General features: G+C 72.1%; 52 protein-coding genes and 1 pseudogene (2 of these 53 only partly in view). 30 read left to right on the top strand and 23 right to left on the bottom strand.

The window, feature by feature from the left end:
* Window positions 1-271: the 3' portion of a TetR/AcrR family transcriptional regulator gene (locus IE317_RS25235; RefSeq protein WP_191313806.1), read on the top strand. Its footprint begins 329 nt before the window's first position; only the last 271 of its 600 coding nucleotides appear in the window; its start codon lies beyond the left edge, outside the window; the stop codon is at window positions 269-271.
* A 168-nt stretch (window positions 272-439) separates the two neighbouring features.
* Here the strand turns inward: IE317_RS25235 and IE317_RS25230 are convergent, their stop codons facing one another.
* The 3 genes from IE317_RS25230 to IE317_RS25220 all read right to left on the bottom strand — a co-directional run bounded on the left by IE317_RS25230 (window position 440) and on the right by IE317_RS25220 (window position 2,390).
* Window positions 440-853 carry a histone-like nucleoid-structuring protein Lsr2 gene (locus IE317_RS25230; protein ID WP_191313805.1) on the bottom strand — a complete coding sequence of 138 codons (414 nt, stop codon included), beginning with the start codon at window positions 851-853 and terminating at the stop codon, window positions 440-442.
* A 247-nt stretch (window positions 854-1,100) separates the two neighbouring features.
* A complete protein-coding gene (locus tag IE317_RS25225) occupies window positions 1,101-1,286 on the bottom strand; it encodes a hypothetical protein (protein WP_191313804.1) in 186 nt (61 codons plus the stop codon).
* 432 nt (window positions 1,287-1,718) lie between these two features.
* On the bottom strand, window positions 1,719-2,390 hold the full coding sequence (locus IE317_RS25220) for an HU family DNA-binding protein (RefSeq protein ID WP_191313803.1): 672 nt from the start codon (window positions 2,388-2,390) through the stop codon (window positions 1,719-1,721).
* A 631-nt stretch (window positions 2,391-3,021) separates the two neighbouring features.
* On the opposite strand from IE317_RS25220, the gene IE317_RS25215 reads away from it, so the two are divergent.
* From IE317_RS25215 to IE317_RS25200, 4 genes are read left to right on the top strand one after another with little or no spacing between them, the layout of a single operon-like run.
* Window positions 3,022-4,764, top strand: coding sequence for an ATP-binding protein (locus IE317_RS25215; protein ID WP_191313802.1), 1,743 nt, complete (start codon window positions 3,022-3,024; stop codon window positions 4,762-4,764).
* A gap of 35 nt (window positions 4,765-4,799) precedes the next feature.
* Window positions 4,800-5,960: an exonuclease SbcCD subunit D gene (locus IE317_RS25210; protein WP_191313801.1), complete on the top strand. Its 1,161-nt coding sequence runs from the start codon at window positions 4,800-4,802 to the stop codon at window positions 5,958-5,960.
* A 1-nt stretch (window position 5,961) separates the two neighbouring features.
* The gene (locus tag IE317_RS25205) at window positions 5,962-9,405 is read left to right on the top strand and encodes an AAA family ATPase (RefSeq protein ID WP_191313800.1); all 3,444 of its coding nucleotides are present in this window, start codon (window positions 5,962-5,964) and stop codon (window positions 9,403-9,405) included.
* Window positions 9,402-10,397, top strand: coding sequence for a hypothetical protein (locus IE317_RS25200; protein ID WP_229902903.1), 996 nt, complete (start codon window positions 9,402-9,404; stop codon window positions 10,395-10,397). Before IE317_RS25205 ends, IE317_RS25200 begins: the two co-directional genes overlap by 4 nt.
* A 90-nt stretch (window positions 10,398-10,487) precedes the next feature.
* Here the strand turns inward: IE317_RS25200 and IE317_RS25195 are convergent, their stop codons facing one another.
* Window positions 10,488-10,973: a hypothetical protein gene (locus IE317_RS25195; protein ID WP_191313799.1), complete on the bottom strand. Its 486-nt coding sequence runs from the start codon at window positions 10,971-10,973 to the stop codon at window positions 10,488-10,490.
* Between the two features lie 130 nt (window positions 10,974-11,103).
* Here IE317_RS25195 and IE317_RS25190 point away from each other — a divergent pair, with 130 nt between their 5' ends.
* Complete coding sequence (locus IE317_RS25190) at window positions 11,104-13,158, top strand: glycoside hydrolase family 3 C-terminal domain-containing protein (RefSeq protein WP_191313798.1); 2,055 nt, start codon at window positions 11,104-11,106, stop codon at window positions 13,156-13,158.
* 4 nt (window positions 13,159-13,162) lie between these two features.
* Here the strand turns inward: IE317_RS25190 and IE317_RS25185 are convergent, their stop codons facing one another.
* The 4 genes from IE317_RS25185 to IE317_RS25170 form a co-directional block, all read right to left on the bottom strand.
* Window positions 13,163-13,744 carry a hypothetical protein gene (locus tag IE317_RS25185; protein WP_191313797.1) on the bottom strand — a complete coding sequence of 194 codons (582 nt, stop codon included), beginning with the start codon at window positions 13,742-13,744 and terminating at the stop codon, window positions 13,163-13,165.
* Between the two features lie 52 nt (window positions 13,745-13,796).
* Window positions 13,797-14,051, bottom strand: a complete 255-nt coding sequence (locus IE317_RS25180) for a hypothetical protein (RefSeq protein ID WP_191313796.1) — start codon at window positions 14,049-14,051, stop codon at window positions 13,797-13,799.
* Between the two features lie 90 nt (window positions 14,052-14,141).
* Window positions 14,142-14,843 (bottom strand): MBL fold metallo-hydrolase, encoded by a 702-nt coding sequence (locus IE317_RS25175; protein WP_191313795.1) that lies wholly within the window; start codon window positions 14,841-14,843, stop codon window positions 14,142-14,144.
* Window positions 14,844-15,434: 591 nt separating this feature from the next.
* Window positions 15,435-16,136 (bottom strand): IclR family transcriptional regulator, encoded by a 702-nt coding sequence (locus tag IE317_RS25170; RefSeq protein ID WP_051183801.1) that lies wholly within the window; start codon window positions 16,134-16,136, stop codon window positions 15,435-15,437.
* A gap of 142 nt (window positions 16,137-16,278) precedes the next feature.
* Between IE317_RS25170 and leuC the strand changes: the two genes are divergently transcribed.
* The 4 genes from leuC to IE317_RS25150 all read left to right on the top strand — a co-directional run bounded on the left by leuC (window position 16,279) and on the right by IE317_RS25150 (window position 22,824).
* Window positions 16,279-17,712: a 3-isopropylmalate dehydratase large subunit gene (gene leuC, locus IE317_RS25165; RefSeq protein WP_191313794.1), complete on the top strand. Its 1,434-nt coding sequence runs from the start codon at window positions 16,279-16,281 to the stop codon at window positions 17,710-17,712.
* Window positions 17,713-17,732: 20 nt separating this feature from the next.
* Window positions 17,733-18,335 (top strand): 3-isopropylmalate dehydratase small subunit, encoded by a 603-nt coding sequence (gene leuD, locus IE317_RS25160; RefSeq protein WP_191313793.1) that lies wholly within the window; start codon window positions 17,733-17,735, stop codon window positions 18,333-18,335.
* Window positions 18,336-18,544: 209 nt separating this feature from the next.
* Window positions 18,545-19,237, top strand: coding sequence for an HU family DNA-binding protein (locus IE317_RS25155; protein ID WP_191313792.1), 693 nt, complete (start codon window positions 18,545-18,547; stop codon window positions 19,235-19,237).
* A 743-nt stretch (window positions 19,238-19,980) separates the two neighbouring features.
* Window positions 19,981-22,824: an AfsR/SARP family transcriptional regulator gene (locus tag IE317_RS25150; RefSeq protein WP_229902902.1), complete on the top strand. Its 2,844-nt coding sequence runs from the start codon at window positions 19,981-19,983 to the stop codon at window positions 22,822-22,824.
* Between the two features lie 583 nt (window positions 22,825-23,407).
* On the opposite strand, the gene IE317_RS25145 is transcribed toward IE317_RS25150, so the two are convergent.
* The 3 genes from IE317_RS25145 to cofC are packed head-to-tail and all read right to left on the bottom strand — an operon-like array spanning window position 23,408 to window position 27,399.
* A complete protein-coding gene (locus IE317_RS25145) occupies window positions 23,408-24,361 on the bottom strand; it encodes an NUDIX hydrolase (RefSeq protein WP_191313791.1) in 954 nt (317 codons plus the stop codon).
* Complete coding sequence (locus IE317_RS25140; RefSeq protein WP_191313790.1) at window positions 24,358-26,733, bottom strand: RNA degradosome polyphosphate kinase; 2,376 nt, start codon at window positions 26,731-26,733, stop codon at window positions 24,358-24,360. Before IE317_RS25140 ends, IE317_RS25145 begins: the two co-directional genes overlap by 4 nt.
* A 42-nt stretch (window positions 26,734-26,775) precedes the next feature.
* Window positions 26,776-27,399, bottom strand: a complete 624-nt coding sequence (gene cofC / locus IE317_RS25135) for a 2-phospho-L-lactate guanylyltransferase (protein ID WP_191313789.1) — start codon at window positions 27,397-27,399, stop codon at window positions 26,776-26,778.
* A 582-nt stretch (window positions 27,400-27,981) separates the two neighbouring features.
* On the opposite strand from cofC, the gene IE317_RS25130 reads away from it, so the two are divergent.
* The 3 genes from IE317_RS25130 to IE317_RS25120 all read left to right on the top strand — a co-directional run bounded on the left by IE317_RS25130 (window position 27,982) and on the right by IE317_RS25120 (window position 30,369).
* Window positions 27,982-28,686: a lysophospholipid acyltransferase family protein gene (locus tag IE317_RS25130; RefSeq protein WP_191313788.1), complete on the top strand. Its 705-nt coding sequence runs from the start codon at window positions 27,982-27,984 to the stop codon at window positions 28,684-28,686.
* Window positions 28,686-29,702: an NAD(P)H-dependent glycerol-3-phosphate dehydrogenase gene (locus IE317_RS25125; RefSeq protein ID WP_191313787.1), complete on the top strand. Its 1,017-nt coding sequence runs from the start codon at window positions 28,686-28,688 to the stop codon at window positions 29,700-29,702. The genes IE317_RS25130 and IE317_RS25125 overlap by 1 nt, the downstream gene beginning before the upstream one ends.
* 187 nt (window positions 29,703-29,889) lie before the next feature.
* Window positions 29,890-30,369: a cysteine dioxygenase gene (locus IE317_RS25120; protein WP_191313786.1), complete on the top strand. Its 480-nt coding sequence runs from the start codon at window positions 29,890-29,892 to the stop codon at window positions 30,367-30,369.
* Here the strand turns inward: IE317_RS25120 and IE317_RS25115 are convergent.
* The 5 genes from IE317_RS25115 to IE317_RS25095 all read right to left on the bottom strand — a co-directional run bounded on the left by IE317_RS25115 (window position 30,366) and on the right by IE317_RS25095 (window position 34,450).
* The gene (locus IE317_RS25115; protein WP_191313785.1) at window positions 30,366-31,352 is read right to left on the bottom strand and encodes an asparaginase; all 987 of its coding nucleotides are present in this window, start codon (window positions 31,350-31,352) and stop codon (window positions 30,366-30,368) included. The two genes, IE317_RS25120 and IE317_RS25115, sit on opposite strands and share 4 nt — an antisense overlap.
* A gap of 43 nt (window positions 31,353-31,395) precedes the next feature.
* Window positions 31,396-31,776, bottom strand: coding sequence for a VOC family protein (locus tag IE317_RS25110; RefSeq protein WP_191313784.1), 381 nt, complete (start codon window positions 31,774-31,776; stop codon window positions 31,396-31,398).
* A gap of 62 nt (window positions 31,777-31,838) precedes the next feature.
* The gene (locus IE317_RS25105) at window positions 31,839-32,579 is read right to left on the bottom strand and encodes an FAD:protein FMN transferase (RefSeq protein ID WP_191313783.1); all 741 of its coding nucleotides are present in this window, start codon (window positions 32,577-32,579) and stop codon (window positions 31,839-31,841) included.
* The gene (locus tag IE317_RS25100) at window positions 32,576-33,094 is read right to left on the bottom strand and encodes an FMN-binding protein (RefSeq protein ID WP_191313782.1); all 519 of its coding nucleotides are present in this window, start codon (window positions 33,092-33,094) and stop codon (window positions 32,576-32,578) included. The genes IE317_RS25105 and IE317_RS25100 overlap by 4 nt, the downstream gene beginning before the upstream one ends.
* Window positions 33,095-33,103: 9 nt before the next feature.
* Window positions 33,104-34,450, bottom strand: a complete 1,347-nt coding sequence (locus IE317_RS25095) for a ferredoxin reductase family protein (RefSeq protein WP_191313824.1) — start codon at window positions 34,448-34,450, stop codon at window positions 33,104-33,106.
* Between the two features lie 147 nt (window positions 34,451-34,597).
* Between IE317_RS25095 and IE317_RS25090 the strand changes: the two genes are divergently transcribed.
* Both IE317_RS25090 and IE317_RS25085 read left to right on the top strand, forming a co-directional pair.
* Complete coding sequence (locus IE317_RS25090) at window positions 34,598-35,311, top strand: response regulator transcription factor (protein ID WP_191313781.1); 714 nt, start codon at window positions 34,598-34,600, stop codon at window positions 35,309-35,311.
* Window positions 35,308-36,729 (top strand): sensor histidine kinase, encoded by a 1,422-nt coding sequence (locus IE317_RS25085; protein WP_191313780.1) that lies wholly within the window; start codon window positions 35,308-35,310, stop codon window positions 36,727-36,729. The genes IE317_RS25090 and IE317_RS25085 overlap by 4 nt, the downstream gene beginning before the upstream one ends.
* On the opposite strand, the gene IE317_RS25080 is transcribed toward IE317_RS25085, so the two are convergent.
* Window positions 36,701-37,357, bottom strand: coding sequence for a pyridoxamine 5'-phosphate oxidase family protein (locus IE317_RS25080; RefSeq protein ID WP_191313779.1), 657 nt, complete (start codon window positions 37,355-37,357; stop codon window positions 36,701-36,703). The genes IE317_RS25085 and IE317_RS25080 overlap by 29 nt on opposite strands.
* An 86-nt stretch (window positions 37,358-37,443) precedes the next feature.
* Here IE317_RS25080 and pdxR point away from each other — a divergent pair, with 86 nt between their 5' ends.
* A complete protein-coding gene (pdxR, locus tag IE317_RS25075; protein WP_191313778.1) occupies window positions 37,444-38,808 on the top strand; it encodes a MocR-like pyridoxine biosynthesis transcription factor PdxR in 1,365 nt (454 codons plus the stop codon).
* 524 nt (window positions 38,809-39,332) lie between these two features.
* A complete protein-coding gene (locus IE317_RS25070; RefSeq protein WP_191313777.1) occupies window positions 39,333-40,427 on the top strand; it encodes a D-alanine--D-alanine ligase family protein in 1,095 nt (364 codons plus the stop codon).
* Here the strand turns inward: IE317_RS25070 and IE317_RS25065 are convergent.
* Both IE317_RS25065 and IE317_RS25060 read right to left on the bottom strand, forming a co-directional pair.
* Complete coding sequence (locus tag IE317_RS25065) at window positions 40,424-40,960, bottom strand: DUF3515 domain-containing protein (protein WP_191313776.1); 537 nt, start codon at window positions 40,958-40,960, stop codon at window positions 40,424-40,426. The genes IE317_RS25070 and IE317_RS25065 overlap by 4 nt on opposite strands.
* Before the next feature lie 19 nt (window positions 40,961-40,979).
* On the bottom strand, window positions 40,980-41,213 hold the full coding sequence (locus tag IE317_RS25060) for an Lrp/AsnC family transcriptional regulator (protein WP_003091994.1): 234 nt from the start codon (window positions 41,211-41,213) through the stop codon (window positions 40,980-40,982).
* A 136-nt stretch (window positions 41,214-41,349) separates the two neighbouring features.
* On the opposite strand from IE317_RS25060, the gene IE317_RS25055 reads away from it, so the two are divergent.
* Both IE317_RS25055 and IE317_RS25050 read left to right on the top strand, forming a co-directional pair.
* The gene (locus IE317_RS25055) at window positions 41,350-42,306 is read left to right on the top strand and encodes a thiamine-phosphate kinase (RefSeq protein ID WP_191313775.1); all 957 of its coding nucleotides are present in this window, start codon (window positions 41,350-41,352) and stop codon (window positions 42,304-42,306) included.
* Window positions 42,307-42,322: 16 nt separating this feature from the next.
* Window positions 42,323-42,802, top strand: a complete 480-nt coding sequence (locus IE317_RS25050; RefSeq protein ID WP_191313774.1) for a GNAT family N-acetyltransferase — start codon at window positions 42,323-42,325, stop codon at window positions 42,800-42,802.
* On the opposite strand, the gene IE317_RS45165 is transcribed toward IE317_RS25050, so the two are convergent.
* Together IE317_RS45165 and IE317_RS25045 are read right to left on the bottom strand one after the other, a co-directional pair.
* On the bottom strand, window positions 42,789-43,052 hold the full coding sequence (locus IE317_RS45165; RefSeq protein ID WP_268246902.1) for a hypothetical protein: 264 nt from the start codon (window positions 43,050-43,052) through the stop codon (window positions 42,789-42,791). The genes IE317_RS25050 and IE317_RS45165 overlap by 14 nt on opposite strands.
* Window positions 43,047-43,856 (bottom strand): annotated as a pseudogene (locus IE317_RS25045) (glycoside hydrolase family 27 protein); the annotation flags it as partial. The gene IE317_RS45165 and the pseudogene IE317_RS25045, both read right to left, overlap by 6 nt.
* A 179-nt stretch (window positions 43,857-44,035) precedes the next feature.
* Between IE317_RS25045 and IE317_RS25040 the strand changes: the two are divergent.
* From IE317_RS25040 to IE317_RS25030, 3 genes are all read left to right on the top strand, one after another.
* Window positions 44,036-44,566, top strand: coding sequence for a gamma carbonic anhydrase family protein (locus IE317_RS25040; RefSeq protein WP_191313773.1), 531 nt, complete (start codon window positions 44,036-44,038; stop codon window positions 44,564-44,566).
* 30 nt (window positions 44,567-44,596) lie between these two features.
* A complete protein-coding gene (locus IE317_RS25035) occupies window positions 44,597-45,274 on the top strand; it encodes a uracil-DNA glycosylase (protein WP_191313772.1) in 678 nt (225 codons plus the stop codon).
* Window positions 45,275-45,339: 65 nt separating this feature from the next.
* Window positions 45,340-46,107 carry an alpha/beta fold hydrolase gene (locus IE317_RS25030; protein WP_191313771.1) on the top strand — a complete coding sequence of 256 codons (768 nt, stop codon included), beginning with the start codon at window positions 45,340-45,342 and terminating at the stop codon, window positions 46,105-46,107.
* A 57-nt stretch (window positions 46,108-46,164) separates the two neighbouring features.
* Here the strand turns inward: IE317_RS25030 and rpmB are convergent, their stop codons facing one another.
* A complete protein-coding gene (gene rpmB, locus IE317_RS25025; protein WP_176172341.1) occupies window positions 46,165-46,356 on the bottom strand; it encodes a 50S ribosomal protein L28 in 192 nt (63 codons plus the stop codon).
* 134 nt (window positions 46,357-46,490) lie between these two features.
* Here rpmB and IE317_RS25020 point away from each other — a divergent pair, with 134 nt between their 5' ends.
* The 3 genes from IE317_RS25020 to IE317_RS25010 are packed head-to-tail and all read left to right on the top strand — an operon-like array spanning window position 46,491 to window position 50,683.
* Window positions 46,491-48,062 (top strand): DAK2 domain-containing protein, encoded by a 1,572-nt coding sequence (locus IE317_RS25020; protein WP_191313770.1) that lies wholly within the window; start codon window positions 46,491-46,493, stop codon window positions 48,060-48,062.
* Window positions 48,063-48,065: 3 nt separating this feature from the next.
* Window positions 48,066-50,219, top strand: a complete 2,154-nt coding sequence (recG, locus tag IE317_RS25015) for an ATP-dependent DNA helicase RecG (RefSeq protein ID WP_191313769.1) — start codon at window positions 48,066-48,068, stop codon at window positions 50,217-50,219.
* Complete coding sequence (locus IE317_RS25010) at window positions 50,216-50,683, top strand: GNAT family N-acetyltransferase (protein ID WP_191313768.1); 468 nt, start codon at window positions 50,216-50,218, stop codon at window positions 50,681-50,683. Before recG ends, IE317_RS25010 begins: the two co-directional genes overlap by 4 nt.
* Here the strand turns inward: IE317_RS25010 and IE317_RS25005 are convergent.
* On the bottom strand, window positions 50,643-51,278 hold the full coding sequence (locus tag IE317_RS25005; protein ID WP_191313767.1) for a TetR/AcrR family transcriptional regulator: 636 nt from the start codon (window positions 51,276-51,278) through the stop codon (window positions 50,643-50,645). The two genes, IE317_RS25010 and IE317_RS25005, sit on opposite strands and share 41 nt — an antisense overlap.
* A 31-nt stretch (window positions 51,279-51,309) precedes the next feature.
* Between IE317_RS25005 and IE317_RS25000 the strand changes: the two genes are divergently transcribed.
* The 5 genes from IE317_RS25000 to IE317_RS24980 all read left to right on the top strand — a co-directional run.
* Entirely contained in the window at window positions 51,310-52,437 is a 1,128-nt protein-coding gene (locus IE317_RS25000; protein WP_191313766.1) for an erythromycin esterase family protein, read from the top strand.
* A gap of 54 nt (window positions 52,438-52,491) precedes the next feature.
* Window positions 52,492-54,792 carry a caspase, EACC1-associated type gene (locus IE317_RS24995; protein ID WP_191313765.1) on the top strand — a complete coding sequence of 767 codons (2,301 nt, stop codon included), beginning with the start codon at window positions 52,492-52,494 and terminating at the stop codon, window positions 54,790-54,792.
* A 43-nt stretch (window positions 54,793-54,835) separates the two neighbouring features.
* The gene (locus IE317_RS24990) at window positions 54,836-55,714 is read left to right on the top strand and encodes a S8 family peptidase (protein WP_191313823.1); all 879 of its coding nucleotides are present in this window, start codon (window positions 54,836-54,838) and stop codon (window positions 55,712-55,714) included.
* A 318-nt stretch (window positions 55,715-56,032) separates the two neighbouring features.
* On the top strand, window positions 56,033-56,251 hold the full coding sequence (locus IE317_RS24985; RefSeq protein ID WP_191313764.1) for a hypothetical protein: 219 nt from the start codon (window positions 56,033-56,035) through the stop codon (window positions 56,249-56,251).
* 113 nt (window positions 56,252-56,364) lie between these two features.
* Window positions 56,365-56,689, top strand: partial view of a pyruvate carboxylase gene (locus IE317_RS24980; RefSeq protein ID WP_191313763.1) — the beginning only. Its footprint extends 3,053 nt past the window's final position; only the first 325 of its 3,378 coding nucleotides appear in the window; it begins with the start codon at window positions 56,365-56,367; its stop codon lies off the right edge, out of view.

Below are 56,689 nucleotides of genomic sequence, written 5' to 3'. Positions count from 1 at the left end.
GGGGCTGCTCCTGCAGGCGGGCGAAGCGGACTTCTTCACCGACGGCGTCATCTCGCCGCTGGCGTTTTCGTACGGCGCGCGGATCCTCCGCAACCTGCCGGTCGACTGGGCGGCCGCCGGGATCGCGACCGACGAGGAGCTTCGTGGCCTCGCCGAGGTCCTAATGCGGCTGTTCCTGTCGTTCCTGCAGTACCCCTCGACCCCGCCGCTCACCGACGACGAACTGCGCGCCCTGGTCCGCCGCTGGATCGGCCCGGCGCTGCGCGGGTGAGTTTCCGGAAAACGCCCGCACGGAATGCGCTGACAATTCCTGACAACGCGGGCGTGTGATGCCTCCCACGTCCGGCCCGCAAAAAGCCGACGGCGGTGACGGGGGACGTTCCGCCCCCGCCACCGCCGCTGCGGTGATCTCTCCCCAGTGATCTCCCGGCCACCGGGGTTACTTCTTGGCGGCGGCGACCTTCTTGCGCGGGGCACGCTTGCGCGGCGGCGCGGCGGGCGTCTCGGCCTCTTCGACCTGGGCCTGCTCGTAGGCGGCGATCACCTCGGAGGACAGGCGTCCCCGCTCGGAGACCTCGTAGCCGTTCGCGTTGGCCCAGGCACGAATCTGCTGGTTGCGCTCGCGGTCGGTCGTGCTGGTCGTGGTCGACTGCCCGGTGGCGACGCGGACCTTGCGGCCGCCGATGCGCCGTCCGGCCGCGATGTAGCGGGCCAGTTCGTCGCGCAGGGCGGTGGCGTTCTCGTCCGAAAGGTCGATTTCGTAGGTGACGCCGTCGAGGCCGAACTGAACGGTCTGGGCGGCGGTGCTGCCGTCGATGTCGTCCAGGATCTCGACGAGGACTTTCTGGGCCACGGGAATGCTCCTCAGCTGGATGTGCGTCCGGGGGAACGCGACGTGTGACAAGTTGCACAATGGTCGGCGTTCTTCGGTGGAGTGTATCCACCCGAGGAGAGGTACGGCAATTTCCTCCCGGACGCGCGGAACGGCGGCGGCCCGGGGTGGTCTGATAGGACCGGCCGCCGCCGTTCCGGCGGGGTCGTGGCATTCGCCCGGCACCGGCCGCGGCGACGGCAATACCGGCGTAAATGCGGCCGGGAATCTACGTTCCGGACGGCGTGGAGCCCTGCTCGCCGTGGTGGTAGGGCGGATCCGTCACGAGCGCCTCGTCGGCGGCCCCTTCCGCGGGATCGGCCAGGTGGGCCTCCGCGGCGGCTTCTTTCGCCTCTTTGATGAGCTGCCGGCTGTGGTCGAGGTCCGCTTCGGGCCGGTTTTCGTTCTCCGTCATCGCGACTCCTTGCGGTCGGATTGCGTTCCGTGCCGGAGGGCTACCCGCGAAGGCTCGAAGGCAACCGTCGGCGTTCACCCCAAGGAGTGGCCGCGGTGCATTGTTCGGCAGTCGGCTGGGGATCGGGTGCGGGGTTGACCGGGACCGGTTCCGCAGGCGGGGAATCCGCGGTGGAATCGGTGGCGGGGGTGTGGTGGCGGGGTTCAAGCCGACGGAGAGCGGTTCAGGCCGATCGGCAGTCGGGGACGGCTCAGGCCGCCCGCGAAGCCGTGAGCGGCGATTTGGGGCTGGTTTGCGCGCACCCGGTCTGCCGCGGTCCCGAGTGGTCGCCGGGCTCGGCCGCGCGCGCCGATCCCGTCCGCGGAGACCCGGAACGCCGGAAGGGCCCCGCACCAGGCAGGTGCGGGGCCCTTCCGAGTCGCCAGAGGGGTGTTACTTCTTCTTGGCGGCCGACGTGCGCTTGGCCGGGGCCTTGGCCGCGGTGGTCTTCTTCGCCGCGGCGGTCTTCGTCGCGGCCGGCTTGGCGGCGGCGGTCTTGGCCCGCGTGGTGGTCGCCTTCGCCGTGGTGGCCTTGGCCGCCGTGGTCTTGGCGGCGGTCTTCGGGGCCGCCTTGGTGGCGGTGGTGGCCTTGGCGGCCGGCTTCGCCGCGGTGGCGCGGGTCCGCGTGGTCGTCGAGCGCGTGGTGGCCGGCTTGGCCGCCGCCGCGCGGGTGGTGCGGGTCGTCGTCGCCTTGGCCGGCGCGGCGGTGGCGGCGGTCTTGGTGGCCGTCGCCCGCGTGCTGGTGGCGGCGGTGGCGCGCTTGACCGGGGTCGCCTTCGGGAGCTTCTTGGTGCCGGAGATGACGTCCTTGAAGGTGGTGCCGGCGCGGAAGGCGGGCACGTTGGTCTTCTTGACGCGGACGGCCTCACCGGTGCGCGGGTTGCGGGCGGTGCGAGCGGCGCGGGCGCGCTTCTCGAACACCCCGAAGCCGGTGATGTTGACCTTTTCGCCCTTGTTGACCGTCCGGATGATGATGTCCACCAGACCGTCGACGGCCTGCGAAGCCACCTTCTTGTCGCCCAGACGCTCCGACAGCGCCTCGATCAGCTGGGCCTTGTTCGTCATTCCAGTCCTCCATAGTGGAACTACTAGTCACGGCCCATCTCGGCCGACACTGCACACGGTATTACCAATACCGCACAAAATCCAACCGGGGGTCGAAATATTTCCTTGTACGAGGGCGGGTTCCGCCGCCTCTGCGGGGGCCGCCGGAAGTCGGCCGGAACGCCGGCCGGACCCTCGCCATGCCTCTGAGCAGGGAAAATACCGGGTAAGAGCCGTCCACAGTGGTCGTCCATATAGGACCCGAGGCCCTTCCGGAGAACTTTTTGCGCGACACGCCGGGTTGGGGGTGTCGCGGCGTGTGGGGGAGGCCACCCGGCCCCGATCCCGCGCCACGGCGGGGGATCGCGGGCCCCTCCCGGCGCGCTTCGCCGTGGGAGCCAGCGGAAGCGGCGCCCGTGACGCCGCGGCCGTCCGGCGCGCCCCCGCGGCACGGCGTTGCGGCGCAACCGGTCCGCCTCCGGCGAAGGCCCGCGCCGGGGTCGGGAGAGCCTCCCCGACGGGTGAGCTCACTCGTTCGGCGCAGTCCCGGCCTGCGGTGACGCCGGTGGCGCACCGTCGTGTTGGGCGCGGGACTGTCGTACCGGCGGGCTAGTCTGCCGCGGGAGGAAGTGCCGGGCGAACAGGGAGAACCGTGGACCAGGAGACGCTCACCACCGTGGTCGGACGGGTGGCAGGCACCGAGGATTCGACGCCGCTGCAGTTCTGCGTGGCCGTCGATCCGGACGCCTACCTGCAGCTCGACGACGTCGTCGTGACCCGGCGGGAACTGCTCGGGCTGGGCCAAGTCACCTCCTACGGCGTCGTCACGCAGGTGACCGCGCGGCACGAAGGCGCCAGCTTCGGCAGCGACGTCTTCCTGATCTCCGACGGGGTCCTGCCCGCCCAGGTGCAGGAGATCGCCGAGATCGCCACCACCCGCGTCGAGCCCGAGTGCTACGTGCCGCCGAAGCCGGGCAGCCGGGTGGAGCGGGCCGTGGGAGAGGATCGCGCACAGGCGCTGTACTTCGACAACATGACCCGCCAGGTGGCGGTCGGCCTCGGCCGCGACGGCGAACCCGTCTACCTCAACATGGACTTCCTCGACGGGACGCGCGGCGCGCACGTCAGCATCAGCGGCGTCTCCGGCGTGGCCACGAAGACGTCGTTCGCGTTGTTCCTGCTGCACTCGATCTTCCGCGGCGGTGCCCTGCCCAACGCCCACAACGCCAAGGCCCTCGTCTTCTCGGTCAAGGGCGAGGACCTGCTGTTCCTCGACACGCCCAACCGCGCTCTCGACGAAAACCTCAAGGCCGAGTACGCCAAGCTCGGCCTGCCCGCGGAGCCCTTCGCGTCCGTCGGCTTCTACGCGCCGCCGACGCCGTCGGACACCACGGGGAAGCCTTACGTGACCGGGCGGACCTCGGGCGTGGGCGCGTTCTGGTGGACCATCGCGGAGTTCTGCGCCAAGGACCTGCTGCCCTACGTCTTCGCCGACGCCGAGGACGAGCGCAACCAGTACACGATGGTCATCCACCAGGTCGCGAACCGCCTGCGCCTCGACAGCACCCCGGCGGGCAAGGACGGCGCGGCGAACGTCGACGGCGTCCTGTGCCGCACCTACGCCGAGCTCGTCGACGTCATCTGCGAGCGCGTCACCGACGAGGAAACCCGCGCGAGCTGGGCGGGTGCGGTCACCGGCGCGGGCACGGTCAACGCCTTCATCCGCCGCCTGCGCTCGAGCCAGCGCGCCCTCTCCGGCCTCATCCGCGGCGACCTCGCCGATCACCCCGCACGCCAGTTGTCCACGGAGAACCAGCAGGTGACCGTGGTGGACATCCACAACCTCGTCGAGCGCGCGCAGCGGTTCGTCGTCGGCGTGACGCTCGCCGCGGAGACCGCGCGCAAGGAGGCGGCCGGCCCGGGCGGGCTGCTGTTCACCATGCTCGACGAGCTCAACAAGTACGCGCCGCGCGAAGGCAGCAGCCCGATCAAGGAGGTGCTGCTGGACATCGCCGAGCGCGGCCGTTCCCTGGGCGTCATCCTGATCGGCGCGCAGCAGACCGCCAGCGAGGTCGAGCGCCGGATCGTCAGCAACAGCTCGGTGCGCATCGTCGGCCGCCTCGACGCCGCCGAGGCGTCGCGGCCGGAGTACGGCTTCCTCCCGGCCAGCCAGCGGGTCCGCGCGACCCTCGCCACGCCGGGCACGATGTTCGTGAGCCAGCCGGAGATCCCGGTGCCGATCGCCGTCGGCTTCCCGTTCCCGGCCTGGGCCACGCGGCTTTCCGAGGCCGGGCAGGTCCCGACGACGACAGCCACCTCGAAGAAGAGCGATCCCTTCGCCGGCCTCCCGTCCCGCGGCAGTGATCCCTTCGGCGACGACCCGCCGCCGTTCTGAGCCCACCGCCCACCACCCGAACGGAAGGACGAAGGGTGAAGTTCCTGCACACCTCCGACTGGCACATCGGCAAGACGCTCAAGGGGCGCAACCGCCTCGACGAGCAGCGGGCCGTGCTCGGCGAGATCGTCCGGATCGCGCGGGACGGGCAGTTCGACGCGATCCTCGTCGCGGGTGACCTCTACGAGACGTCGGCGCCGTCGGCGGCCGCGCAGGAACTCGTGGTGCGGGCGCTGATGGCGCTGCGCGAAACCGGTGCCGAGGTGCTCGCCATCGCCGGGAACCACGACCACGCCGCGACGTTCGAGGCGTACCGGCCGCTCCTGCTGGCGGCGGGCATCCAGCTCACCGGCGACCCGCGCCCGGTCCACGACGGCGGAGTCGTCTCGTTCGACGCGCGTTCGACGGGCGAGCGCGTCAACGTCGCCGTGCTGCCCTTCCTTTCCCAGCGCTACGCGGTCCGGGCCGCGGAGCTGCTCGCCGGGACCCCGGCCGACAACGTCGGCCAGTACGACCAGCGCGTGCGCGACATCCTGGAGCACCTCAAGTCCGGGTTCACCCCGGGCGCGGTGAACCTCGTCATGGCGCACCTGACGGTGACCGGCGGGACGATGGGCGGCGGGGAACGCGCGGCGCAGTCCATCTTCGAGTACCACGTGCCCGCCACGGCGTTCGGCGCCGATCCGCACTACGTGGCGCTGGGCCACCTGCACCGGCGCCAGTCGCTGCCCGCCCCGTGCCCGGTGCACTACAGCGGTTCGCCGTTCGCCGTCGACTTCGGCGAGCAGGACAACACCAGCGTCGTGCTGTCGGTGGAGGTGAGTCCCACCACGCCCGCGAAGATCACCGACATCCCGCTGACCGCGGGCCGGAAACTGCGGACCGTCCACGGCACGGTGGCGGAACTGACCGGCCGCGCCGCGGAGTTCGGTGAGGACTACCTCCGGGTGTACATCCGCGAAGCGACCAGGGCGGGGCTGCGCGAAGAGATCCAGGAAGCCCTGCCGAACGCCCTGGAAATCCGCATCGACCCGGAGTTCGCCGCGCCGGTGACGACCTCGGGCGGCGACCGCGCGGTCGCGGACCGTTCGCCGGGGGAGCTGTTCGCGAGCTACTGCGCGGAACGCACGATCGAGGACAAGCGCGTGCAGGCGCTCTTCGCGCGGCTGCACGACGAAGAGACGAGCGGGGTGTGACATGCGGCCAGTGCTGCTGGAGATGACCGGCTTCGCGTCCTTCCGCGAGAAGACCGAGATCAGCTTCGAAGACACCGATTACTTCGCGCTCGTCGGGCCGACCGGTGCGGGCAAGAGCACGGTCATCGACGCGCTCACCTTCGCGTTGTACGGGTCCGTCGCCCGGTGGGACCACGAAGGCCTGGTCGCCCCCGCGCTGGCGCCGACGGTGAACCGCGCGACCGTGCGGCTGGTCTTCGACGCCGGCGGCGCGCGCTACCACGTCGTGCGGGAAGTCCGGCGCAGCGGCGGCAAGAAACCCACGGTCAGCGTCAAGAACGTCCGCCTGGAACGGCTCATCGACCCCGCCGCGCTCGGCGGCCCCGAAGACGACGCCGACGCCGTCGCCGCGGACTCCGAGGTCACCCCGGCGGTCGAGCGCCTGCTCGGGTTGACGTTCAAGCACTTCTGCACCTGCGTGGCGCTGCCGCAGGGCGACTTCGCCGAATTCCTGCACGCGAAGGCCGCCGACCGGCAGAAGATCCTCATCAAGCTGCTGGGCCTGGAGGTCTACGAGCGGATCGGCCGCCGGGCCGGGGTGACGGCGGAGCAGCAGAAGCAGCGTGCCGCCGTCCTCACCGAACAGCTCGGCAGCTACGCCGACGCCACCGAGGAAGCCGTCGCGGAGCTGGCCGCCCGGATGACGGCCCTGGAGGAGCTGGACGCGCGGGTGAACGCCGCCCTGCCGGCGTTGAACGACGCCACGCGCGCGCACGACGAAGCCCGCCAACGCGTCGCCACCCTCACCGCGGAGCTGAAAGTCCTCGACGCCGTGGAACGCCCGGACGGCGTCGAAGACCTCGAAACCCGGCGCCGCGACGCAGCGGACGCGGCCACCGCCGCCCGGCGCGCGCTGGAGACGGCGGAAACGGCGGACGAAGCAGCTCGTGCCGCCCTCGCCGCGGCGCCCGAGCGCAGTGGGCTGGAACGGATCCGCGCCGACCGCACCGAGCTCGAGGCCACCGAGAAGGCCCTCCCGCGGCTCGAAGAAGCGGCGAAAGCGGCGAAGGAGGCGAAGGAAACTGCCGCCACGGCAGCGCGCGAAGCGGTGTCGGTCGTCGACGCGGCCCGCGAGAACCGCGACAAGCTGGCCCGGGCGGCGGAGGACACCGCCGCCGAAGCCGCCCGCGCCCGGCAGGACCGGGATCGCCTCGCCGGCCTGCGGCCACCGGCGGAGCTCGGGGACCTGTCGGCGGAATCGGCGCGGGTGGCGAAGCGCACGGCGGCCGCCGACGCGCGCCTGCAGGCCGCCGAGGCCGTCGACGCCGAAGCACGCCAAGCGCTGGAAGCGCAGCCCGACGTCGCTCCGCTCGCGGCCGCCCGGTCCGACGCCCGCACGCTGTACACGATCTGCGACGCGCAGCGCAAAGCCGCGCCGGAGCAGACCGTCCGCCGGGCCGAGCTCGCGACGGCGCGCACGGCCCTCGCCGCGGCCGACGCCGAACTCGCCGCGGCGAAGGCCGCGCTGGCCGAAGCCGAGCAGACCGGGCAAGCGCTGGTGCTGCGGGCCGGGCTCGCCGTCGGGCACCCGTGCCCGGTGTGCGAGCAGGAGGTCGCCACGCTGCCGGACGCCGGTGGGCACGCGCACCTGGCCGAGGCGCGCGAACGCGTCGACCACGCCGAACGCGATCGCGCGGCGGCCGAAGCGGGCGTGCGCAAGCTGGAACGGGCCGTGGACCGCGACGCCGACTCGGCCGCGTCGGCGGCCGCCCAGGCGGAAGAACTGCGTGTGGTGCTGGCGGAAGTGGCCGGTCCGCCCGAGTCCGCGGTGCTGCGGCGGCCGGTCCAGGCGGCTTTCTCCGAGCAGGACTACGCCGATCTCGTCGCCGCCGTCCGCGAACGCGGCGAATGGCTTTCCGCGACGATCGACCGCCGCGCCCGCGTCGCCGAGGCCGCGCGCGCCGCCGACGCGGAACTGGCCGCGGCCCGGGCCGAACGCGCGGCGGCACAGCAAGACGCCGATGTCGTGGCGAAATCGTTCACGGCGGCGCGCGAGGCCCTGCGGGCGGCGCGCGATCCCCTGGTGGAGCTGGGGGCGCCCGCCCTCGACGGCGACGACGTCCCGGCGGGGTGGCAGCGCCTCACCACCTGGGCGGCCGCCGCCCTGGAGGAACGGCGCACGGTGCTGGCCGCGCTCGAAGCGGCCGCCGAAGCCGCGGGCAAGGAAGCCGTCGTCGCGGCGGAGGAATTCCGGACTGCCGAGCGGGACGCCGAGCAGCGGCGCACCCGCGCGGTCGATACGGGGCTGGCCGAGCAGTCGGCGAGCACCGAACTGGCGACCGCCCGGCGACGGCAGGCGGAATTGACCGCGGCCCTCGACGGCGCACCGTCTGCCGAGGTGGTCACCGAGCAGCTGGCGAAGGTCGCTTCCCTCGAAGAAACCGCGAAGCAGGCGGACGCGGCCTTGCGGACCGCCCGCGCGGCCGCGAAGCAAGCCCTCGACAACCAGGCGGGCATCGCGAAGGAGGTCGATGTCGAACGACAGAAGCTGTCCCGGGCGCGCGACCCGCTGGTCGGCCTCGGCGCTCCGCCGATCGACGGCTTTTTGGGGGCCCGGGGCGAAGCCCCGGTTGACACCGACGGTGAAGGCCTCCTCGCCGCCTGGAACGCGCTCACGGATTGGGCCGCCGGCCAGGCGAGATCCCACCGCGAGCAGTTGGCCGTCGCGAAGACCGCGGAGGGCGAAGCCGCCGAAGCGTTGCAGGCGGCCGAACGCGCGGTCGCCGGTGACGTCACCGCGCTCGGGGTCGTCCTGCCGGAGGGGCCGGTGCGCGACCGCGTCCCGGTCGCCGTCGCGGCCGCCCGGGCCCGCGCCGAAGCCGACCGCACCGACATGGAACGGCGGGTGGCCCGGGTGGCCGGGCTGCACGCCGACATCGCGGCCGCGGAGTCTGACGCCCAGGTCGCGCGGCTGCTCGCGGATCAGCTGCGGTCGGACAAGTTCCCGCGCTGGCTGATCGCCGGCGCGCTCGACACGCTGGTCGCGGAGGCGTCGGCGTCGCTGCTGGAACTGTCCGGCGGCCAGTTCGAGCTGACCCACGACAAGGGCGACTTCCTGGTGGTGGACCACAACGAGGCCGACGCCCGGCGCCCGGTCAAGACGCTGTCCGGCGGCGAGACGTTCCAGGCGTCGCTCGCCCTGGCCCTGGCGCTGTCTTCGCAGCTGGGAGCCCTCGCGGCGGAAGGCGCGACCCGGCTGGAGTCGATCTTCCTCGACGAGGGTTTCGGAACGCTGGACGAGGCCACCCTCGACGTCGTGGCGTCCACTTTGGAGAACCTCGCCGCGTCCGGCTCCCGGATGGTCGGGGTGATCACGCACGTGCCGGCGCTCGCCGAGCGCGTCCCGGTGCGCTTCCTGGTAACCCGGGACGGCACCGGCTCGCACATCGCCAGGGAGGGCGCATGACCGTTCACCCCTTCGACACGGTGGCCGGAATGAACTTCAGCATCGACGCCTGGGACCCGGGCTACGGCAGCTCGATGGAGGCCGAGGAGCTCGGCCGCTCCCAGGCCGAGGTCGAACTCGACGTCGAGGTCCCCGAGGCGGAGTGGGCGCCGATCGACCCGTCGCCGGTGTCGCCGCCGGAAGCCGTGCTGTTCGTCGACGGCGTCCGCCGGATCGACGCGCGCGTCTGGATCGACGACCCGGCCGGGACGAACTCGGCGTCCATCGGGATCTGCGCGTCCTACGCGGCGGGCGTCGTGTGCTGCTGCGAGGGGCAGGCGCACGTCGTCGGCACCGACGTCCGGCGGGGGCTGTTCACCGTCGCTCCGCAGGCGGACGACATCGTCACCCCGGCCGGGATCTACACCGCGCACCGGGCGGCGGCCAAGGAGGACAAGCCGCTGCCGGTGGTGCTGTCGTCGGCGCTGCAGGAGCAGCTGGCCGAAACCGAGCTGGACACCGCGATCCGGGCGCGCACGGCGATCGCCGGTCACGTGGGCGACGACCTGCTCGTGGTGGACGGCCCGCTGCGCGGCCGTGCGCACCTCGACCGGGCCGTCGGGTTCATCAAGAGCCACCAGACGACGTACCTGCCCGGCGAGCTCAACGCCATGGTCGGCCGGCTCGGCCCGCACCAGCGCACGCCGGTGTTCCTGATGGGCACGACGTGGGTGCGGCACTCGTGGTACCTGCGGCTGCCGTCGGTGGGCGGGCCGCCGTGGTCGGGGGTCGTGCGGGTGGAGGCGGCCCCGCACCTCGGGCGCGACCAGGTCGCCGAGCTGGCGAACGTCACCCAGTCGGTGCTGGGCCGGTTCGCGTCGGTCGCCTATAAGGACTCGCGGGCACCGCAGAACCTCTACCCGATCGCGGGGCTGGAGCGCGACCTGCGCCACCGGCTCGGCGACCAGCAGTTCGTCTACCGGGCGTTGCGCCTGGCCGCGACCCGCGGATGACCCCTGCCGCCGCCGGTCGTGAGTGGTAAGGCGTGTTCTAACCCTCCTTACCACTCACGACGGCGGGCCTCCGGTGTCCTTTGTGGAGGATCAACTCAGGGAGCCGTCCCCGGTCTGCGGTGCTCCCGCCGGCTTGGCCGCGACCTGCGGTTTCGCCGGTTTCGCGGGCTTCGACGGCTTCGGCTGGGTGGCCGGCGGCTTGGGCTTCGTCGTCGGGTCCGGCGGCGGAGTGCCCAGGATCGTGAAGGTGAGGGTCGGCGACCGGCCGTCCGAGCACGGGTAGGACGCGGTGTACTTGCCGGGGCGCTTGATCGCCGTCGTGCTGCCGCCCATGTGCCCCCAGTTGCCCATGCCGACCATCTTGATCGGAGCGGTGAAGCCCGCCGACGTGACCGGCCCGGTCGGCGTGCAGGCCGAGTGGCCCAGTCCGGTGTACACGTCGGCGTTGATCCGGCCGCCCGGCTCGACCTTCGAGGTGAGGCTCCACCCGCCTTCGTCGGCCGCACTCGCCGGGGCCGACAGCGCGAGCGTCGCCGCGCTCGCCGCCATTAGGCCGATCAGGGTTTTCTTGACCATGACTCGTCCCCTCTCGTTGGTGTTCCTCCCACGCTTGAGCCGGGGAAATGGTTGAGTCCAATTCCTGTTCAAGTACGTGAACGTAAATCGAGTCTATGTTTTGTTGTCACGTATGGATTAGCTTGGCCGGATGCGCAGAAGCCCGCTCGTTCTCGTCGTGGTCCTGGGGTTGTCGCTGGCGACACCGGCGGCCGCGCAGGCGCAACCCTGGCGCGACGCCCGGCAGTCACCCGATCGCCGGGCCGCCGCCCTCGTCGCGGCGATGACGCTCGACGAGAAGATCTCCCAGCTGCACCTGCAGCCCGACGCCGAGCACCAGCGGTTCGTGCCGCCGATCCCGCGGCTGGGCGTGCCGGGGTTCCGCATCGCCAACGGCCCGGCGGGCATGGGCCCGGCCGACGACAAACCGCAGAAACCGGCGACCGCGCTGCCGGCCACCATGGCGCTGGCGTCGACGTTCGACACCGGTCTCGCGCGCCGGTACGGCCGGCTGATCGGCAGCGAAACCCGCGCGCTCGCCCACCACGTCTCCGAGGCGCCGGACATCAACATCGCCCGCGTCCCGCGCAACGGCCGGACGTTCGAAGGCATGGGCGAAGACCCCTTCCTCGTCGGCGCGCTGGCCGCCGCCGACATCCGCGGGATCCAGGAGAACGGCACGATCGCCGAGGTCAAGCACTACGCGGCCAACAACCAGGAGACCCAGCGCTTCACCATCGACGAGCACATCGACGAGCGCACGCTCAACGAGATCTACCTGCCGCACTTCGAGCAGGCCGTCACCGAGGGCCGCGCGGGCTCGGTGATGTGCGCCTTCCCCAAGATCAACGGCGTGTTCCTGTGCGAGGACCCGGCGCTGCTGCAGGGCAAGCTGCGCGACGACTGGGGCTTCAGGGGGTTCATCCAGTCGGACTGGGGGGCCGCGCACAGCACGCTCGGGTCGGTGAACGCGGGCATGAACCTCGAGATGATCGACGGCACCTGGTACGGCGACAAGCTGAAGCAGGCCGTGCTGGCCGGGCAGGTGACCGAACAGCGCGTCGACGAGCTGCTGCTGCCGCGGTTCCGCACCATGTTCGCCTTCGGGCAGTTCGACCACCCGCCGGTACTGACCCCGCTGCCCACCGCGCAGCACGACGCCGCCGCGAAGGAGTTCGCCGAACGCGGCATGGTGCTGCTGCGCAACGAGCACGCGCAGCTCCCGCTCGACGCGGGCGTGCGGTCGATCGCCCTCATCGGGCCGTTCGCGACCAAGGCCAAGACCGGCGGTGGCGGCAGCTCGGCCGTCATCCCGACGTCCACAGTGGACCCGCTGCCGGGCCTGCGGCAGCGCGTGCCCGGTGCGCTGGTGACCCTCGACGACGGCAGCGACGTGGCGCGCGCGGCCGCACTGGCCCGGACCGCCGAGGTCAGCGTGGTGATGGTCGGGGACAACGAGACCGAGGGCAAGGACCGGCCGAGCCTGGCGCTGGAAGGCGACCAGGACGCCCTGGTGGCCGCCGTCGCCGAGGCCAATCCGCACACGGTCGTCGTCGTGAAGAGCGGCGGCCCGGTGCTCATGCCGTGGGTCTCGCGCGTGCCGGCGATCCTGGAGGCGTGGTACCCCGGCCAGCAGGACGGCGCGGCGGTGGCGGGCGTGCTCTTCGGCGACGTCAACCCGTCGGCGAAGCTGCCGATCACGTTCCCCGCCGCGGACGCCGACACGCCGGCGAACACCCCCGCGCAGTTCCCCGGCGTCGGCGGCGTCGCGACGTACTCCGAGGGCCTGCAGGTCGGTTACCGGTGGTTCGACGCGCAGGGGCGTGCGCCGCTGTTCCCGTTCGGCCACGGCCTGTCGTACACGACGTTCGCCTACTCGGGTCTGTCGGTGCGCAACACCGGCGACGGCGCCACGGCGACGTTCACGGTCCGGAACACCGGGCCGCGGGCGGGCGCCGAGGTCGCCCAGCTGTACCTGGGCTTCCCGGCGGCCGCGGGCGAGCCGCCACGGCAGCTCAAGGGCTTCGAGCGGGTCACGCTGGCACCCGGGCAGGCCCGGCGGGTGACGATCCGGCTGGACGCGCGCGCCTTCTCCGTCTGGGACACGGCGGCCCACGCGTGGCAGCCCACGCGCGGGACGTTCACCGTGTCCGCCGGCGGCTCGTCGCGGTCCCTGCCGGTGCAGGCCCCGCTGGTGCGGCGCTGAGGTTTCAGGCCTTGCAGCCGGGCGCCGTGGCGGCGGCGCGCACCAGCTCCGGGGACGCCGTGATGGCCCCGACCGGGTCGTAGGTGCCGTCGATGTCCCGCTGCGCCTGTTCGATGGCCTGGGCGGCGGGGCCCTGGGAAGCCTGGTTACCCGGCTTCGCGCGGTCGAGCTCGGCCTTCGCCCCGGCCGCGCGGTCCCGGGCCTTGGTGAACTTCGCGACGAACCCCTGGCGCACGGTGTCGCCGAGCGGCACCGGCGCGGGCGGCAGCGCGGCGAGCTTGCCGGCCGCCTCGCCGGTGCGGGCCGCGATGCCGCCGAGTTCCGCGCTGAGCGCCTTCTGCGCTTCGGCAACGGTGCCGGGCGTCGGCGGCGTGAGCTCGGCTTCCCGGTTGGTGCGTTCCCGGTAGTCGTGGATGGCGGTGCAGAAGCCGTCCACCCAGCGCACGGCGGCCGGATCGGCGGACGGCGAGGACGTGACGGTCTCGACCGGGCTCTGGGTCCGGGACGGCGGTGCCTGGGCCGGCGGCGTGCCCCCGCACGCGGTCAGCAACAGGCAGGTGCCGAGCAAAGCAGCGGCGATCTTCATGGCTCCCCCTCGCGTTTGCCGGGTACACGCGCGAGCGGACCCGCCGGTTGCGTCACGCGGCGGCGAGGGTGCCGCCCAGCACCCGCAGGCCCTCGGTGGTGAGCTCGGCCCGCGTCCACTGGCCGACGGCGACGGCCCGCACGGGCCGGATCAGGCCGGCCCGGGCCAGCTGGTGGGCGGTCGCCTGGTCGCAGCAGGGCAGGCCGTCGACCCGCAGGTCGGGTTCGCAGCTGCAGGTGAGTTCGGCCCGCCCGGCCCCGACGGCCCGCAGCATCGCCATCGCCCGGCGGTTCAGTTCGGTGTGCATGGTGGTCATCCCCCTCTGGTGTGCCGACTAAGAGGAGACGTGGCCGCCGTCACCGAATACGCGAGTTCGCCGACGGTCACCCGAACGGCGCTACTTCCCCCAGCGCTGGTCGTCCGGCTCCTCGCCCCGCGCGACGGCTTCCAGGTAGGCCCGGTCGACGGCGAACCGGGCGGCGATCTCCGGTTTCCCGGCGACGGCGCCGTGGCCGGGGATGAGGACGTCGACGTGCCGGGCGGCTTCCTCCAGCCGGTTGAGCGCGGCCAGGTAGGAGGCGGGCGGCTCGGCACGGCGGCGGTCAAGGAGCGGGATCAGGACATCGGAGAGCATGTCCCCGGCGATGAGCACACTCCGGTCGGCGAGGAGCAGGGCGGCGTGGCCGACGGCGTGCGCGTCGTGCTCGATGACCTCGCCGGGGATAGGGCCCTGGTCTTCGGGCAGCGGGGTGAGGAGCGCGATCGGTTCAAGGGGGATGTCGGGCGCGGTTTCCTTCGCCATGGCCTGGGCTCGTTCGCGGGCTTCCCCGGCGATGCGGGCGTTCGCGGCGGTGGCGTACCGGGGGACGTCGCCGAAGCGGGGGTGCCAGAGCAGGTGGTCGAAGTGAGGATGGGTGGAGAACCCGGCGACGACGGGGATCCCGAGCCGGTCGAGGTCGTCGGCGAGCTGCTCGAGTTCGGAGCCGCGGATCCCGGGATCGACGAGAACGAGACCGGCGTCCGTTTCGACGACGGTGGTGTTGCTCCAGACCCACTCGCTCTGCCGCACCCAGACACCGTCGGCCACTTGATTCAGCATCGGGCCACGGTGCCAGGTGGACCTGCCGGGCGCAATCGGTTGCGGATTTGCCGCCGCTGCCCGGGGGCGCCCCCCGGGTCCAGCGTATCGGCCGTGGCCGACAAGAATGCCGGGAAAGCCGCTGTCCGGGGTCGTTTGTCCACATCCGGACCGTCCTGGGGACAACCGGCGAACCTCAGAGGCGCTCCTGCAGAACGTCCACATCCGGATCAGCCTGGGGAAACCGGGCCTGGCCAACGCCGGAGGCGATCTTGCGGAGCGTCCACTTCCGGATCAGCCTGGGGAAACCGGGCCTGGCCAACGCCGGAGGCGATCTTGCGGAGCGTCCGCATCCGGACCAGCCCGAGGGAACCGCACCCGGCGAACTTCAGAGCCGCTCCTGCAGAGCGTCCGTCGCGGCGAGGAGGTCCGCTGCCCACCGGGCTTCCGGCCGATCCGCTCGATCAGTCCCCACACTCAAATCGCCGCCACCGCCCCGGGGGCGCCCCCCGGGTCCAGCGTATCGGCCGCGGCCGACAAGATTGCCGGAAATGCCGCTGCCCGGAGCCGTTTGTCCACATCCGCACCGGCCTGGGGACAACCGGGCAAACCTCAGAGGCGCTCCTGCAGAGCGTCCGCCGCGGCAAGAAGGTCCGCCGCCCAGCGAGCTCCCGGCTTCCGGCCGATCCGCTCGATCGGCCCCGACACCGAAACCGCCGCCACGACCGTGCCCGCGGAATCCCGCACCGGCGCGGAGATGCTCGCCACACCTGGCTCGCGCTCCGCCACGCTCTGCGCCCAGCCCCGCCGCCGGACTTCGAGGAGCGTCCGCTCGCCGAAGACCGCGTCCGCCAGGATCGTGCGCTGCGTGTGCGGGTCCGCCCAGGCCGCGAGCACCTTCGCGCCCGATCCGGCCGTCATCGGCAGGCGCGAACCCACCGGCACCGTGTCGCGCAGGCCACTCGGCGGTTCCGCCGTCGCGACGCACACGCGCTGCACGCCGTCGCGCCGGTACAGCTGGACACTCTCGCCCGTGACGTCGCGCAGCTTCGGCAGCACCACGCCCGCGGCGTCGAGCAGCGGGTCCGTCGAACCGCCCGCGAGCTCGGCCAGCGCCGTACCGGGGCGCCAGCGCCCGTCCGGACCGCGGCGCAGCAGCCGGTGCACCTCCAGGCCGACCGCGAGCCGGTGCGCGGTGGCACGGGGGAGGCCGGTCCGCGTGCACAGTTCCGCGAGGCCGCAGGGGTCGTCCGCGACCGCCTGCAGGACGGCCACTGCTTTGTCCAGTACTCCGATACCGCTATGCTGTCCCACGAACCGATACTAGCGTCCCGCACTTTGGGAAGTCCAGTATCTGGGAAAACCCTGAACTCGAGCTGCGCCCTCCTTCGCGGCTCGCACCCGATCACGCAGGTGCGCGCCCGAGTTCGTCGACGAACCGTGGAAGGAGCCGGAGATGACCAGCCCGACCGGCAAGGCCCGCACGCTGGCGGAGAAGGTGTGGGAAAGCCACCTCGTGCGCCGAGGCGAAGGCGCCGAACCGGATCTGCTCTACATCGACCTCCACCTGCTGCACGAAGTCACCAGCCCGCAGGCCTTCGACGGCCTCCGCCTGGCCGGGCGGCAGCTGCGCCGCCCCGACCTGACCATCGCGACCGAGGACCACAACGTCCCGACCGTGGACATCGAGCTCCCCATCGCCGATCCGGTCTCGCGCACCCAGGTCGACACCCTTCGCCGCAACTGCAAGGAGTTCGGGGTCCGGTTGCACCCCATGGGTGACGCCGAGCAGGGCATCGTGCACGTCATCGGCCCCCAGCTCGGCCTGACCCAGCCCGGCATGACCGTGGTCTGCGGCGACAGCCACACCTCGACGCACGGCGCGTTCGGCGCCATCGCCTTCGGCATCGGCACGTCCGAGGTCGAGCACGTCATGGCCACCCAGACGCTGCCGCTGCGTCCGTTCAAGACGATGGCGATCACCGTCGACGGCGAGCTGCGCCCCGGCGTCACGGCGAAGGACATCATCCTCGCGGTGATCGCCAAGATCGGCACCGGCGGCGGCCAGGGCTACGTCCTGGAGTACCGCGGCAAGGCCATCGAGGCCCTCTCGATGGAGGCCCGGATGACCATCTGCAACATGTCGATCGAGGCCGGCGCCCGCGCCGGGATGATCGCGCCGGACGACACGACGTTCGAGTACCTGAAGGGCCGTCCGCACGCGCCGCAGGGCGCGGACTGGGACGCGGCGGTCGAAAACTGGCGGCAGCTGCGCACCGACGACGGCGCCGAGTTCGACGCCGAGGTGCACCTCGACGCGAGCGCGCTGACGCCGTTCGTGACCTGGGGCACCAACCCCGGCCAGGGGCTCCCGCTGGGTGCCGAGGTGCCCGACCCGGAGCAGATCCCGGATGAGAACGACCGCATCGCCGCTGAAAAAGCCCTGTCCTACATGGACTTGAAGCCCGGCACGCCGCTGCGCGAGATCGCCGTCGACACCGTCTTCCTCGGCTCCTGCACCAACGGCCGGATCGAGGACCTGCGGGCCGCGGCCGAGGTGCTGCGTGGTCGGAAAGTGGCGGACTCGGTCCGGATGCTGGTGGTTCCCGGCTCGATGCGCGTCCGCAAGGCCGCCGAGGCCGAGGGCCTCGACCAGGTCTTCACCGAGGCGGGTGCCGAGTGGCGCCAGGCCGGCTGCTCGATGTGCCTGGGCATGAACCCGGACCAGCTGAAGCCGGGTGAGCGCAGCGCGTCGACGTCGAACCGCAACTTCGAGGGCCGGCAGGGCAAGGGCGGCCGGACGCACCTGGTCTCGCCGCTCGTGGCCGCCGCCACGGCCGTGCGGGGCACGCTGTCGTCGCCGGAAGACCTGCTGACCGCCGCCCGCTGACCACCCGAGGAGCTACAGCCATGGAACCGTTCACCCAGCACACCGGCGTCGGCGTCCCGCTGCGCAGGTCCAACGTGGACACCGACCAGATCATCCCGGCGGTCTACCTCAAGCGGGTGACCCGGACCGGGTTCGAGGACGGCCTGTTCGCCGCCTGGCGCGGCGACGAGGACTTCATCCTCAACCAGGAGCCGTTCCGGAACGGGAGCGTGCTGGTCGCGGGACCGGACTTCGGAACCGGTTCCTCCCGCGAGCACGCCGTCTGGGCGCTGATGGACTACGGCTTCAAGGTCGTCATCTCCGCCCGGTTCGCCGACATCTTCCGCGGGAACTCCGGCAAGGGCGGCCTGGTGGCCGCGCAGTGCGAGCAGCACGACGTCGAGCTGCTCTGGAAGCTGCTGGAGAACGAGCCCGGCACCGAGGTCACGGTCGACCTCGAAACCAAGACCGTGCGCGCCAAGGACTTCACCGCGCCCTTCCAGATCGACGACTACGTCCGCTGGCGGCTGCTGGAAGGTCTCGACGACATCGCGCTGACGTTGCGCCATGCCGGTGAGATCGACAGCTTCGAGGCGAGCCGCCCGTCCTGGAAGCCGACGACGACACCGGTGGCGGCGAGCTAGGCTGATTTCGGGGCGGAATCCCTTGTGTCATACAGGGATTCCGCCCCTTTTTTGTTTCCGGATTGTCCTCTGGCCAGGGGTGAGGGCCGTGGCGGAATCCGTCCCGGCGCAAGGGAAAGTCCCGCGGGCCGGTTGGATTTGCGCTGCCGTGGTAATACCGTGTCGCTAGCCGGCCGACGCGGCCGCGGATCCTTCCTGGAGGACTGGACATGGCCAACAAGGCCCAGCTGATCGAGGCGCTGACCGAGCGCCTGGGCGACAAGAAGGCCGCCGCCGAGGCGGTCGACGGTCTGGTCGACATCATCATCCGGACGGTCAACAAGGGCGAAAAGGTCAACATCACCGGCTTCGGGGTGTTCGAGAAGCGGGCCCGCGCGGCCCGGACGGCCCGCAACCCGCGCACGGGCGAAGCGGTGCGGGTGAAGAAGACGAACGTGCCCGCGTTCCGCGCCGGCACCACCTTCAGGGACGTCGTTTCCGGAGCGAAGAAGCTGCCGAAGGCCACCCCGGCGAGGCGCGCGACGAGCACTTCCCGCGCGGCCGCGGCCCCGAAGCCGGCGACGACGCGTTCGACGACCACGCGAACTGGTTCGGCGGCGGCGAAGCCGGCGGCCACGAAGACTCGCGCAACGGCAGCGAAGCCGGCCACGACCAAGACGACGGCTGCCAAGACGACGGCCGCGAAGAGCACTGCCGCGAAGTCCCCGGCTGCGAAGAGCACTACCGCAAAGAGCACCGCCGCGAAGACGACCGCGACCCGCAAGGCTCCGGCGGCCTGGACCACCGCGGCCAAGACCACCACTGCTGCCAAGTCCACCGCGGCAAAGACCACCACCGGAACAAAGACCACCGCGGCAAAGACCCCGGCCAGGCGGACCTCGGCCGCGGCGAAGAAGGACTGAGCCGCCGAAAACTGTCGTACCCCTGCGGTAACGTGAAATCCGGGGGACCCCCAGGGGGCGACCCCGAGCTGAACGAGCTTTCCGGCAGGGCCCCGCGCGACGTGCGCGGGGCCCTGCCGCATGTCCGGCCTGCGGCAGAACTGATCCGCGCCCGCCAGGACGGCCGCCGTACCGGGAGGGTCGACCTGCGTACCGGCAGGGTCGGCCTGCGTACCTGGAGGGTCGGCCTGCGTACCTGCGCAGTCGGCTCGCGTACCTGGACAGTCGGCGCGCGCGGATCGGATCGAGCGCGGCGAACCGGCTGTCTGCGCAAGCAAACCGAGCCCCGGTGCCCGCGAAGATCGGCGAGGCAAGTGATCCGACCCTCGGGAGACACAAGCCGACCGTCCAGGTACGCAAGCCGACCGCTGGGGTACGCAGGCCGACCCTCCCGGTACGCGAGCCGACTGTCCGGGCTCGCGAACCGACTCTCGGGATACGCGAGCCGACTGCCCAGGTACACCCTCCGACCGTCCCGGTACGCGAACCGGCCGTCCCGGTACGGCGGCCGACCCTCCGGGTGCGCGAACCGACCGTCCCGGTAGAGCGACCGCCGCGTCCGTCGACCGCAGGCGGGTGGCAAGTCACCCACCGCCGACCGCAGTCTCCCGAATGGACACCCCGCGTCACCCACCCGGCGCAACCCCCGGCCCGGGACCGGCTCCGCCCAATTTCGCAAAGTTGCTTGAGCGCCCGGCCGAGTGATGCCACGCTGCCTTCCTCGGGGCCCGCATGCGGCGCGGGCCCGGCGGTGCGCGACGGCTTACCTGGGGGCGACCACCATCGACATCCGGCTGCTCGGCCCGTTCCAGGTGCTCGTCGACGGTTCGCCGGTCGTGCTGACCAGTTCCCGCCAGCGTGCGCTGCTCGCCACGCTCGCGCTCGCCGCCGGCCGTCTCGTGTCGATCGATGCCCTCGCGCGCGGGGTCTGGGGCGAGACCCCGCCCGCGCACATCCGCGGCAGCCTGCAGACCTACGTGATGCGCCTGCGCCGGCTCTGCGGCGAAGACACCGTCGTCACCGAACCGGACGGCTACCGGCTGGTCGTCGACCCGTCCCGGGTGGACGCCCTGCGCTTCCTCCAGACCCTCGACCAGGCCGCCGCCGCGACGGAACCCGCCCGCCGCCGGGACCTGCTCACTACCGCGCTCGACGGCTGGGGCGGGGTCCCCCTCGAAGGCGTCGGCTCACCCACTCTGGCCGCCGAATGGGAACCGCTGCTGACCGAGCGGTACCTCTTCGCCGTCGAGCAGCGGATCGATCTCGACGCCGGGCTCGTCCCCGACGCGCGGCTGATCGCCGAACTCACCGACCTCGTCGCCCAGCACCCGCTGCGGGAGTCGTTGTGGGAACGGCTGGTGCGCACCCTCGCCCGGGCCGGGCGCCGCGCCGAAGCGCTGGCCCGCTACGCCGGCCTGCGGGCGTTGCTGGCCGACGAACTGGGCGTCGAACCCGGCGAAGACCTCCGTCGCCTGCACGCCGAACTGCTCGCCGCCGACGCCGACCCGGCCGTCCACACCGTGCCGCGGCAACTGCCTTTCGACGTCGCCGGGTTCACCGGCCGCGGCCCCGAACTCGCCGAACTGGACCGGCTGCCACCCGGTGGCGCGTCCGGCATCGTCGTCATCGAAGGCACCGCCGGCGTCGGGAAGACGTCCCTGGCCGTGCACTGGTCCCACCGCGTCCGCGACCGCTTCCCCGGCGGCCAGCTGTTCCTCGACCTGCGCGGCCACTCCGCGGACACCCCGGTCACGCCCGGCGCCGCGCTGGCCGGCTTCCTGCGCGCCCTCGGCGTCCCGGCCGAGACCCTGCCCTCCACTGTGGAGGAACGTTCGGCGCTGCTGCGGAGCAGGCTGGCGGGCAGCCGCACCCTCATGCTCCTCGACAACGCCCGCGACGCCGACCAGGTCCGCCCGCTCCTGCCGGGGCCCGGCAACCTCGTCGTCGTGACCAGCCGCAACCAGCTGCGCGGCCTCGTCGCCCGCGACGGCGCCCGCCGCATCGCCCTGCGCTCCTTCGACGACCGCGACGCGACCGCGCTGCTCGCCGGGAGCGTCGGGTCGCAGCGCCTCGCCGCCGAACCCGGCGCCGTCGCCGAACTCGTGCAGCTCTGCGGCCGCCTGCCGCTGGCACTGGCGCTGGCCGGGGAACGCGCTTCGCGGTTCTCCGGCGTCTCGCTCGCCGGCATCGTCGAAGAACTCCGCGACCAGCGGCTGCGGCTCGACACCCTCCGCGACCCGCAGGACGCCGGAACCGACCTCCGGGCCGCGTTCTCCTGGTCGTACAAAGCACTGCGCCCGGCCGCAGCCCGCTTCTTCCGGCTGCTCGGCCTGCACCCCGGCCACGGCTTCAGCCTCTCCTCGGCCGCCGCGCTCGCCGGTGCGGACCTGCGTGAAGCGCGCGAACTCGCCGACCAGCTCGCCGCCGCCCACCTGCTCAACCAGCCCGGCACCGACCGCTACCAGTTCCACGACCTGCTGCGCGTCTACGCGGGCGAGCTCGTCGAAACCGAAACGACGGAGGCCGAGCGCACGGCGGCGCTGCGCCGGCTCGTCGACTGGTACCTCGCCAGCGTCGCCGAGGCGAACAAACTGGTCCGTCCCGACCTGCTCACCGACGACATCACGCTCGACCCCCCGCCGCTGCCGCCCGTCGGCTTCGCGCAGCACGAGCAGACGATCGCCTGGTACACCACCGAACGCCACGCCCTCACGGCGCTCGTCGGCATCGCCGCCGGTCGCGGCTGGACCGCGCACGCCTGGAAACTCGCCTGGCTCCTGCGCGGCTTCTTCGCCGAGCGCCACGACCGCGACGACTGGATCACCACGGCACGCGCGGCCGTCGCCGCCACGCGGGAGGCCGGCGACGGGATGGGTCTGCAGTACAGCGCCAACAACCTCGGTTCGGCCTACCTGCGCACCCTCCAGCCCGACAAGGCGATCGAAGCGCTGGAGGAGGCGCGCGCGGCGTCCGAGGGCGGCGACGGCACCGCGTTGACGGTGGCGATCCTGTCCAACCTCGCCGGCGCCTACTACGTCCGTGCCGAATACGCCGAAGCCGAGCGCTACGCCCTCAAAGCCGTCCACCTCGCGCGCGACCACGGCCAGCGCACGTTCGTGCCGCACGCGCTCCTCAACGTCAGCGCCAGCCGAATCGGCCTCCGCGACTACGACCACGCCGCCGAAGCCGCCCAGGCAGCGCATGAAGCCTTCGCCGAACTCGGTGATCGCTACCACGCGGCGCTCGCGCTGGGGAACGTCGCCGAGGCTCTCGAAGGAGCCGGCCGACACGGCGAAGCGGAGCGGGCGGGGCTCGACGCGCTCGCCGAGCTGAAGGAGCTGAACGCCGACTACGGGACGATCGACGTCCAGATCACGCTCGGCCGGCTGAAGCGCCGCACCGGCCGCTCGCACGAGGCCGGTGGCCATTGGGCCGAGGCGCTGACGGTCAGCCAGCGCCTCGGCGACCCCCGCGCCGCGGAGGTCCAGGCCCTGTTGGCCACGGTGCCGACAGAAACCCCCTCGCCCGGGGATGCGCCGTACCCCTAGCCCGGCGCAGCCCAGCGGGACCCGGGACAAGTACACCAAGATCGACTGTCATGCCGCTGTCTTGTCGTGACGGCGGCGCTCTTGGGCTCTCCGGGAGGGTTTCGGCGAAGTCGGTCGCTGTTGCGGTGGTGAGTGGGGGTTTCTGGTTGGGCTCGGCCTGAAGGTGTGGCTGAGCTGGGTGGTGTCAGGTCGCCTTGGGCGATGAGCCGGGGTGCCTTGGCCGATGGGTAGGTGGGTGTCCACCACCCCGAGCCACAATTGTGACGACGGCCGGCAGTGCCGGGTCAAGGCGGGAAAGCGTGCCTTGACCCGGCGCTGCCGGCCGTGTTGTGGCTTCGGATCGGGGCGGTGGGGAGGTCTGGGTGGGGTGCCGGTTGGGGCGTCAGCGTCCCGGTTCACGGCGGTGAAGCCGCGGAGCGGGCCCGGAAGCTCCCCCACCCTCTCCGGGGGGGCGTCCCCAGGTCCAGTCTATCGGTGGTGGGCGACGAAACCGGCGGATCGGCCTCTGTCGGCCGGAACTGTCCACAGCACCGGCTGGATGTGGACAGACGGCTCGGGAGCGGCTGGCTGCGGACAGACGCGCTCAGGAGTGGCTGGGGGAGGGGGCCGGGAGGGCGCTCGGGTGGTAGTCCGCCGCCAGGAGCACCGGACCTTCCGAATCCGTCGGCGGGCGGAACGACAACACCCAGAACGAACCCTTCTTGCTCGGCACCACCCCGCCGCGTGCCGCCGACAGCTTCACCCCGTCGCGGTCTGCCAGGGCGCTCACCAGGTCCGGGATCACTCCGCCCTGGCTGCAGACCACCGGTGTTCCGCCGTCTCCGGCCACCGCCAGCAGCCGCGCTATGCCCAGAACCGGGTCCGGCCAATAGCCCTCTTCCGAGAACAACGGCTCGTGGCGGACCTCGGCCGTGACGTCCTCCGCGACTCCGTGGACCGTCTGCACGCAGCGCAGCCTCGGCGCCGACAGCACGCGGTCCGGGCCGAACAGCGACAGGACCCGGCGCAGCGCCGCCGCCTGGCGCTGGCCCGCCTCGGACAACGGCCGGAGGTCGTCGTCGCCGGACCACTCGTCGCGCTTGCCCGCCTTGGCGTGCCGCACCAGCAACAGCGTCGTCAACCCCACCGGCAGCTCGCCGAACGCCCGCAGCACCCGGACGTCCTCCGGCCGCGTCAGCAGCTTTTCCGCTGCCATCGGGTCGAGCCAGCGCAGCTCGTCGACCTCGTCGTTCGCCTCGAACTCGCCGGAGACCGCTTCCGCCGCGAAGTAGTCGACCGTCTTCGGCACCGTGCCGGAGCCGGTGCGGGACGGCACCCGGTACGCCGTGCGGGCCAGGGAACGGCCGAGGACCGCCGTGAACCCGGTCTCCTCCCGCACTTCGCGCACCGCGGCCTCGGCGATCGTCTCGCCGGGGTCGAGCTTGCCCTTCGGGAACGACCAGTCGTCGTACCGCGGGCGGTGCACCAGCGCGACCTCCGTCGCGCCCCCGGCGACGCGCCACAGCACCGCGCCGGCCGCCCGTACCTCCTGGGTCATCCGGCAGCCCCGTGCAGCTTCGCCAGCTCCAGCTGGTGGTCACGCACACGCGAGCCCTCGGCCGGGAACGGCGACCACTCGCCGCTCGCCGTCAGCACCCAGCAGCGCGTCTCCGGGTCCAGCGCCGAGTCGAAGATGTTGTCGAGCTGCGCGGTGAGCTTCGGGTCCTTGACGCGCACCAGCGCCTCGATCCGCCGGTCCAGGTTGCGGTGCATCATGTCCGCGCTGCCGATCCAGTGCGTCCCGCCCGCGCGGAAGTTGAAGATCCGCGAGTGCTCCAGGAACCGGCCGAGGATCGACCGGACGTGGATGTTCTCCGACAGCCCTTCGACGCCGGGCTTGAGCGTGCAGATCCCGCGCACCACGATCTCGACCGGCACCCCGGCCTGCGACGCGTGGTAGAGCGCGTCGATGACCTGCTCGTCGACCAGGGAGTTGCACTTGATCCGGATCCCGGCGGCCTGCCCGGCCCGCGCCAGCTCGATCTCCTCGCCGATCGCGCGCACGATGCCGCGGCGGATACCGTGCGGCGACGTCAGGATCGTCCGGTAGGTGTCCTGCCGCGAGTAGCCGGTGAGCACGTTGAACAGGTCCGTGACGTCCGCGCCGATGCTCGGGTCGGCGGTGAACAGGCCGATGTCCTCGTACAGCCGCGCTGTCTTCGGGTTGTAGTTGCCGGTGCCGATGTGGCAGTAGCGGCGGATGGTCGAGCCCTCCTGGCGCACGATCATCGACACCTTGCAGTGCGTCTTCAGCCCGACCAGGCCGTACACGACGTGCACGCCCGCGCGCTCCAGCGTCCGCGCCCAGGTGATGTTCGCCTGCTCGTCGAACCGCGCCTTGATCTCCACCAGCGCGACGACCTGCTTGCCCGCCTCCGCGGCGTCGATCAGCGCGTCGACGATCGGGGAGTCACCCGACGTCCGGTACAGCGTCTGCTTGATCGCCAGCACCTTCGAGTCGGCCGCAGCCTGCTCGATGAACCGCTGCACACTCGTCGAGAACGAGTCGTACGGGTGGTGCACCAGCACGTCACCCTCGCGCAGCGTCGCGAAGACGCTCTTGGGCGTCTCGCGCTCGCCGAACGCCGGGTGCGTCGCCGGGACGAACGGCCGGTCCTTCAGCTCCTTGCGGTCCACAGCGGACAGCTGGTGCAGGCAGGTCAGGTCGAGCAGGCCGGGCACCTCGACGACGTCGGCCGGGTCGACGTCCAGCTCGCGCAGCAGCAGCTCGAGCATGTGCTCGCTCATGTCCTGCGCGACTTCCAGGCGCACCGGCGGGCCGAAGCGGCGCTGCGCCAGCTCGCGCTCGAGGGCCTGGAGGAGGTCCTCGTCACGGTCCTCGTCGACCTCGAAGTCGGCGTTGCGGGTGACGCGGAAGACGTGGTGCTCGGTGACGTCCATGCCGGTGAACAGCTCGCCCAGGTGCGCGGCGATGAGCTCTTCGAGGGGGAGGAACGTCGCCGTCCGGCTGGTTCGCTCGGTCTCGACGCGCATCAGGCGCGGCACGTTGCTCGGCACCTTCACCCTGGCGAAGCGCTCGGTGCCGCCTTCCGGGTCGCGGACCGTCACCGCGAGGTTGAGGGAGAGGCCCGAAATGTAGGGGAAGGGGTGCGCCGGGTCGACGGCCAGGGGCGTCAGCACCGGGAAGATCTGCTCGGAGAAGTAGCTGGACAGCCGCAGCTGGTCGGCGCCGGCCAGGTCGGCCCAGCCGACGATGTGGATGTCCTGCTCGGCCAGCTGCGGGCGCAGGTGCTTCTCGAAGGCGCCGGTCTGCCGCTCGACGAGGTCCTGGTTGCGCTTGGCGATGTAGCCGAGCTGCTCGCGCGGGGTGAGCCCGTCCGCGCTGCGCACCAGCAGGCCGGTCTCGTCGCGGCGCTTCAGGCCGGCGACGCGGACCATGTAGAACTCGTCCAGATTGGACGCGAAGATGGCGAGGAACTTCGCCCGCTCCAGCAGCGGCTGCGACTCGTCCTCGGCCAGCGCGAGCACACGCGCGTTGAAGTCCTGCCACGACAGCTCGCGGTTGAAGTACCGGTCGTCGGGCAGCGTCTCGACGGCTGTCGGCGCCGCGGTGACCGCGGGCGGCGCCGACGGGACGGCCCGGAACTCCTCGGCGCCGCGCGGGTTGCCCTGCGTGGAGCTGCGGCGCCGCGTGGTCGTCGCCGCCGGAGACGTGGTCTTGCGGGTGCGGGCCTTGCCGGCGGTGGCACGGGCGGCGGTGTCGCGCGCGGTGGACTTCGACGGGACCTTCTTCGCGCTCGCCGGTTTGGCGGTGGTGGCCTTCTTCGCCGTCTCGGAAGATCCGCTGGCCGGGTTCCGTCGCCTCCGCGGTGCGGGCGTGCTGCCGTCGTCTGTGCTCACGGCCCCCATTCTTCACTACGTGACGCGGAATTGCGCAGACCGCGGTGAAGGTCAGATGAACAGCTCAGCGCGGTATGCCGAGGTGTGTTTGCCGACACCCAGGGCGCGGACGTGAGCGAGATCATCCGGGGTGTCGACGTCGCTGCGCAGGGTCGGCAGGGCTTGGCTCAGCGGGACCGCCCCGGACTCGGCGTGCTTGCGGGCCGAGCCGGGCCCGAACCGGGGCTCGAGGGGCATGCCGGGGGCGGTGAGCAGCAGGGTGGTGCCGGTGCCCTGCCGATCGGCGACGAAGGCCCTGCGCCCCGCGGCCTCGGCGAGGGCCGCGGTGAGATCCCCGGCACGCAGGGCGGGCAGGTCGGCTTGGAGGGCGCCGACGACGGCGGCCGGATCGTCGGCTTTGAGCAGGGCCTCGCCGTGGCGGAAGGCGGCGTTGAGGGACTTTTCGGCGGGTTCTTCGACGATCTCGACGCCGAGTTCCGCCAGCTCGGCGACGGCTCGGGGATCGGCGGCGACGAGCAGGACCCGCCTGATCTGCGCGCTCGAGGTCACGGCGGCGAGCGTGTCTTTGGCGAGGGCGAGGACCAAGCCGGGGTGGTGCGCGGTTTCGACGGCACCACGCAGCCGCGACTTGCCGTCGCGGGGGTGCTTCAGGGGTACGACCAGATCGACGTCCACGTGTCCATCTTTACCCGAAAGCCGGGCGGGCCGGGGGCGGGTGGGGCGGGTTGTCCACAGGCGACGGGTGTTGTGGACAGGGTCGGGGGTGGGTCGGTTTTGCGTGGGGTTTTGTCGGGTGGGGGCGATAGCGTCGAAATCGGGGGTTCCCCGTTGGGGGATGGTGGCCCCCTTGGGTGGGTGGGCTGTGTGGGTGGGTTGTGTGGGTGGGTTGTGTGGGTGGGCTGTGTGGGTGGGCTGTGTGGGTGGGCGGGCTGTGGCGTTCGAACCCGCGGTCACGCCCGGCTGGCAGCGGCACGCCGGTTCAGGCGAGCTCGCACGAACCCCGCCAGGGGCGCGCCGGACCCGGAAACGACCCTGGTCAAAACCCCGCGACCACCGCTGAACCGGCCCGGCGCCGGCACACCACAACACCCTGGTGAGACCGTTTTGTCCGGTTGGCCGACCCCCTGGCGTCCCGTCGTGACCACGACAGCCGAAACGCCTCCAGCCTGGTCACACCGCTCAACCGACCCTCCCTGGACCGCCCCGAGCCCGGCGCGGCAGGATCAACCCGGACGTGACCTGAACTAGGAGGAGATCGTGGCCCGGCGTGAGAAGGGCGGCTTCTGGGTGGGGCTCGCCGCCGTACTGTTCTACCCGCTCACCCACATCGGACGGCGGGTCTACGTCGGCGCCGAAAAGATTCCGCGGCAGGGGCCCGCTCTGCTCGTCATGAACCACATCTCGCACTTCGATCCCGCCGTCGACGCCGTGTTCGTGCACCGGCAGAAGCGCGTCCCGCGGTTCCTCTTCAAGGAGAGCCTGACGCGCGCGCCGATCCTCGGGCCGATCGTCTCCGGGTCCGGGCAGATCCCCGTCTCGCGGGGGTCGGCCGCCGCCGGGGACAGTCTCAAGGCCGCTCACCAGGCCCTCGAAGAGGGCAAGATCGTCGTCATCTACCCCGAGGGCACCATCACCAAGGATCCCGACGGCTGGCCGAAGGAGTCCTTCACCGGCGCCGCGCGGCTCGCGCTGCAGAACGACGTCCCGGTCATCCCCGTCGCCCGGTGGGGCACCAGCCAGATCTTCAACGGCTACACGAAGAAGTTCACGCCGTTCCCGCGCAAGACCATCACGCACTCCGTCGGCGACCCGATCGACCTGTCCGCCTACCGCGGCGGCAACACCCGCAGCGCGACGAAGCTGCGCGAGGTCACCAAGGTCATGATGGACGAGGTGACCCGGCTCCTCGCCGAGATCCGGCACGAGGAACCGCCGGCGACGAAGCCGGAGGACCCCGCCTGATGCGCGCCGACGTGCAGCGGGTCACCGTGCTCGGGGCCGGCTCGTGGGGCACTGCCTTCGCGAAGGTGCTCGGCGACGCCGGGCGGGACGTCACCATGTGGGCGCGCCGCGAACAGGTCGCCGAGGACATCCGGGACCGGCACACCAACAGCGCCTACCTGCCCGGCGTGACCCTGCCGGAGAACATCACCGCCACCAGCGACCCCGCGGAAGCGACTAAGAGCGCCGAAGCCGTCGTCCTCGCCGTGCCCAGCCAGAGCCTCCGGGCGAACCTCACCGCGTGGCGCGGGCTGCTGCCGAAGGACGCGATCCTCGTCAGCCTCGCCAAGGGTGTCGAACTCGGCACGCTCAAGCGGATGAGCGAGGTGATCGGCGAGATCGTCGGCATCGCCGCCGACGACGTCGTGGTCGTCACCGGGCCGAACCTGGCGAAGGAAATCGCCGCCGGGCAGCCGTCCGCCTCCGTGCTGGCCTGCGCCGACCACGAACGCGCCGTCGCGATCCAGCGCGCCTGCGCCAACTCCTACTTCCGCCCCTACACGAACACCGACGTCGTCGGCTGCGAACTCGGCGGCGCCTGCAAGAACGTCATCGCGCTCAGCACCGGGATGGCCGCGGGCCTGGGCCTCGGCACCAACACGATGGCGACGCTCATCACCCGCGGCCTGGCCGAGATGGCCCGGCTCGGCGCGAAACTGGGCGCCGACCCGCTGACCTTCGCCGGGCTCGCCGGCGTCGGCGACCTGGTCGCGACCTGCTCGTCGCCGCTTTCGCGCAACCGCACCTTCGGCGAACGCCTCGGCCGCGGCGAGACGCTCGAACAGGCGCAGGCGGCGGCCGGCGGGCAGGTCGCCGAGGGCGTGATGTCGTGCTCGTCGATCCGGGCGCTGGCCCGGAGCCTGGGTGTCGACATGCCGATCACCGACGCCATGCACCGCGTCTGCCACGAGGGTGTCGACCCCCGCCAGGCCGGAGCCGAGCTGCTCGGGCGGTCCCAGAAGCACGAGTGGTCCTGACCTCCCGTCAGGTGAGACGTCTTGACCGCGCGGAAGGCGGCTGCGACTCTTGTCGCATGTTCGCGTACGCCGTGTCCGAGTCGTGGGGCCTGATGAGCCTCCGCTCGAGCGTGCGCGCGTGTCGCTGTTGTCGGTGAACCCAGCCCCGGCCCAGCTCGACACCCTTTTCTTCTGCGTGAGGACCCTCATGTTCGCCGTTCCGGACAACACCCTGCTGCGTCCCGAAAACCCCGCGCTGCGCCACCCGGTGCGCGTCGCCCTCGAGGTCGCCGCCGATCGCGACCGCTGGCGCCACCTGCTGCGCTACGACCCCGACGCGCGCTTCGCGACGCTCGTGTCGAGCGACGAGCAGCAGGAAGTGTGGCTGATGAGCTGGCTGCCCGGCCAGCGCACCGACCTGCACGACCACGCGTTCGCCAGCGGCGCGTTCACCGTGGTCGGCGGCCACCTGACCGAGGCCGTGGCGCGCCGCGCGCCGGACGGCCGCGCGGTCACCGAGCTGCACGCGCTTTCGGCGGGGCAGTCGCGGGTCTTCGGGCCGGGGTACGTGCACGAGGTCCGCAACGACGGCCCGGACCCGGCGATCTCGATCCACGTCTACCGTGACGCCGGCCGCGCGATGCGCCCGTACCACCTGGACCCGGTCGACGGCCCGATCCGGGACTAACGGTCCAGGTCGCCGCGAGCCCGGAACTCCTGCTCGATCCGGGCCCGGTCCGCGCCGGACGCCAGCAGCGCGTGCAGCAGGATCCGCGACTTCCGCGCGTCGAGCCAGCCCGCCATGGTCGCGCCCATCGCGATCAGGCTCGACTCCGAACCGTGGAAGCCGTACGTCGAGCGCAGCGTCGGACCCGCCCCGGTCCGCGAAGCGACGACCACCGGCAAGGACGGCACCAGCCGCGAGATCACGTCGGCCGTGCCGGACGAAACGTGTCCCACGCCCGTCGCGGCGATCACCACGCCGCGCACGTCCGGCTGCGAAGCCGCGTGCTCCAGGAACGCGCCCGAGTCGTCCAGACCGGTTTCGACCACCGGGACCAGGCCGCCGAAGTCGTCGCCGTCGAGGGACGGCAGCCGTGGCGGCGACGGGTGGAACCAGTGCACCGCGTGCTCGACGACCATGCCCAGCGGTCCCGCCGGCGCCGACGAGAACGCCTCGAGGTGGCTCGAATGCGCCTTCCGCACCCAGCGCGCGGCGTGGACGTCGTCGTTGAGCGTGACCAGCACGCCCCGCCCGCGGCTGCGCGGATCGGCGGCGACGGTCAGCGCGTTGCGCAGGTTCGCCGGGCCGTCCGGGCTGAACAGGCCGGCGTTGCGCATCGCCCCGGTGACCACCACCGGGGTCTCCGACGGCCAGTGCAGGTCCAGGAAGTAGGCGGTTTCCTCGAGCGTGTCGGTGCCCTGGACGACGACGAACCCGTCGGCGTCCTGGCGCAGGCCCCATTCGCGGCACCGCAGCAGCGTCGCGAAGTCCAGCGACGCGCTGCCGATCCCGGCCAGGGTTTCGGCCAGGACGTCCATCGGGACGTCGCCGAGCCCGCCGAGCAGCTCGGCCGCGCCGAGCCGCGGGACGGCGCCGCCTCCGCCGCCGACGGGAGCCATCGAGATGGTGCCGCCCAGCGTGGCGACGGCGATCAGGGGACGTGCCATGCCCGCCACCCTATTCAGCCGGTCTTGACCGCCGGCGAGTCCGTCACGAAGTCGCCGCGCGCTCGGCCGCGCTGCGCAGCACGCAGAATTCGTTGCCCTCCGGGTCGGCGAGCACCACCCAGCCCGTGCCGTCCGGGTTGCGGAGGTCGTCGTACAGCGTCGCGCCGAGGCCGAGGAGCCGCTCGACTTCCTCGTCGCGCGGGATGTCTGGCTGCAGGCACAGGTGGAGGCGGTTCTTCACCGTCTTCGGTTCGGGTACGCGGATGAACAGCAGGTTCGTCCCGTCGTTCAGCTCGAAGCCGACCTCTTCGTCGCCGGGCTGGTCGGTGTCGGGCATCGGTTTGCCGGTGACCTGGCTCCAGAACCGGCACAGCGTGTACGGGTCGGCGCAGTCGACGGTGACGTTCAGCACGGACGACGGCATGGCACTCCTCGATGTCGGGTGGGCCCGAGTCTGGCCCAGCGGCCCGAGGAGGGCGAACCGATTTACGACGCCAGCGCCAGCCCGGCCGTCCGGTGCATGCGGCGGCTGTCGTCGACGATGAGGATCTCGCAGTCCGGCCGGTCGGCCGCCCACGTGATGCCCTCCGCGCCCATCGCGAACGCCGCCGTGGCCAGTGCGTCCGCCGTCACCAGGTCGCCGGCCACGACCGTGACGCTCATCAGGCCCGTTGCCGGGGTGCCCGAACGGCCGTCGAGGATGTGGGAGCCGCGCTCGTATGCCGCCGACGTCGCGATCGCGCCGTTGCGCGACTCCAGAACCGCGCACACGGCCAGGGGCTGCTCCGGGTGGCGCACGCCGACCCGCCACGGGCGTCCCGGCTCGGGCTCGCCGGCGGTGACGACGTCGCCGCCGGCGTTGAGGCAGAACGTCGCCGCGCCCTCGGCCTTCAGCATGTCGGCCGCGCGCTGCACCGCCCAGCCCTTGACGACGGCGCACGGGTCGAGGCCGCGGCCGGGCAGCCGCGCGCGGAACGCGCCGCCGGAGAGCTGCTCGTAGTACGCGCAGAGCTCCAGCACCTCCAGGAGGTCGTCGCTCAGCTCGGCCGCCGTCAGCTCGCCGCGGTCGTACCGGCTGACCTCGCTGTCTTCCTTGAACGGGCTGAACCGGGCGTCGACGTCCCGGAACCACGCGAACACGTCGTCGACCACCTCGGCGAAGTCGCCCTCGTCCCGCAGGTCGAGCGAGATCGGCAGGCCCATCACCTGTTCGACGCGGGTGGTCATCGCTGCTTCCCCCTCGCGTCGATCGCGGCCTGCAGCGACGTCTTGTACGACTCGCTGGTCTCGGTGGCCCCGGTCACCGTGTCGATGTCGGCGCTCTGCGCCTTGATCGCTTCTTCCTGCAGCTTCGGGAGCGCGGTCAGCGACCGGCCGCCGTCCGGGGCATGCAGCAGAGTGATGACGGCGATCCGCGAGCCGGTGAACGTCACCTGCACCTGCACGGTGCCGTACCGGCTCGACTCGGCGCTGCCCTGCGTGGTCACCGGCTCGTTCGTGGTGTCCCGGGTGGCCGGAACCTCCGAAGTGGACTGAGCGGGCGTGGTGGCCGACGACGGCGGTGTGTCCGAAGTGGACGGAGTCGCCGAGGTGGCGGGCGGTGCCGAGGTGACCGGCGCGGTGGCGGCCGGCGGAGGTGCCTGGGCGACCGTGGAGGTCTTCTGCACCGGCCCCGGCTCGAACCGCCAGACCGCGATGAACCCCGCGATGGACAGCGCGACGACGAAAATGGTCTTCTTCACGACAATCCCCTAAGCCGCAAGGCTGAAACGTTCGGCGTGCACCTGTGCGCTCGGCACCTTCAGCTCGCGCAGGCTGCGCAGCACGGCCGAGGTCATCCCCGGCGGCCCGCAGACGAACACGTCCCGCTCGTGCACGTCCGGCACCATCATGTGCAGGTTCGCCGGCCCGAGCATCACCCCGCGCGGCCCGACCGCCTGGTCCGGTCCGGTGAGGACACTGACGCTGGCGCCGCGGGCCTTGGCGAGCTCGTTCAGCTCCGGCAGCAGCACCGCGTCGGCCTGCGAGCGCACCCGGTAGAGCACGACGACGTGGCCGTCGATGTCCTCCAGCAGCGCGCGGATCGGTGTGATCCCGACGCCGCCTGCCACGAGCAGCGCGTTGGGCCGCCGCTGGTGGATCGTCGTGAAGGCGCCGTACGGTCCTTCGGCGAACACGCGCGTCCCGACGCGCAGGTTCCGCAGCCCGGCGCTGGAATCGCCGAGCGCCTTCGCGGTCAGCCGCAGGGAACGGCCGTCGGGCGCGGCCGACAGCGAGAACGGGTTTGCCTGCCACCACCGGTCCTTGGTCAGGAACCGCCACAGGAAGAACTGCCCGGCCTTGGCCGGCATCTTGTCCAGGTGCTTGCCGGACATGTAGACCGAAACGACGTCCGGGGACTCGGAAACCACCGCCGTGACCCGCAGCTGGTGGCGCAGGTTCCGCCACAGCGGCAGCACGACCCGCCCGGCCAGCACGGCCGCGCCGGCGCCGAGCCAGAGCGTCCACCAGTAGGCCTTCGCCGGCTCCGAGCCGGCGAACGACTGCCCGAGCGCGATCTGGTGGGTGAAGGCCAGCAGCACCGCGGCGTAGGTGTAGAGGTGGATGAAGTGCCACGTTTCGTAGGCGAGACGCTTGCGCGCGAACTTGGCCGAGGCGGCGCCGACGACGAGGATCACGGCGAAGGCGACCAGTGCCCGCAGGATCCCCTCGAGGGTGTTGGCCATCTCGACCAGCTCGTCGACGACGCCCTTGTCCGAGACCTCCGCGTAGCCCATGGTGATGAACACCAGGTGCGCCAGCAGGGTCCAGAGGATCGTGAAACCGGTCCAGCGGTGCCAGGTGGTCAGCCGGTCCATCCCGAGCCGGCGGTCCAGCCAGGGCAGCCGGGCCACCAGCAGCAGCTGGAACGCCATCGCCAGCGCGCCGTACATCCCGGCGAGCCTGCCGATCGTGATCAGCACGTTCTGCGAAACCCCGGCCTGCACGAACAGGACGGTGACGGCGGCCACGTTGGCGCCGAGGAAGAGGAAGAGGCCGGATTTCGCGGCGATCCGGGGGCGGATCGCCGGGCGCGCGGCCTCGGCGGTCTGCGTCATGGTGGTCACACGGATCCCCCTTCGGTTCGGTTCACGAAGGCCAGCCTCGCCGCCCGTCCTGTGGCGAATCTGGGTGCCGGCTGTCGGATTCCTGTCGGCCGCCGCCTCGGCTCGCCCGGCGCGCCCGCGGCGGGAGAAGATGCGGGGGTGCAGACTCCCGACCAGGTGCGCCTGCTCGTCGTCGACGACGAGCCGCACATCGCCGACCTCGTCGCCACCGTCGCCCGGTACGAGGGCTGGCAGGCGGTCACGGCCGGCACCGGGCAGGCCGCGCTCAGCCGGGCCGCGGAGTTCGGGCCGGACATCGTCGTGCTCGACCTGATGCTGCCCGACCTCGACGGCTTCACCGTGCTCGACCGCCTGCGGGCGGGCGGCAACGCGGTGCCCGTGGTGTTCCTCACGGCCAAGGACGCGACGGCCGACCGGATCGCCGGGCTCACCCGCGGGGGTGACGACTACCTCGTGAAACCGTTTTCGGTCGAGGAGCTGATGGCGAGGCTGCGGGCGGTGCTGCGGCGCAGCGCCGGTGTCGCGCACCAGCCCGAGGCGCGCGGCGCGGTGCTGCGGGTCGGCGACCTGACCCTGGACGAGGACACCCGCGAGGTCCGCCGTGGCGACCGCCTGGCCGAGCTGACGCCGACCGAGTACGAGCTGCTGCGCTACCTCATGCGCCGCTCGCCCGCCGTGCTGACCAAGGCGCAGATCCTCGACCACGTCTGGGAGTACGACTTCGGCGGCCGGTCCAATGTGGTCGAACTGGTCATTTCGCACCTGCGGCGCAAGGTCGACGCGGGCGGCGGCGAGCCGCTGATCCACACCGTCCGCGGCGTCGGGTACGTCGTGCGGCAGGCGCACCGGTGAAGGGGTTCTTCACCCGGTGGTACGGGGCATGGCAGCGCACCCGGCTGGGCACCCGGATCACCCTCGGCCTCGGCGCGCTCGCCCTGGTGGTGTTCGCGGCCGTCGGCGTCACGACCGTCGGGATCATGCACGGCTACCTCGACCGGCGGCTCGACGAGCAGCTGTCCAAGAGCCAGAACACGCAGCTGCCGCTGCTGCGCGAGACGCACGGCTCGCCGCAGTCGGTGTACTCCTGGTACTCGGCGCTGTACAAGGTCACCGACGGGGTCGCCGTCCCCGAGCCGGGCGGCCAGCTGCCGGGCGACGCCAAGCAGCTGGCGAAGATCGCCGCCGAAGCGGTGGGCGGCGACGTCACCCGGACCATCTACCTGCGCGACGACGGCCCGTACCGGGTGCGGGCGTGCCCGGTCGACACGGACTCGGTGCTGCTGTCCGCCGCGCCGCAGAAGGACCTCGACGGCACGGTCCGGCAGCTGGTCTGGGTCGAGGTCGCCGCCTTCGCGCTCGCGCTGGGCGTGCTGGTGGTCGTGGGACGGCTGGTGCTGCGCCGCGGCCTGCGCCCGCTGGCCGACATGGCCGGCACCGCGCACGACATCGCTTCCCACGACCTCACCGCCAACCCGGACCTGCCGGTGCGCGCGGCGGGCACCGGCGGCGGCGCCGAAGTCGAAGAGCTGCGGACGGCGTTCAACGTGATGCTGGCCCACATCGACACGTCCCTGGCGGCGAAGACCGAGGCCAACGAGCGGCTGCGCCGGTTCGTCGCGGACGCCTCGCACGAGCTGCGCACACCGCTGACGTCGATCCGCGGGTACGCCGACCTCTTCCGCTACGCCGCCGCGAACGAGCCAGCCGAGCGCGAGGCGCACCTGGCGAAGATCCGCGAGGAGACCGCGCGGATGACCGTGCTCGTCGACGACCTCCTGCTGCTGGCCCGGCTCGACGCGCGGGCCGCCGAGACGCCGTTGCGGCCCGAGCGCGTCGACCTGGCCGAGCTGGCCGGGGACGCGGCGGACGCGTTCGCCGCCGGACGGCCCGACCACCCGCTGACCACGTCGTTCTCGACGGCGTTCGTGGACGCCGATCCGGTGCGGCTGCGGCAGGTGCTGGACAACCTGCTGGCCAACGCGGCCGTGCACACCCCGCCCGGGACGTCGGTGCACGTCTCGGTGACGGCTTCGGACGGTCACGCCGTGGTGCAGGTGACCGACACCGGGCCCGGCATCGCGGTGGCGGACCAGGAGCGGATCTTCGACCGGTTCTTTCGCGTCGACGACTCCCGCACCCGCGGCAACGGCGGCACCGGACTCGGGCTGTCGGTGGTCCAGTCCCTGGTCACCGCGCACGGTGGCACGGTCTCGGTGGCTTCGGCGCCGGGCCGGACGACGTTCACCGTGCGGTTGCCGCTCGCTCGGTGACGTGCGGCGGTGTCGTCCAGCCGGGGGAGAGGTCGGTCGAGGGCTCGGGTTCGCCGTAGACGGTCCGGACCGGGAGGACGCCCGCCCAGGCGGTGTCGGCCTCGACGTCTTCGGGCTCGTCGTCCGGGCCTTCGGCGCGCATCTTCACCGACGCCTCGGCGAGGTCCAGCGCGAGCACGGACACCGCGGCGAACTCCTTGGCGTTGACCTCGCGCGCGTGTTCCCAGGAGCCGGGCGCGAGGTGGTCGGTGAGCACCTTCAGGCCGTGCATCTTCGCTTCGGCGTCGAGGACCGGCTTCGCCTGGCCGAGGATGACGGCGCTGCGGTAGTTCATCGAGTGGTTGTTGACCGAGCGCGAGTAGACGATGCCGTCGAGGAGGGTGACGGTCACGCAGACGTCGAGGCCGTGCGCCGCGGTGCGGAGGCTGGTGGCGCCGGTGGAGCCGTGCAGGTAGAGCGTGTCGCCGTCGCGGCCGTAGCCGGTGGGCAGGACCAGCGGCACGCCGTCGCGGACGATCCCGAGGTGGCAGATCAGGCCTTCGTCCAGGACGGCGTGCAGCGCGGAGCGGTCGGTCACGGCGCGGTGCTTCTTGCGGCCGAGCGTGGTGCGGGGCGTCGTCGACAACATGCGACCAGCGTCTCCCGGAATAGTGGCATGGGAAAACGTCCACTTCTCGTACACTTGTGAAGTCCACTTCCGGCGGAGGAGGTTCCGTGTCCGACACCGCGCTCCCGGTCAGCCTGGATCGTGCGGCGGTGACCCCGCTGGCGGTGCAGCTGGCGGACGCGCTGCGCGAAGCGGCGGCGAGCGGCCACCTGCGCGGCGGCGACCGGCTGCCGTCGACGCGGGCACTGGCCGGACGCCTCGGCGTCAGCCGCACGGTGACGTCGGCGGCGTACGAGCAGCTGCACGCGGAGGGCTGGATCGCCGGGCGGCACGGCTCGGGCACCTACGTGACGACGCCGCCTTCTTCCTCGGCTTCCTCGGTCCCCGTGCCCGCCGTCCCGGCTCCTGAGGTCGTTTCGCCTTCGCTGCTGGACCTCGGCCCGGGCACGCCGTGGGCGGCGGGGCTGGACCGCGCGGCCTGGCGCCGCGCGTGGCGGGCGGCGGCGGACCCGGAGCCGCTGGTCCGGGCCCACCGGGCGGGCCTGCCGGAGTACCGCGCGGCGGTGTCGGAGCACCTGCTGCGCCACCGCGGTCTCGCGGCGGGATCGGTCCTGGCGACCGGCGGCACGACGGCGGCGGTCGTCGAGCTGGCGGCGGCGGTGCTGGAACGCGGGGACGTCGTCGCGGTCGAGGAGCCGGGATACCAGCGGGCGGTGCAGGCGTTCCTCCGCGCGGGGATGCGGGTCGTGGGTGTGCCGGTGGACGACGAAGGTCTGCGGCCTTCCGCGATTCCGGCGGGCGCGCGGGCGGTGTACTGCTCGCCGGCGCACCAGTACCCGATGGGCAGCAGGCTGAGCGCGGCCCGGCGGGTCTCGCTGGTGGAGCGGGCGCGTTCGTCGGGCATGCTGGTCATCGAGGACGACTACGACGGCGAGCTGCGGTTCGACGTCGCGCCGTTGCCGATGCTGGCTTCGCTGGCACCGGACGTCGTGGCGCACCTGGGGACGACGTCGAAGATCCTCACGCCGACGTTGGGGGCGGGGTGGATGGTGGCGCCGGAGGCGATCACGTCGGCGGTGCTGGCGTACCGGGATTCGACGGGGACGCGCCCGTCGCCGGCGGGGCAGCGGGTGTTGCACGAGTTCGCGCGGAACGGGGATCTGGGCCGTCACCTGCGAAAACTGCGGCGGGAGATGGCGGAGCGGCGGACCTTGCTGGCGGGGGCGTTGTCGGCGGCGGGGATTCCGGTGCGGGGGGACGACGCCGGGGCGCACCTGGTGGTGCCGTTTTCGTCGGCCGAGGTGGAGGCGTCGGTGATCGCTTCCGCTGAGCGGCGGGGAATCCGGCTGGACGGGCTGGCGCGGCATTTCGCCGGTCCGCCGTCTGCGCACGGGGTGGCGATCGGGTACGCGGGGTGTTCGCGGGAGGCCTTGGTGGCGGCTTTGCCGACGTTGGTGGCTTTGCTGCGGTGAGTCTCGTTGTCCACAGTTCGGTGGTGCTGTGGACAAACGTGGTTCGGCGGGGGCCTTTTCGGGCTTGGGCGTCGGTGGTTGCCGATACGCTCAATTCGGTGGGGGTTCCCCCTGGGAGGGCGGGATCTGCTTGGTGGGTGTTGCCCGGGGAGGGCGGAATCTGCGGAGGAGGGTCCACCTGGGAGGGCGGGATTTGCGGGGAAGTCGCGGTGACACCGGCGACAGTTCCGGCCGCACTCGGCCCGGCCCGCCCGGCCTGGCCTGGCGAACTCGGCTTGGCGAACTCGGCTTGGCGAACCCGGCCTGGCGAACCCGGCCTGGCGAACCCAGCCTGGCGAACCCAGCCTGGCGAACCCAGCCTGGCGAACCCAGCCTGGCGAACCCAGCCTGGCGAACCCAGCCACCAATCCCTCGATGCACAAGACGTGCCAAGCCCGTCACCGGTTGCGTTCACCGCTCGCCGCCGTCCGTCCGTCGTACCGGGCTGGGCTGTTCCGCGAGGTCACCGGGTACGGTGGCTCACCATGAGCGAGAAGATCCGGGTGGCCGTCGTGTTCGGTGGGCGCAGCAGCGAGCACACCATCTCGTGCCTTTCCGCCGGCAGCGTCCTCGGCCACCTCGACCCCGAACGCTTCGAGGCCGTCCCGGTCGGGATCACCCGGGAAGGCCGGTGGGTGCTCGGCACCGGCGACTCCGCCCAGCTCGCCATCCGCGGCCGGGAACTGCCCTCCGTCGACGACGGCAAGGGGCTCGTCCTCGCCGGGGACCCGTCCAGCCAAGGCCTCGTCGCCGTGGAACCGGGGCGGGAAAGCGAGATGCTGTCGCGGGTCGACGTCGTCTTCCCCGTCCTGCACGGGGCCTTCGGCGAAGACGGCACCATCCAGGGCCTCCTCGAACTCGCCGGCATCCCCTACGTCGGGCCCGGCGTGCTCGCCAGCGCCGCCGCCATGGACAAGGAAACCGCCAAGAAACTCCTGGCCGCCGAAGGGCTTCCGGTCGGCACCTACTCCGCGCTCAAGCGGGGGCAGTCCACTTTGGACGATCAGGCCAAGGACACCCTCGGCCTCCCCGTCTTCGTCAAGCCGTCGCGGGCGGGCAGCTCCGTCGGCATCTCGCGCGTCGCCAGCTGGGACGAGCTGGACGCCGCCATCGAACTCGCGCGCGCCACCGATCCCAAGGTCCTCGTCGAGGCCGCCGTCGTCGGGCGGGAGGTCGAATGCGGAGTCCTCGAGTTCCCCGACGGTCGCGTCGAAGCCTCGCTGCCCGCCGAGATCCGCGTGCTCTCCGAAGACGAAAACGCCTGGTACGACTTCGAAACCAAGTACCTCGGCGACGACGCCGAACTCGACATCCCGGCCAAGCTCGACGACGCCCTCACCGAGAAGCTCCGCGCGATGGCCGTCGAAGCGTTCCGGGCGCTGGACTGCCAGGGGCTGGCCCGCGTCGACTTCTTCGTCACCGAAGACCACGAGCTGATCATCAACGAGGTCAACACCATGCCGGGCTTCACGACGAAGTCCGCCTACCCGAAGATGTGGGAGGTCACCGGCATGGACTACGCCACGCTGCTGACCACCCTCGTCGAGACGGCGATCGCCCGCGGAACGGGACTGCGTTAAGAGAACCGCAGCGGCCGCGGAGCCAGCTTCGCGGCCACCGTGTCCGAAACGGCCTGCAGCGGCCCGGTCCCGGCGCTGTCCGGCACCGTCAGCGCCGCGTAGACCTCGCGGTCCACCACGTACCACGTCGACGCGCCCTCGCCCGGCACCCGCAGCCACTGCACCTTGTTCACCAGCCGCAGCTGCGCCGTCGGCGTCAGCTCCGGGGGCCGGTCGAGGCCGCAGCGCAACACCACGGGATCACCGGCACCCCAGGCCACCGTCGCGGGGGGCGCCGGCGCGGCCAGGGAACGCACCTTCAAAGAAGTCCCGTTCGAGGTCAGCTCGGTCGGCACCGCGCCCAGCAGCGTCGTGCAGCCCGGCGACCCCGCGGCAGGCGCCGGCACCGGGACCAGCGGCAGCGGGCCCGCGGAGTCCGCGGGGGACGGCCGGGTCAACGCGAAGACGGCGACGGCGACCGCCAGCGCCACGGCGAGCGCGGCCGCGGTGACGAGGACCACGCGGGGCGGCGCACCGGTGTCGGAGTCAGGCACCGGACCACTACACCACTGCTCAGAGGTGGACCACCGGGCAGGTCAGCGTCCGCGTGATGCCCTCCACGTTCTGCACCTTCGCGACCACGAGCTGGCCCAGCTGGTCCACGTTGTCGGCGGCCGCGCGGACGATCACGTCGTACGGTCCGGTGACATCCTCCGAGCTGGTCACACCCGGGATGCTGGAGATCTCGGCAGCCACCGCGGCCGCCTTGCCGACCTCGGTCTGGATGAGGATGTATGCGTGGACCACGGCGCGCCCTTTCGTCGGGATCGGAGGCTCAAGGTAGGAACGTCTTCAGCAACGTATCGCCAGCTCACGGAAAAACATAGGGCATCCGACTATCGGTGATCGATCTTTGTCCCGGTAGAGAAAGCAGAGGTGACCGGTGTCACCGAACGACGGAACGGTCGCCGAGACCGGGGAGTTCGCGCTCATCCGCGCCGTCACCGAAGGACGGCGCCAGCCCCCGGGCACGCTGCTCGGCCCGGGCGACGACGCCGCCGTCGTCGCCGCCCCGGACGGCCGCGTGGTCGCCAGCACCGACGTGCTCGTCCAGGGCGTCCACTTCCGGCTCGACTGGTCCTCGCCCGAGCACGTCGGGCGCAAGGCCGTCGCGGTCAACCTGGCCGACATCGCGGCCATGGGCGCCACCCCGACGACCGTCCTGGTCGGACTGGCCTGCCCGCCCGACACCCCGAGCGAGGTGGTGAAGGGGCTCACCGACGGCATGTGGGCCGAAGCCGAACGCGCCGGCGTCGGCGTCTCCGGCGGCGACATGGTCCGCGCCGACCAGCTCGTGATCAGCGTCACGGCCCTGGGCGACCTCGGCGACCGCGAGCCGGTGACGCGCTCGGGCGCCCGGCCCGGTGACGTCCTCGCGGTGAACGGGCGGCTCGGCTGGGCCGCGGCCGGCCTGGCCGTGCTCGGCCGCGGCTTCCGGTCGCCGGTGGGCGTCGTCAACGCCCAGCGCTGCCCGGAACCGCCCTACGAAGCCGGGCCGCGGGCCGCGCTGGCCGGGGCCACGGCGATGATCGACGTCTCCGACGGCCTGCTCGCCGACCTGGGCCACATCGGCGAGGCCTCCGGCGTCGGCATCGACGTCCGCACCGCCGACCTCGACATCCCCGCCCGGCTCACCGAGGTCGGCGCCGCCCTCGGCGCGGACCCCCTGGACTGGGTGCTCACCGGCGGCGAGGACCACGCACTGGCCGCGACCTTCCCGCCGTTCGCCGAGCTCCCGGACGGCTGGCGCACGATCGGTGTGGTCACCATGGCCGGCTCCGGGATCACCGTCGACGGGAAACCGTTTTCGCGAGAAGGCGGATGGACGCACTGGCGCTGATCTAGGCTTCGGAAGCGTGAGAATCGTTCCAGTCCCCTACGACCACCCCGACGCGGCCCAGCTCATGGCCGCGGTGCAGCAGGTCTACGTCGAGCGCTACGGCAGCGAGGACGCCACCCCGATGAGCCCCGCGGACTTCGATCCGCCGGAGGGCCTGTTCCTCGTCGGCTACCAGGGTGACGAAGCGGTCGCCTGCGGGGCCTGGCGCGCCCACGACGGCCCCGCGCCGGACTTCCAGGACGGCGACGCCGAGTTCAAGCGCATGTACGTCGCCGATTCCGCGCGCGGCCGCGGGTTCGCGCGGATGATCCTGTTCGAGCTGGAACGCACGGCGGCGCTGTGCGGCCGCAAGCGCGCGGTCCTGGAAACCGGGACCAAGCAGCCGGAAGCGATCGCGCTCTACACCTCGTCGGGCTACGTCGAGATCCCGAAGTTCGGCGTCTACAAGAACGAGCCGGAAAGCCGCTGCTTCGGCAAGGACCTCACCTCGGCGTGAGCTTCAGCAGGGCCGCCGCGTGGGGCCGCAGGGACGCCGACACGGCGGCCCCGGCCTCCCGATGGGCCCACAGGTCGCGGACGTTCCACGACCCCGGGATCGACGCGGAGACGGTCGCGGTGGTGCTGCCGGTGTTCAGCAGCACCACCGCGAAACCGCCGTCGCTCAACGGCTTTCCCCACACCTGGTAGCCGGGGCCCGCGTCGAGCTGCCGTCCCTGGCTGCCCGCGAAGTCCTGGTCGACGGCGATCGCCTCGGCGTTGCCCAGCGTCGCGAGGTCGGTGCCGCTCAGCTTCGCCGGGTCGGTGCCGGCGAACAGCGGCGCGTTCAGCACGGCCCAGACGCTGAAGTGCGCTCGCGACTCGTCGGCGGTCAGCGTCCCGTTGCCGACCTGCAGCATGTCCGGGTCGTTCCAGCCGCCCGGGGAGCCGCTGTGGACGGCGACGCCGGCCTGCCGGTCGATCGTCGCGAGCACCGACTCCCAGGTCGGAACCAGGTCGTAGGTGGTGCGCCACAGGTTCGCCACCGGCCGGGCTCAGGTCCAGGGGCTCGACACGCCGTACTCGGAGATCGCGTAGGCGATCGGGCGGGGCAGCGCGGCCAGTTCGTCGCGCATCTTCTCGAACGCGGCCTTCCGGTCGAGGCCGTCGACGGTGTCGGCGTTGCACCAGTCGTACTTGAGGTAGTCGACGCCCCAGCGGCCGAACGTCTCGGCGTCCTGGCGCTCGTGGCCCAGCGAGCCGATGCCCGAGGCCGGGTAGGCGTCGTTCGCCATGGCGCAGGTCCGGCTGCCGGGCACGGCGTAGATGCCGAACAGCAGGCCGCGCGAGTGCACGTAGTCGGCTAGGTCGGCGATGCCGTGCGGGAACCGCTTCGGATCCGCCTGTAGCGAGCCGTCGGCGGCCCGCGTGGGTGCCTGCCAGCAGTCGTCGACGACGACGTACTGGTAACCCGCGTCACGCAGGCCGGTGTCCGCGAGCGCGTCGGCGGCGTTGCGCACGACGTCTTCGGTGAGGTCGTAGCAGCGGACCTGGTTCCAGCTGTTCCAGCCCATCGGCGGGGTGCCGGCCAGGCCGTTCGCGAGCGCGGGCGCGGCGACCGGCAGGCTGAGCAGCCAGGTCAGCACGACGAGGAGGAGCACGAGTGCCGTGCTTCCCGGACGGGTCTGTGGCTGAGCGGCGATGCCGTGATCCAATCGCACGGGAAGTGAAACCGCGGTCACCCGGAGGCGGCATGCCGATCTACGCACTCGGTTCGCTCGAGCCGACGATCCACCCCGACGCCTACGTCCACCCGGACGCGACGGTCATCGGCGACGTCCGGATCGGCGCGCACGCGTCGGTGTGGCCGCAGACCGTCCTGCGCGGCGACCACGGGTACATCGAGATCGGCGAGCGCTCGAACGTCCAGGACGGCTGCGTCCTGCACTGCACCGGGCGGCACCCGACGATCCTCGGACCGTCGTCGGCGATCGGGCACGCGGTGCACGTCGAAGGCGCGACGATCGGCACCGGCTGCCTGATCGCGTCCGGCTCGGTGGTGCTCAACGGCTCGGTGATCGAGGACGGCGGCATGGTCGGCGCGGGCGCGGTGCTCTCGTACGGCTTCCACGTCAAGACCGGGGAAATCGCCCTCGGCGTCCCGGCGAGGGTGCGGGAGAACAAGTCGTTCGGGCCGGAGAACATCGCGATGGTGGTGGAGTCCTACGTCGAGCGCGGGCGCCGGTTCAAGACGGAGCTGAGGCGGCTCGACCCGCTCGGGTGACGCCGGCCACGCCCGGTAGGCTTGCGCGCCGTGACCGCACGACCGCTGCAGGACATCGTCGAGGCAGGCTGGGCGAAAGCCCTCGAACCGGTGGCGCCGCAGGTCGCCGCGATGGGGGAGTTCCTCCGCGCGGAGATCGCCGCGGGCCGGACCTACCTGCCGGCGGGGGAGCACGTGCTGCGGGCGTTCAAGCAACCGTTCCACGACGTGCGCGTGCTGATCGTCGGCCAGGACCCGTACCCGACGCCGGGGCACGCGGTGGGCCTGAGCTTCTCCGTGGCGCCGGACGTCCGGCCGATCCCGAAGAGCCTGATCAACATCTACAAGGAGTACTGCGACGACCTCGGCCACCCGCAGCCGTCCAACGGCGACCTGACGCCGTGGGCCGAGCAGGGCGTGCTGCTGCTCAACCGGTCGCTGACCGTGCAGCCCGGGAAGTCGAACTCACACCAGGGCAAGGGCTGGGAAGCGGTCACCGAGCAGGCGATCAAGGCCCTCGCGGCCCGCTCGGAGCCGATGGTGGCGATCCTGTGGGGCCGCAACGCCCGCAACCTGCGGCCGATGCTGGGGGACGTCCCGTGCATCGAGTCCGCGCACCCGAGCCCGCTCTCGGCGCACAACGGCTTCTTCGGCTCGCGCCCGTTCAGCCGGGCCAACCAGCTCCTGGAGCAGCAAGGTGCGGCGCCGGTGGACTGGAAACTGCCGTAGGTTCGGTGTCCGGATCCGCGTGACGGCTCCGACCAAGGGGAAACGCACCCTTTCCGGAGGAAACCATGAACGTCACCTCGGCCGACGGCACGACCATCTTCTTCGAGCAGCGCGGCGACGGCCCGCCGGTGATCCTGATCGGCGGCGCGTTCAACGACCGGACGACCACGGTGGGCCTGGCGGAGGTCCTGGCCGGCGACTTCACGGTGGTCAACTACGACCGCCGCGGCCGCGGTGACTCCGGTGACTCGGCTTCCTACGCGATCGAGCGCGAGATCGAGGACCTGGCGGCGTTGATCGCCCACGTGGGTGGGACGGCGTCGGTGTTCGGGCACTCCTCGGGGGCGGTCCTGGCCCTGGAGGCGGCCGCCGCGGGGATCGGGATCGAGCGCGTGGTGGCGTACGAGCCGCCGTACGCGACCGACGAGCACCCGCGGGCCGACGTCGCCGACGAGGTGCGCGCCCGGCTGGCGGCGGGGGACCGGGATGGTGCGGTGGCGACGTTCCTGCAGGTCGCGGGCACCCCGACGGAGATGATCGAGGGGATGAAGCAGGCTCCGGTGTGGGGCTGGTTCACGGCGCTGGCGCACACGCTGCCGTACGACCTGACGATCTGCGGCCCGGACGCCCGGCCGCGTGACTCGCTGGCCCGCATCGAGATCCCGACGCTGGTGATCGGCGGCGGCGCCAGCGACGACGCGCTCCAGGCAGGCGCCCGCGCGGCGGCCGAGGCGGTGCCCGGCGCCCGGCACGAGACCCTCGAAGGCCAGGACCACGGCGTGCTGCAGTACCCGGAGACGCTCAAGGATCTGCTGACGGATTTCCTCAAGTAGACAGGAAAATGGCGGGTGCTCCGGAGAGCACCCGCCATCCCCAACTTCGCTGCAGCGTCAGCCCCGGACGACCTTGCCCGCCTTGATGCAGGAGGTGCACACGTTCAGGCGCTTGCGCTGGGACACACCCACCTTGGCGTGGACGGTCTGGATGTTCGGGTTCCACCGGCGGTTGGTACGGCGGTGGGAGTGCGAGACCGCCTTGCCGAAGCCCGGTCCCTTGCCACAGACGTCGCACACGGCAGCCACGTCGAACTCCTTTGGATCTGGGTCATAGAAATGAGCCCAGATGCACTGGGCAACTCGACCATAGTAACTACTGCGATCGAGGGCCCCGGCACCGGGTCGATACGCTGCCCGGGAACCGGGTAGGAGGTTACGGGGTGCGGGTGCTGGACACGGCGGCGGTGTCGGCCTGGGCTGCGGGTTGTGTGCGCAGCCTGGCGAGCCTGCGGCCGGCCATCGACGAGATCAACGTCTACCCCGTGGCGGACTCCGACACCGGCTCCAACATGCTCTTCACGATGACCGGTGCGGCCCGGGAACTCGAGCAGGACACGCCGGAAACCGCCGCCGAAGCGCTGAAGATCCTCGCGCGCGGCGCGGTGGCCTCCGCCAAGGGCAACTCGGGCGTGATCCTCTCCCAGGTCGTGCGCGGGCTCGCCGACCGCGCCGAAGGCGAGCTGGACGGCGCGTGGCTGGCGAACGCGCTGGGGCACGCCGACGAGGTCGCCACCGGGGCCGTCAGCCGCCCGGTCGCCGGGACCATCCTCACCGTCCTGCACGCCGTCGCCCTCGCCGTCCGCGGCGACACGAGCTCCCTGCCCGAAATCGCCGCGAAAGCCGCGAAAGAGGCCGCGCACGCCCTCGAGAAGACGCCCGAGCAGCTGCCCGCGCTGGCCAGGGCCGGAGTCGTCGACGCCGGGGCGCGCGGCCTCGTCGCCGTGCTCGACGCTCTCGTCGCCGTGCTCACCGGTGCCCCCGTCGAGCACGACCACGCCCTCGAGGCCCCCGCGCACGCCGAGGCCTACGCCTGGGAGGTCATGTACCTCCTCGACGGCGTCGACGAGGCGAGCCTCCCGACCCTGCGCAAGGAGCTGAGCGGCCTCGGCGACAGCGTCACGGTGGCCGGCGACGGCTCGGGCAGCCACGCCGTGCACGTCCACTGCGCCGACATCGGCGCCGCCATCGAGGCCGGGCTGGCGCTGGGCCGCCCGCGCAAGATCCGCGTCGAACCCTTGCTCACGCCGACGCCGATCGAGCCGGGCGGCGGGATCGACCGCACGGTCGTCGCCGTCGTCCACGGTGGGGCCCTGGCCGAGCTGCTGCGTGCCGAAAGCATCCCGGTGCTGGCCGTGCCCGAGGGCGGGACGCCGAGCGTCGAGGACATGATCGGCCTGCTCAACGAGGCCGCTGGGCAGCAGGTGACCGTGTTGCCCGGCAGCGTCGCGCTCACCGCCGCGGCCGACGCCGCGGCCGGGCACGCGATGGCCGCCGACCGGGACGTCGTGGTCATCCCGTGCGCGTCGCCGGTGCAGGTGCTGGCCGCCCTCGCCGTGCACGACGCCGGGCGCCGCACCAACGACGACGTCGTCGCGATGGCCGAAGCGGCCGCCGCGACCAGGCGTGGCGAACTGCGGATCGCCCAGGAGGAGTCGCTAACCTGGGTGGGCCGGGCCCAGTCCGGCGACGTGGTCGGCCTGGTCGACGACGAAGTGGTGCTGATCGAGCCCGCGCCGGCGTCGGAGACGAACCTGGTCGCGGCCGCGATGAAGGTGCTGAACCGGATGCTGGCGCTCGGCGGCGAACTGGTGACGGTGCTCAGCGGGGCGGCGGCCCCGCCGGGGGTCGCCGGGGAACTCGCGGAGCAGCTGCGGGTGGAGCACCCGGAGGTGGAACTGACCTGCTACGCCAGCGGCCAGGCGGACGCCGTGCTGCTGATGGGAGTCGAATAGCCGATGGCCGGACTGCGCGACAAGCTGCCGTTGCTGCTGGGCGCCAAGACGGCGAAGGCGCTCGCCACGTCGCTGGGCATCGAGACGGTCAGCGACCTGCTGCGCCACTACCCGCGCCGCTACGCCGAGCGCGGCGAGCTCACCGACATCCACGGCCTCGAGCTGGGCGAGCACGCCACCGTGCTGGCGCGCATCGAAAAGGTGAGCAAGCGGCGGATGAAGGCCCGCAACGGGACCATCCTCGACATGGTCATCACCGACGGAAAACGGCGGCTGACCTGCGCGTTCTTCAACCAGGCCTGGCGCGAGAAGGACCTCGTCCCCGGTAAGACCGGCCTGTTCGCCGGCAAGGTGTCCGCCTTCCGCGACACCCTGCAGCTGACCAACCCCGAGTACGAGCTGTTCGAGGCCGACCGCGCCGAGGAGGCGATGGACGACTTCCTCGCCGCGATCATCCCGGTCTACCCGGCGGCGCAGGGCATGCCGACCTGGTCGATCGCCAAGTGCGTGCGCCAGGTCCTCGACGTCCTCGAGGTCGACGACGACCCGATGCCCGCCGAGCTGCGGCGGCTGCACAAGCTCGCCGACCTCGACAACGCGCTGCGCGGCATCCACCGCCCGGAGAACTGGGCGCACCTGGAGGCGTCGAAGAAGCGGCTCAAGTGGGACGAAGCCATGGCCGTCCAGCTGATCTTCGCGCAGCGGCGCCACTCGGCCATCTCGCGCCCGGCGAAGGCGAACCCGCACGTCAGCGGCGGCCTGCTGGACGCCTTCGACAAGCGGCTGCCCTTCGACCTCACCGCGGGCCAGCGGGGGATCGGCGACGAGATCGCCGCGGACCTGGCGTCCGAGCACCCGATGAACCGGCTGCTGCAGGGCGAGGTCGGCTCGGGCAAGACCGTGGTCGCGCTGCGGGCGATGCTGCAGGTCGTCGACAACGGGCGGCAGGCCGCCATGCTCGCGCCGACCGAGGTCCTGGCCGCGCAGCACGCGCGGTCGCTGCGGGAAATGCTCGGCGACCTCGGCCAGGCGGGCGAGCTGGGAGCGGCGGAGAACGCCACGCGCGTGACACTCCTGACCGGGTCGATGGGGGCGAAGGAACGCAAGAAGTCGCTGCTGGAGATCGTCAGCGGTGAGGCGGGCATCGTCGTCGGCACGCACGCGCTGATCCAGGACCACGTCGAGTTCGCCGACCTCGGCCTCGCCGTCGTCGACGAGCAGCACCGCTTCGGCGTCGAGCAACGGGACGCGCTGCGCACCCGCGGGTCCGGCGACACCAGCCCGCACGTCCTCGTCATGACGGCGACGCCGATCCCGCGCACGGTCGCCATGACCGTGTACGGCGACCTGGAGGTCTCGGCGCTGCGCGAGATGCCGGTCGGGCGGTCGCCGATCGCGACCACGGTCGTGCCGGTCGCCGAAAAGCCGGCCTGGTTCGAGCGGATCTGGCAGCGGGTGCGCGAAGAGGTCGGCAAGGGACACCAGGCGTACGTCGTGTGCCCGCGGATCGGCGACGAACCGCCGTCGGACAAGAGCGACAAACGGCCGCCGCTCGCGGTCCTCGAAGTGGCCCCCGAGCTGGAGCACGGCCCGCTGCAGGGCCTGAAGATCGGCGTGCTGCACGGCCGGATGCCGCCCGACGACAAGGACGCCGTGATGCGGGCGTTCACGGCGGCCCAGCTGGACGTCCTCGTGGCCACCACGGTGATCGAGGTCGGCGTGAACGTGCCGAACGCGACCGCGATGGTGATCATGGACGCCGACCGGTTCGGCGTCAGCCAGCTGCACCAGCTGCGCGGCCGCGTCGGCCGCGGCAGTGTGCCGGGGCTGTGCCTGCTCGTCACCGAGGCCCTCGACGGCACGGCGACCCGTGAACGGCTGGCGGCGGTCGAGTCCACGACGGACGGCTTCGAGCTGTCCCGCCTCGACCTCGAGCTGCGCCGCGAAGGCGACATCCTGGGCGCCGCGCAGTCCGGGAAGCGGTCCACGCTGAAGCTGCTGTCGCTGCTGCGCGACGAGGACGTGATCGCCGCGTCCCGGGCCTTGGCGCAGGAGCTCGTCACGCAGGACCCGGAGCTGACGAAGTACCGCGGCCTGGCGCAGATGGTCGCCGACGTCGTCGACGTCGAGCGCGCGGAGTACCTGGAGAAGAGTTGATCCGCCCGGCCACGGTGGCCGACGCCGAGGCGATCGGCGAGGTCCACGTGCGGTCGTGGCAGGCGGCGTACGAGGGCCTGATCCCGGCGGACTTCCTCGCGCGGCTCTCGGCTTCGTCACGCGCGGCGGCGTGGGCCCGGCGCATCGGCGGCGGTGGCCGGGTGCTCGTCGCCGAGGAAGACGGCGTCATCGCGGGCTTCGCCGCCTTCGGGCCTTCGCACCTGTACGCGCTCTATCTGCTGCCGGAGTTCTGGGGCCGGGGCCTCGGCCGGGCGCTGCACGACCGGGCCGTCGAGGAGATGTCCGGCGAGAGCGCCGTCCTGTGGGTGCTGGCGACGAACGAGCGCGCGAAGGCGTTCTACGTCCGGCAGGGCTGGGTGGACGACGACGCCCGCCAGACCGAGACGATCGACGACGGGCGCGTCACGCTGGAGGAGATGCGGTACCGCCGCCGGTTGCCGTGAACACGCCGGCTTTCGCGGCGGCCGCGGCGGCCTTCGCGGCGATGTCGGCGTCTCTCGGCGTCACGCCTTCCCGGGAGACGAACAGGCGGTAGAAGATCGGCCCGCAGGCCACGCGCACCGGCTCCACGGGATCGGTGCCGGGCGGGACCTCGCCGCGTTCGATCGCCCGGGTCACAGCGGCCGCCGAACGGGCGTGGCGGTCGACGTAGAACTCGCGCAGGGCGTCGGCCGCGCGCGGGGAGAGAAACGCCGCCGAGATCGACGCCGTGGGCAGCTCGCGCTCGCCCGGGGTGGTGAAGTAGCGCACCAGCTCCAGGTTGATCGCGCGCAGGTCGCCTTCGAGGGAACCGGTGTCCGGCACCGCCCACTCCTGCTCGGCGCCCATCAGCAGGGCGGCCGCGACCAGGCCTTCGGCGGACTCCCAGCGCCGGTACAGCGTCGTCTTGTGCACGCCGGAGCGTTCGGCGACCGCCTCGACGGTCAGCTCCGCGTACCCGCGTTCGCCGAGCAGTTCGAGGGTGGCCTCGAGTGCGGCGAGACGGGTCCGCTCGGTGCGGCCGCCCGGACGCTTCGTCCCGGAAATCTCGGTTGCCAACTGCTACTCCTGTTGCGTTAGTGTGCCCAGTATGACAGGAACCGTCGACGTTGCCGAGATCGCCGAGCTGATCGGCGACGCCGAAGTCGTCGCCATCGGCGAGAACAACCATCACATCCGCGAGTTCGGCGTGCTGCGCGACCGCCTCCTGCGCCACCTCGTCACCGAGTGCGGGTTCACCGTGCTCGGGTTCGAAGGCGGCTTCCCCGAGGGGCACCTGGTCGATGCCTGGCTGCAGGGCGGCCCGGGCGAGGTCGCCGACATCGCGCGTGACGGCTTCACCTTCGGCCTCGGCGACTCCGCCGAGGTGCACGAGATGGTGACCTGGCTGCGCGGCCGCGGGGTCCGGTTCTTCGGGCTCGACGTGCCGAGCTCGGCGGGGTCTCCGATGCCGGCGTTGCAGGCGGTGCGCGAAGTCCTGATGCGGGTGGATCCCGCCAATGTGGCCCTGGTGGACAACGCGGTGGCGGCCTGCGAACCGTACGCGTCGGTGAGCAGCGCGGTCGCGCCGGGCCGGTACGGGGAGCTGAGCGTCGCGGCGCGGGACGCGGCCACCGTGGCGCTGACCGTCCTCAAAGGACACGTGGAGTCGCTGGCGCCCGAAGCGGCGCACCACGCGGAAGGTGCCCTGCGCGTCGACCTGTACCTGCGGGAGCTCGACGCGCTCATGGCGGGCCGCGCGCCCGAGCCGCAGAGTTCGTCGCGGGACACCTACATGGCGGCCACCGTGCGGCTGCTGCGGCGGCAGTTCCCCGGCGAGAAGATCGTGCTGATGATCCACAACGGACACCTCCAGCGCGTCCCGTTCTCGCCGATGCCGGGCATGACGGCGCCGTCGGCGGGCACGCACCTGGCCGCGGAGCTCGGCAATCGCTATTTCGCGCTCGCTTTGACCGCCGTTTCCGGGACGACGACCGGCCTGGCGCCCGACCCGGCGTTCCCGCTGGGGTTCCGGATGTTCGAGCAGACCCTGGAAGATCCGGCGGAAGGCAGCGTCGAGGCGGTGCTGGCTTCGCGGGCGCCGTGCGTGGTCGCGCGGCCCGCGGCGTCGGGAATCCGCCATGCGCACATGGGCGTTCCGGTCGATGTCGCTTCGGCGTTCGACGCGGTGGTGTGCCTGGAGAAACAGGAAACGATTTTCCGGTCCACCCCTGAATAGGTGTGCCCGTTCGGCTGCTTGTCGTAACGCGCTGCACGGGCGTTTCCTACCAGTATGGCCGGGCGGAGGCGCGCGCTGATCGTCGCCAACGGCGAGTACGACAACGCGGGGCTGCAGCGGCTGGGCTCGCCCGCGGCGGACGCCGACGCCCTGGCCGGGGTGCTCGCCGACCGGGCGATCAGCGACTTCGCCGTGTCCGTCGTGCGGAACGAGACCGCGCACGTGGTGCAGGCGGAGATCGAGGACCTCTGTCTCGAGGGCAAACCCGACGACGTCCTGCTGCTGCACTTTTCTTGCCACGGTCTCAAGGACGACGCGGGCGGGCTGTACTTCGCCGCCCGCAACACGCGGCCGGACCGCCTGCGGTCGACGGCGGTGTCCGCGGAGTTCGTGCAGCAGTGCATCCGGCAGAGCCGCTCGCGCAGCATCGTCCTGCTGCTGGACTGCTGCTACGGCGGGGCGTTCAGCCAGGGCGTGGCGGTCCGGGCGTCGGGCGAGGCGAACGTGCTCGACAGCTTCCGCGGCGGCCGCGGCCGGGCGGTCATCACGGCGTCGAATTCGATCGAGTACGCGTTCGAGGGCGCGACGCTGGCCTCGGACGGGCCGGCCCAGCCGTCGGTGTTCACCGCGGCGCTGGTGGAGGGCCTGCGCACGGGCGAAGCGGACCGCGACGAGGACGGCTGGATCGCACTGGGCGAGCTGTACGAGTACTTGTTCGACCGGGTCCGCGAGCGCAACCCGAAGCAGACGCCGAGCCGCGACATCGAGATGCAGGGCGAGCTGTACCTGGCGAAGAGCCGGCGCCGTCGCATCAAGCCGTCCCCGATCCCCCCGGACCTGGCGGCGGCGATCGGGGCGGAGAACCCGTTCACCAGGCTGGGCGCGGTGGCGGAACTCCGGCGGCGGCTCTCGAGCGCGAATCTCCCGGTGGCGGTGGGGGCGTTCGAGGCCCTCCGCGCGATGGCATCGACGGACATCGAGCACGTGGCCGCGGCGGCAGCGGAGGCGATGTCGTCCGCGGTGGTGCGGGTGGACACGCCGTCGGTGCGCTTGTCGGCTGCGCCGGGCTCGTCGGCCTCGGCGTCGCTGCGGCCGCTGGGGCCGCCGGTGGCCAGGGAGGTGCGGTTCGAGGCGTCGCATTCGTGGATCGCGGTGAGCGAGGTCGCGGGCGGAGCTTCGCTTTCCGTGACGGCGGGGGAGGCGGGGGAGCGGCGCGGGAAGGTGGTGGTGAGCGGGCCGACCGGGGAGACGGTCGTGGCGGTGGAGATCGAGGCCCGGCCGGAGCCGGTGCCGGTGCCGGTGCCGGTCGAGAAGGGGCAGCCGGATCCGGCGCCGGGAGCGGATGTGGAGCCGGAGCCGGCCCGGGAGACCGGGCCGGAGGCGGCGGAACCCGGCCGGGCGACCGCCGACGCGGAATCCGGCCCCCGGCGCCGGCCTGCGCCGCAGCTGGTTCAGGGGCCCGGTCCGGCGGTGGCAGCCGAGCCGGTGAAGCCGCCCGCCACACCGGGACAGGCTGAGGAACCCGTGGCCGGTGCGGCTGAGCGCGGAGCCGCTGCTCCGGGTGGCCTGGCCGGGGCGGCCGCGATCGTCTCGATCATCGGGGCGCTCTTCGCCTTGTCCGGTCTGGCCATGCCCTACCGCTACGAGTACAGCCTCGCCGAGTACCGCCCCGGCATGCCGTTCTCCGTCGGGGTGGTCGCGGTGTGCGGTGCCCTCGCCGGTGTGGTGGCCCTCGCCCCGCGGGCGAGGGGACAAGCCGGTCCCGCGCTGCTGGCCGGTGTCGGTTTCGCGGCGCTGTTCGGTCTGCTGCGCTTCATCGGCGAGCTGATCACCCTCTCGTCGTCCGGTTCGGAGACCGATCTGCAGGCGGGCTTCGTCGTCGAAATGATCGCTCATGGCGGGCTGGTGACCGCCGGTGTGCTCGCCGTGGTGGCGTCGGCCCGTGACCCGCGCGTCCCGTTCGGGTTCGGCAAGAGGCCGGGCTGGGAGGCGTGGGCAGCGATCGCGCTCGGCGTCGTCGTCGCCACCGGCTTCCTCCTCCAGCTGTCCGAGCTGACGGAGTACGACTCCAGCCTGGGCGGGCGGGCGGCGGCCTACTTCCGCCTCGGCGCGGTGCTCTTCGTCGCCCTGCCGGCGTTCGCCGCGGTGCTGCGCCCGCGCCGGGTCGCCGCGGTGGTACTGGCCGCCGGGACCGCCGGGCTGTCGGGAGTGCTCGCACCGACGTTCGGCGCCATCGAGGAGTACGGCTCCAAGACCTCCCTGGGGCAGGCGATGGTGGTGGCCGCCCTCGTCCTGCTGGTGCTCGACGCCGTGGTGCTCGCCGTGCGGAATCAGCCGAACGGGCGACGGCCCTGAGTTGTCGTTCGGGACGCGCAGGGGTACCACGACGATCATGAGGATGCTTCTCGCGGCCGTCGCCGCGCTCGCCGTCTCCGGCGGTGGGGTGCAGCCCGATCCGCCCAGCTGGGGGCTCGACCGGATCGACCAGCGGACCGGCCTCGACCACGCCTACCACTACGCGAGTGACGGCTCGGGCGTCACGATCTACGTGATCGACAGCGGCGTCGACGCGAAGCACCCCGACTTCCAGGGCCGCGTCGCACCCGGGCGCGACTTCCTCAACGGCGGTTCCGACACCTCGGACCTGAACGGCCACGGCACCCGCCTCGCGGGCATCGCCGCGGGCAAGGACTACGGCGTGGCGAAGGGCGCGCAGATCGTGCCGGTGCGGGTGCTCGACAAGGACGGCGGCGGCACGACCGACCAGATCATCGCGGGAATCGACTGGGTCGCGCAGAACGCCCAGCAGCCCGCGGTCGCCCTCCTCGGCATCGGCGGGGCGCCGAACGACCAGCTCGACTCGGCGGTTCGGCGGCTGGCGACGGTGGTGCCGATCGCGGTGCCGGCGGGCAGCGAGTCGGCCGACGCGAGCGGTTTCTCGCCGGGCCGCGTGCCGGAGGCGCTGACGGTCGCGGCCTCCGACGCCCAGGACCGTCCCGACAAGACGTCGAACTCGGGGCAGGAGGTCGACCTGTACGCGCCGGGCGCCGACATCCCGGCCCCGATCGCGGGCGGAACGGGCGCGGGCCCGGAGTCGGGGACGTCGATGGCGGCGGCCTTCGCGGCCGGGGTGGCGGCGTTGTACCGGGCCCGGCACCCGGAGGACACGCCGGCGCAGGTCGACGACGCCCTGGTCCGCGCCGCGACGCCGGACGTGCTCAAGGGCGTTCCGGACGGGACGGCGAACCGGTTGCTCTATGCGCCGCCGGGAGGGTGAGCTGCGGGTTGTCCACAATGTCGGCGGGGTGTGGGCAAGTGGTCTGATCTGCGGCTTTTCCGGATTCTGTGTCCAGCGGGTCCGATAGGCTGAAGACGGGGACGGTCCCCCTGGGAGGGTGGGCGATGCTCGGAAGCCGTCGGTATGCGGGGGCACGGCGCGTGAGCGGCGGCAGACCGTTTCCGCGCCGGGCAAGTTTTGGGCACCCGAGCCGGGACAAGGTCGCGTTGCTCGAGGACGTCCGCACCTCCGGTTGCTCTGCCCGCCGTCTGGCGGCCGGGGCCGGACTCCGGGAAGCTGGTCCGGAGGAGGTGCGCCGTGCCCGGGTTCCCGTTCGACCGCCGGAAGCCTTCGTTCGACCTGGCCGAACTGGTCGGCCGGACGACCGAGGACGCCAGGGAGCGCTGCGAGCGCGACGGCTTCCTGGTGCAGGTCGTGGACCTCGAACGGAACCCGTGGGTCACCCTGGAGCTCAAGCCGAACCGCATCCGGCTGACCGTGCGCCGAGGTGTCGTCGAGGACTGCCACCAGGGGTGACCACTGAACCTCCTGGTCCGCATGATGTCCATCACCCGGGACTGAACTCCCGCAGAGCGGGAAGAACCGGGTAACGTGCGTTGACTTACCGATCCAAGAGGGAAGGACCGGGCATGTTCCGCAAGGTTCTGGTGGCCAACCGCGGGGAGATCGCGATCCGGGCGTTCCGCGCCGGCTACGAACTCGGTGCCGGCACGGTTGCCGTGTTTCCGCACGAAGACCGCAACTCGCTGCACCGGCTGAAGGCCGACGAGGCGTACGAGATCGGCGAACCCGGTCACCCCGTGCGCGCCTACCTCTCGGTCGACGAGATCGTCGCCGCCGCCAAGAAGGCGAAAGCCGATGCCGTCTACCCCGGCTACGGCTTCCTCTCCGAGAACCCCGATCTCGCGCGCGCGTGCGAGGAAGCGGGCATCACCTTCGTCGGGCCGAGCGCCG

This window comes from Amycolatopsis bullii (assembly GCF_014654205.1).
Classification (GTDB): Bacteria; Actinomycetota; Actinomycetes; order Mycobacteriales; family Pseudonocardiaceae; genus Amycolatopsis; species Amycolatopsis plumensis.
This window is presented reverse-complemented; position numbering and strand designations above follow the sequence as displayed.

Coding starts and splice junctions, on each gene's coding strand:
- IE317_RS25225 (WP_191313804.1), bottom strand. CDS start 1,286: ATGACGGAGAACGAAAACCGGCCCGAAGCGGACCTCGACCACAGCCGG.
- IE317_RS25220 (WP_191313803.1), bottom strand. CDS start 2,390: ATGACGAACAAGGCCCAGCTGATCGAGGCGCTGTCGGAGCGTCTGGGC.
- IE317_RS25205 (WP_191313800.1), top strand. CDS start 5,962: ATGCGGCCAGTGCTGCTGGAGATGACCGGCTTCGCGTCCTTCCGCGAG.
- IE317_RS25200 (WP_229902903.1), top strand. CDS start 9,402: ATGACCGTTCACCCCTTCGACACGGTGGCCGGAATGAACTTCAGCATC.
- IE317_RS25195 (WP_191313799.1), bottom strand. CDS start 10,973: ATGGTCAAGAAAACCCTGATCGGCCTAATGGCGGCGAGCGCGGCGACG.
- IE317_RS25190 (WP_191313798.1), top strand. CDS start 11,104: ATGCGCAGAAGCCCGCTCGTTCTCGTCGTGGTCCTGGGGTTGTCGCTG.
- IE317_RS25185 (WP_191313797.1), bottom strand. CDS start 13,744: ATGAAGATCGCCGCTGCTTTGCTCGGCACCTGCCTGTTGCTGACCGCG.
- IE317_RS25180 (WP_191313796.1), bottom strand. CDS start 14,051: ATGCACACCGAACTGAACCGCCGGGCGATGGCGATGCTGCGGGCCGTC.
- IE317_RS25175 (WP_191313795.1), bottom strand. CDS start 14,843: ATGCTGAATCAAGTGGCCGACGGTGTCTGGGTGCGGCAGAGCGAGTGG.
- leuC (WP_191313794.1), top strand. CDS start 16,279: ATGACCAGCCCGACCGGCAAGGCCCGCACGCTGGCGGAGAAGGTGTGG.
- leuD (WP_191313793.1), top strand. CDS start 17,733: ATGGAACCGTTCACCCAGCACACCGGCGTCGGCGTCCCGCTGCGCAGG.
- IE317_RS25155 (WP_191313792.1), top strand. CDS start 18,545: ATGGCCAACAAGGCCCAGCTGATCGAGGCGCTGACCGAGCGCCTGGGC.
- IE317_RS25150 (WP_229902902.1), top strand. CDS start 19,981: ATGCCACGCTGCCTTCCTCGGGGCCCGCATGCGGCGCGGGCCCGGCGG.
- IE317_RS25145 (WP_191313791.1), bottom strand. CDS start 24,361: ATGACCCAGGAGGTACGGGCGGCCGGCGCGGTGCTGTGGCGCGTCGCC.
- IE317_RS25140 (WP_191313790.1), bottom strand. CDS start 26,733: ATGGGGGCCGTGAGCACAGACGACGGCAGCACGCCCGCACCGCGGAGG.
- IE317_RS25125 (WP_191313787.1), top strand. CDS start 28,686: ATGCGCGCCGACGTGCAGCGGGTCACCGTGCTCGGGGCCGGCTCGTGG.
- IE317_RS25120 (WP_191313786.1), top strand. CDS start 29,890: ATGTTCGCCGTTCCGGACAACACCCTGCTGCGTCCCGAAAACCCCGCG.
- IE317_RS25115 (WP_191313785.1), bottom strand. CDS start 31,352: ATGGCACGTCCCCTGATCGCCGTCGCCACGCTGGGCGGCACCATCTCG.
- IE317_RS25110 (WP_191313784.1), bottom strand. CDS start 31,776: ATGCCGTCGTCCGTGCTGAACGTCACCGTCGACTGCGCCGACCCGTAC.
- IE317_RS25105 (WP_191313783.1), bottom strand. CDS start 32,579: ATGACCACCCGCGTCGAACAGGTGATGGGCCTGCCGATCTCGCTCGAC.
- IE317_RS25095 (WP_191313824.1), bottom strand. CDS start 34,450: ATGACGCAGACCGCCGAGGCCGCGCGCCCGGCGATCCGCCCCCGGATC.
- IE317_RS25080 (WP_191313779.1), bottom strand. CDS start 37,357: ATGTTGTCGACGACGCCCCGCACCACGCTCGGCCGCAAGAAGCACCGC.
- IE317_RS25070 (WP_191313777.1), top strand. CDS start 39,333: ATGAGCGAGAAGATCCGGGTGGCCGTCGTGTTCGGTGGGCGCAGCAGC.
- IE317_RS25040 (WP_191313773.1), top strand. CDS start 44,036: ATGCCGATCTACGCACTCGGTTCGCTCGAGCCGACGATCCACCCCGAC.
- IE317_RS25030 (WP_191313771.1), top strand. CDS start 45,340: ATGAACGTCACCTCGGCCGACGGCACGACCATCTTCTTCGAGCAGCGC.
- recG (WP_191313769.1), top strand. CDS start 48,066: ATGGCCGGACTGCGCGACAAGCTGCCGTTGCTGCTGGGCGCCAAGACG.
- IE317_RS25000 (WP_191313766.1), top strand. CDS start 51,310: ATGACAGGAACCGTCGACGTTGCCGAGATCGCCGAGCTGATCGGCGAC.
- IE317_RS24995 (WP_191313765.1), top strand. CDS start 52,492: ATGGCCGGGCGGAGGCGCGCGCTGATCGTCGCCAACGGCGAGTACGAC.
- IE317_RS24990 (WP_191313823.1), top strand. CDS start 54,836: ATGCTTCTCGCGGCCGTCGCCGCGCTCGCCGTCTCCGGCGGTGGGGTG.